Origin of the sequence: Lacticaseibacillus thailandensis DSM 22698 = JCM 13996 (assembly GCF_001436135.1) — a bacterium.
Lineage (GTDB): Bacteria > Bacillota > Bacilli > Lactobacillales > Lactobacillaceae > Lacticaseibacillus > Lacticaseibacillus thailandensis.
Map to the genome: position 1 here is coordinate 1 of NZ_AYZK01000009.1, position 46,792 is coordinate 46,792.

The 46,792-nt window shown below is 55.3% G+C and carries 44 protein-coding genes; 8 read left to right on the plus strand and 36 right to left on the minus strand.

Features of this window, described 5'->3' with window-relative positions; all coding sequences use genetic code 11:
- The first annotated feature begins 313 nt into the window (after positions 1-313).
- The 4 genes from FD19_RS08705 to FD19_RS08720 all read left to right on the plus strand — a co-directional run bounded on the left by FD19_RS08705 (position 314) and on the right by FD19_RS08720 (position 4,996).
- On the plus strand, positions 314-1,780 hold the full coding sequence (locus FD19_RS08705) for an ABC transporter substrate-binding protein/permease (RefSeq protein ID WP_056969802.1): 1,467 nt from the start codon (positions 314-316) through the stop codon (positions 1,778-1,780).
- Positions 1,780-2,520, plus strand: a complete 741-nt coding sequence (locus FD19_RS08710) for an amino acid ABC transporter ATP-binding protein (protein WP_056969803.1) — start codon at positions 1,780-1,782, stop codon at positions 2,518-2,520. The genes FD19_RS08705 and FD19_RS08710 overlap by 1 nt, the downstream gene beginning before the upstream one ends.
- 272 nt (positions 2,521-2,792) lie before the next feature.
- A complete protein-coding gene (locus tag FD19_RS08715; protein WP_056969805.1) occupies positions 2,793-4,253 on the plus strand; it encodes an ABC transporter substrate-binding protein/permease in 1,461 nt (486 codons plus the stop codon).
- Positions 4,254-4,255: 2 nt separating this feature from the next.
- A complete protein-coding gene (locus tag FD19_RS08720) occupies positions 4,256-4,996 on the plus strand; it encodes an amino acid ABC transporter ATP-binding protein (RefSeq protein WP_056969807.1) in 741 nt (246 codons plus the stop codon).
- A 78-nt stretch (positions 4,997-5,074) separates the two neighbouring features.
- Here FD19_RS08720 and FD19_RS08725 read toward each other — a convergent pair whose 3' ends face one another.
- The 7 genes from FD19_RS08725 to FD19_RS08755 all read right to left on the minus strand — a co-directional run bounded on the left by FD19_RS08725 (position 5,075) and on the right by FD19_RS08755 (position 11,208).
- Positions 5,075-5,464 (minus strand): tautomerase family protein, encoded by a 390-nt coding sequence (locus FD19_RS08725; protein WP_054750627.1) that lies wholly within the window; start codon positions 5,462-5,464, stop codon positions 5,075-5,077.
- Position 5,465: 1 nt separating this feature from the next.
- On the minus strand, positions 5,466-6,317 hold the full coding sequence (locus FD19_RS08730; RefSeq protein WP_056969809.1) for an alpha/beta fold hydrolase: 852 nt from the start codon (positions 6,315-6,317) through the stop codon (positions 5,466-5,468).
- On the minus strand, positions 6,317-6,691 hold the full coding sequence (locus tag FD19_RS08735) for a MarR family winged helix-turn-helix transcriptional regulator (RefSeq protein WP_056969811.1): 375 nt from the start codon (positions 6,689-6,691) through the stop codon (positions 6,317-6,319). Before FD19_RS08735 ends, FD19_RS08730 begins: the two co-directional genes overlap by 1 nt.
- 192 nt (positions 6,692-6,883) lie before the next feature.
- A complete protein-coding gene (locus FD19_RS08740; protein WP_056969813.1) occupies positions 6,884-8,080 on the minus strand; it encodes a DUF2075 domain-containing protein in 1,197 nt (398 codons plus the stop codon).
- A 294-nt stretch (positions 8,081-8,374) separates the two neighbouring features.
- Positions 8,375-9,685: an NCS2 family permease gene (locus FD19_RS08745; RefSeq protein ID WP_056969815.1), complete on the minus strand. Its 1,311-nt coding sequence runs from the start codon at positions 9,683-9,685 to the stop codon at positions 8,375-8,377.
- A gap of 157 nt (positions 9,686-9,842) precedes the next feature.
- Positions 9,843-10,361, minus strand: a complete 519-nt coding sequence (locus tag FD19_RS08750; protein ID WP_054750629.1) for a biotin transporter BioY — start codon at positions 10,359-10,361, stop codon at positions 9,843-9,845.
- A 10-nt stretch (positions 10,362-10,371) separates the two neighbouring features.
- The gene (locus FD19_RS08755) at positions 10,372-11,208 is read right to left on the minus strand and encodes an NAD(P)H-hydrate dehydratase (RefSeq protein WP_054750630.1); all 837 of its coding nucleotides are present in this window, start codon (positions 11,206-11,208) and stop codon (positions 10,372-10,374) included.
- A gap of 211 nt (positions 11,209-11,419) precedes the next feature.
- Between FD19_RS08755 and FD19_RS08760 the strand changes: the two genes are divergently transcribed.
- Positions 11,420-12,613, plus strand: coding sequence for an acetate/propionate family kinase (locus tag FD19_RS08760; RefSeq protein ID WP_056969817.1), 1,194 nt, complete (start codon positions 11,420-11,422; stop codon positions 12,611-12,613).
- 82 nt (positions 12,614-12,695) lie between these two features.
- On the opposite strand, the gene rlmB is transcribed toward FD19_RS08760, so the two are convergent.
- From rlmB to FD19_RS08810, 10 genes are all read right to left on the minus strand, one after another.
- Complete coding sequence (gene rlmB / locus FD19_RS08765) at positions 12,696-13,577, minus strand: 23S rRNA (guanosine(2251)-2'-O)-methyltransferase RlmB (RefSeq protein WP_082619543.1); 882 nt, start codon at positions 13,575-13,577, stop codon at positions 12,696-12,698.
- Positions 13,561-13,980, minus strand: a complete 420-nt coding sequence (locus FD19_RS08770) for a Mini-ribonuclease 3 (protein WP_054750631.1) — start codon at positions 13,978-13,980, stop codon at positions 13,561-13,563. Before FD19_RS08770 ends, rlmB begins: the two co-directional genes overlap by 17 nt.
- Positions 13,977-15,386, minus strand: a complete 1,410-nt coding sequence (cysS, locus tag FD19_RS08775; protein ID WP_056969819.1) for a cysteine--tRNA ligase — start codon at positions 15,384-15,386, stop codon at positions 13,977-13,979. The genes FD19_RS08770 and cysS overlap by 4 nt, the downstream gene beginning before the upstream one ends.
- Before the next feature lie 353 nt (positions 15,387-15,739).
- Positions 15,740-16,207 (minus strand): NUDIX hydrolase, encoded by a 468-nt coding sequence (locus FD19_RS08780; RefSeq protein WP_054750674.1) that lies wholly within the window; start codon positions 16,205-16,207, stop codon positions 15,740-15,742.
- 26 nt (positions 16,208-16,233) lie between these two features.
- Positions 16,234-18,267 (minus strand): hypothetical protein, encoded by a 2,034-nt coding sequence (locus FD19_RS08785; RefSeq protein ID WP_056969821.1) that lies wholly within the window; start codon positions 18,265-18,267, stop codon positions 16,234-16,236.
- Between the two features lie 94 nt (positions 18,268-18,361).
- Positions 18,362-19,849, minus strand: coding sequence for a glutamate--tRNA ligase (gene gltX, locus FD19_RS08790; protein ID WP_054750634.1), 1,488 nt, complete (start codon positions 19,847-19,849; stop codon positions 18,362-18,364).
- A 91-nt stretch (positions 19,850-19,940) separates the two neighbouring features.
- Positions 19,941-20,675 carry a sulfite exporter TauE/SafE family protein gene (locus FD19_RS08795; RefSeq protein WP_056969823.1) on the minus strand — a complete coding sequence of 245 codons (735 nt, stop codon included), beginning with the start codon at positions 20,673-20,675 and terminating at the stop codon, positions 19,941-19,943.
- A 32-nt stretch (positions 20,676-20,707) separates the two neighbouring features.
- The gene (locus FD19_RS08800; RefSeq protein ID WP_082619544.1) at positions 20,708-21,979 is read right to left on the minus strand and encodes a PIN/TRAM domain-containing protein; all 1,272 of its coding nucleotides are present in this window, start codon (positions 21,977-21,979) and stop codon (positions 20,708-20,710) included.
- 252 nt (positions 21,980-22,231) lie between these two features.
- Positions 22,232-23,623 (minus strand): DNA repair protein RadA, encoded by a 1,392-nt coding sequence (gene radA, locus FD19_RS08805; RefSeq protein WP_054750635.1) that lies wholly within the window; start codon positions 23,621-23,623, stop codon positions 22,232-22,234.
- Positions 23,624-23,662: 39 nt separating this feature from the next.
- Positions 23,663-24,202 (minus strand): dCTP deaminase/dUTPase family protein, encoded by a 540-nt coding sequence (locus FD19_RS08810; RefSeq protein WP_054750636.1) that lies wholly within the window; start codon positions 24,200-24,202, stop codon positions 23,663-23,665.
- A gap of 184 nt (positions 24,203-24,386) precedes the next feature.
- On the opposite strand from FD19_RS08810, the gene FD19_RS08815 reads away from it, so the two are divergent.
- A complete protein-coding gene (locus FD19_RS08815) occupies positions 24,387-24,695 on the plus strand; it encodes a GNAT family N-acetyltransferase (protein ID WP_054750637.1) in 309 nt (102 codons plus the stop codon).
- A gap of 5 nt (positions 24,696-24,700) precedes the next feature.
- Positions 24,701-25,387: a ribose-5-phosphate isomerase RpiA gene (gene rpiA / locus FD19_RS08820; RefSeq protein ID WP_056969825.1), complete on the plus strand. Its 687-nt coding sequence runs from the start codon at positions 24,701-24,703 to the stop codon at positions 25,385-25,387.
- A gap of 132 nt (positions 25,388-25,519) precedes the next feature.
- Here the strand turns inward: rpiA and FD19_RS09770 are convergent, their stop codons facing one another.
- The 5 genes from FD19_RS09770 to FD19_RS08840 all read right to left on the minus strand — a co-directional run bounded on the left by FD19_RS09770 (position 25,520) and on the right by FD19_RS08840 (position 29,961).
- Positions 25,520-25,690, minus strand: coding sequence for a hypothetical protein (locus FD19_RS09770; RefSeq protein ID WP_156639694.1), 171 nt, complete (start codon positions 25,688-25,690; stop codon positions 25,520-25,522).
- A gap of 136 nt (positions 25,691-25,826) precedes the next feature.
- The gene (locus tag FD19_RS08825; RefSeq protein ID WP_056969827.1) at positions 25,827-27,167 is read right to left on the minus strand and encodes a C1 family peptidase; all 1,341 of its coding nucleotides are present in this window, start codon (positions 27,165-27,167) and stop codon (positions 25,827-25,829) included.
- 54 nt (positions 27,168-27,221) lie between these two features.
- Positions 27,222-28,544: a C1 family peptidase gene (locus tag FD19_RS08830; RefSeq protein ID WP_056969830.1), complete on the minus strand. Its 1,323-nt coding sequence runs from the start codon at positions 28,542-28,544 to the stop codon at positions 27,222-27,224.
- A gap of 90 nt (positions 28,545-28,634) precedes the next feature.
- Positions 28,635-29,300, minus strand: coding sequence for a histidine phosphatase family protein (locus FD19_RS08835; protein WP_054750640.1), 666 nt, complete (start codon positions 29,298-29,300; stop codon positions 28,635-28,637).
- A 1-nt stretch (position 29,301) separates the two neighbouring features.
- On the minus strand, positions 29,302-29,961 hold the full coding sequence (locus FD19_RS08840; RefSeq protein ID WP_054750641.1) for a histidine phosphatase family protein: 660 nt from the start codon (positions 29,959-29,961) through the stop codon (positions 29,302-29,304).
- A 237-nt stretch (positions 29,962-30,198) separates the two neighbouring features.
- On the opposite strand from FD19_RS08840, the gene FD19_RS08845 reads away from it, so the two are divergent.
- Positions 30,199-31,368, plus strand: a complete 1,170-nt coding sequence (locus FD19_RS08845; RefSeq protein ID WP_056969833.1) for a GGDEF domain-containing protein — start codon at positions 30,199-30,201, stop codon at positions 31,366-31,368.
- 44 nt (positions 31,369-31,412) lie between these two features.
- On the opposite strand, the gene FD19_RS08850 is transcribed toward FD19_RS08845, so the two are convergent.
- The 14 genes from FD19_RS08850 to FD19_RS08915 all read right to left on the minus strand — a co-directional run bounded on the left by FD19_RS08850 (position 31,413) and on the right by FD19_RS08915 (position 46,466).
- Positions 31,413-32,795 carry a Mur ligase family protein gene (locus FD19_RS08850; RefSeq protein WP_235804153.1) on the minus strand — a complete coding sequence of 461 codons (1,383 nt, stop codon included), beginning with the start codon at positions 32,793-32,795 and terminating at the stop codon, positions 31,413-31,415.
- Positions 32,796-32,956: 161 nt separating this feature from the next.
- The gene (gene manA, locus FD19_RS08855; RefSeq protein ID WP_054750643.1) at positions 32,957-33,919 is read right to left on the minus strand and encodes a mannose-6-phosphate isomerase, class I; all 963 of its coding nucleotides are present in this window, start codon (positions 33,917-33,919) and stop codon (positions 32,957-32,959) included.
- Positions 33,920-33,991: 72 nt separating this feature from the next.
- The gene (locus FD19_RS08860; RefSeq protein WP_225353522.1) at positions 33,992-35,026 is read right to left on the minus strand and encodes a serine hydrolase domain-containing protein; all 1,035 of its coding nucleotides are present in this window, start codon (positions 35,024-35,026) and stop codon (positions 33,992-33,994) included.
- 201 nt (positions 35,027-35,227) lie between these two features.
- Positions 35,228-35,815 (minus strand): PepSY domain-containing protein, encoded by a 588-nt coding sequence (locus FD19_RS08865; RefSeq protein ID WP_056969835.1) that lies wholly within the window; start codon positions 35,813-35,815, stop codon positions 35,228-35,230.
- A gap of 90 nt (positions 35,816-35,905) precedes the next feature.
- Entirely contained in the window at positions 35,906-36,685 is a 780-nt protein-coding gene (locus FD19_RS08870; protein ID WP_054750645.1) for a hypothetical protein, read from the minus strand.
- Entirely contained in the window at positions 36,678-37,388 is a 711-nt protein-coding gene (locus tag FD19_RS08875; protein WP_054750646.1) for an ATP-binding cassette domain-containing protein, read from the minus strand. The genes FD19_RS08870 and FD19_RS08875 overlap by 8 nt, the downstream gene beginning before the upstream one ends.
- Entirely contained in the window at positions 37,381-37,758 is a 378-nt protein-coding gene (locus tag FD19_RS08880) for a GntR family transcriptional regulator (RefSeq protein ID WP_054750647.1), read from the minus strand. Before FD19_RS08880 ends, FD19_RS08875 begins: the two co-directional genes overlap by 8 nt.
- A gap of 244 nt (positions 37,759-38,002) precedes the next feature.
- Positions 38,003-39,877: an ABC transporter ATP-binding protein gene (locus FD19_RS08885; protein ID WP_056969839.1), complete on the minus strand. Its 1,875-nt coding sequence runs from the start codon at positions 39,875-39,877 to the stop codon at positions 38,003-38,005.
- The gene (locus FD19_RS08890) at positions 39,877-41,607 is read right to left on the minus strand and encodes an ABC transporter ATP-binding protein (RefSeq protein ID WP_054750648.1); all 1,731 of its coding nucleotides are present in this window, start codon (positions 41,605-41,607) and stop codon (positions 39,877-39,879) included. Before FD19_RS08890 ends, FD19_RS08885 begins: the two co-directional genes overlap by 1 nt.
- Positions 41,600-42,244, minus strand: a complete 645-nt coding sequence (locus tag FD19_RS08895; RefSeq protein ID WP_056969841.1) for a TetR/AcrR family transcriptional regulator — start codon at positions 42,242-42,244, stop codon at positions 41,600-41,602. Before FD19_RS08895 ends, FD19_RS08890 begins: the two co-directional genes overlap by 8 nt.
- Positions 42,245-42,610: 366 nt before the next feature.
- Positions 42,611-43,801: an amidohydrolase gene (locus FD19_RS08900; protein ID WP_056969843.1), complete on the minus strand. Its 1,191-nt coding sequence runs from the start codon at positions 43,799-43,801 to the stop codon at positions 42,611-42,613.
- Positions 43,802-43,837: 36 nt separating this feature from the next.
- Entirely contained in the window at positions 43,838-44,311 is a 474-nt protein-coding gene (locus FD19_RS08905; protein ID WP_054750650.1) for a threonine/serine exporter family protein, read from the minus strand.
- Positions 44,312-44,313: 2 nt separating this feature from the next.
- The gene (locus FD19_RS08910; protein WP_054750651.1) at positions 44,314-45,072 is read right to left on the minus strand and encodes a threonine/serine exporter family protein; all 759 of its coding nucleotides are present in this window, start codon (positions 45,070-45,072) and stop codon (positions 44,314-44,316) included.
- Between the two features lie 17 nt (positions 45,073-45,089).
- A complete protein-coding gene (locus tag FD19_RS08915; RefSeq protein WP_056969845.1) occupies positions 45,090-46,466 on the minus strand; it encodes a class II fumarate hydratase in 1,377 nt (458 codons plus the stop codon).
- Positions 46,467-46,792: the final 326 nt, after the last annotated feature.

Consider the following 46,792-nt stretch of genomic DNA (forward strand, 5'->3'; position numbering starts at 1 on the left):
TAGCGTACGTAGCTCGACTAAAACACTGAACGGAGTACGCTGCCCAGCAACCATAGTATTAGTGCATAGCCTCATCATGTCCGCTCGGGCTTGGTGGGGCTATTCGCCTACTCAGTAATGTTTGCTACCCCATCGTAATGTTTGCTATCCCATCACGACCACACCTAACAATCACTAACCGTTGATTAGTAAACGATGGCAAAAATGTTAAATTTTCTCAGAGCTATGTGAGCTTAGCTGACAAGTTTCCTAGACTTTGCCCGGTTCCATCCACTAAGCTAGACACATCCTTTAAGGAAAGTGGTGTACGGGAATGAAGCAAAATAAGTTTGTGTGGCTCCTCGCCGCACTCGTCGCGTGCGTAGTTGCATGGTGGGTGCCACAACAAGAACAATCGGTGCATGCCGCCGAACAAACATACACGATTGGTACGGACACGACCTTTTCGCCGTTTGCCTTTACCAACAAAAAGAACCAGTCGGTCGGCATTGACATTGACTTACTGGATGCCATTGCCAAAAAGGAAGGCTTCAAGATCCAGTGGAAGCAACTGGGCTTTGATGGGGCCGTCCAGGCACTCCAAGCCAAACAGATCGACGGCGTGGCTGCCGGGATGAGCATCACCCCCGAACGTCAGAAAACCTTCCTGTTTAGTCACCCATACTACAAGTCAGGTACGTACATGGCCGTTAAGGATCAGCACATTAAGGATCTCAAGGACTTGCGCGGTAAAAAGGTCGCGGTTAAGACCGGGACCACCGCCGCTGACTATGCGAACAGCATGAAGAAAAAGTATGGCTTTCGAGTCGTCACCTTTGATTCCGATGACAACATGTACCAAGACGTGCTAACTGGCAACACCGTCGCTTGTTTTGAAGATAAGCCCGTTCTCCAGTACGCCATCGCCAATGGTATTAAATTGCACCTCGCCAAGGACTTCAAGGAACCCGATGCCGGAACGTACGGCTTCGCTTTCCAAAAGTCAGAGGGTGCATTAGTCAAGAAAGTCAACGCTGGTCTGAAGGCCCTCAAGGCTAACGGCCAGTACGCCAAGATCGTTGCCAAGTACGTGGGGAACGGTTCACAGAAATCACAGGCCAGACGTACCGCGACGCAAACTGAGTCCGACCGGAGTTTCTTCGGTCTCCTCAAGGCCAACGCAGGCACGTTGACCAGTGGCTTAGGTAAAACCATGGAGCTGACCGTCGTCGGGATCGTCTGCGCCACCGTCGTCGGGATCCTGATGGGCCTGCTCGGCGTGCTCCCCAACGCCTTTGCCCGGGGTGTGGCCAACACCTTCATTTACATTTTCCGTGGCCTGCCACTCATGGTGCTCGCCCTGTTTATTTACACCGGCGTGCCAACGTTGATTGGCACCAAGGTCCCCGCCTTCATCGCCGGGATCATTACCCTAACCCTGAACGAAGGGGCCTATACCGCCGCGTTCGTCAAGGGTGGGATCAAAGCCGTTGATGTCGGCCAAATGGAAGCCGCCCGTAGCCTCGGGCTCACCTGGGGTAAAACCATGAAGCGCGTCGTGCTCCCCCAGGGTATTCGCATTATGATTCCGTCATTCATTAACCAGTTCATCATCACGTTGAAGGATACTTCCATCTTGTCCGTTATTGGGCTACTCGAATTAACCCAGACTGGGAAGATCATTGTGGCGCGGAACATGGAAGGCTTCAAGATTTGGACCATGGTCGCTCTGATTTACGTCATCATTATTACTTTGCTGACATGGCTATCTAATTGGGTACAAAAGAAGGTGCACGCATAATGACAACAACACGAGTACAACTAAAGAACGTCCACAAGCGTTACGGCGACAATGAGGTCATTAAGGGTGTGGACCTGACCGTCAAGGACAACGAGGTGGTCGTCATGATTGGACCGTCTGGTGCCGGTAAGAGTACGGTCCTGCGGATGATCAACGGTCTAGAAACTACCACCAGCGGGGACGTCATCGTCGACGGCGAAAACATCGCGCATAGCGGTGTAGATATGAACAAAGTCCGCCAGAACATCGGGATGGTATTCCAACACTTCAACCTCTTCCCCAACATGTCCGTCCTGCAAAACATCACACTCGCTCCCATCGAACTGGGGCTCAAAACTAAAGCGCAAGCCGAAAAAGAGGCCAAGGACATGCTAGAGATCGTCGGCTTAACGGATAAAATCGACGCCATGCCGGCCCAGTTATCCGGGGGCCAAAAGCAGCGAGTCGCCATCGCGCGGGCGCTGGCCATGCACCCCGATACGATGTTGTTCGACGAACCTACCAGTGCGCTGGACCCCGAAATGGTTGGGGACGTTCTCGGGGTCATGCGGCGACTGGCCAAAGAAGGCATGACCATGGTCATCGTCACCCACGAAATGGGGTTTGCGAAGGAAGTAGCTGACCGGGTCGTCTTCTTTGGTGATGGTCAGATCCTGGAACAAGGTACGCCGGACCAAATCTTTAACCATCCCAGTCACAACCGGTTGCAAACCTTCCTCAAGCAAGTACTGGAAGCATAATTACAATCACGGCAACCACCATCACCAATAGGGCCGTAGTGTGCGCACGCTACGGCCCTATTGGTCTAGTTAGGTACCATTATGAGTGGGTTTTACCCCGTCCGTACCCCGCCAACATGAATTAATTGACTGGTTTAGGTCATAATACCTAACAAAAACCATAGACTTACACCCCTTGGGTTCGTTAGACTGGAAACATTGATGTAACTTTAGCTGTAGGTGTGGTACCAAAGCTACCACATGGCACCAACCAGAAAGGGTGTTACCTCCACATGAAGAAAAAATGGTTTTGGCCGTTCCTCGCCATGGCGGCCGCGCTGTTCCTTGCTTGGAACGCGCCCCGGTCGACGCCGGTCAACGCTGCGGAGCAAACGTACACGATTGGTACTGACGTCACCTTTCCACCATTCGAATATGCCAACAAGCACAATAAGTACGTTGGTATTGATATTGACATCATGAACGCGATTGCCAAAGCGGAGGGCTTCAAGGTCAATATTAAACCACTAGGCTTTAATGCTGCCGTGCAGTCGTTGGAAGCAAACCAGATTGATGGTGTGATTGCCGGGATGAGCATTACCCCCGAACGCAAGGCCAAGTTCGCGATGAGCAACCCCTACTACAAGTCTGGGGTGGTCGGCGCAGTTAAAACCGGGAGTAAATACCACAGCCTGAACTCACTACGCGGGCAGCGGGTCGCCGTGAAAACCGGGACCAGCGCCGCCGATTACGTCAACAGCATCAAGGACAAGTACCACCTCAAAGTGGTGACCTTCGACGACTCGAACAACATGTACCAAGACGTTATCACCGGCAATTCCGCTGCCTGCTTTGAAGATGAACCGGTCATGCAGTACGGTATTGCCACTGGCTTAAAGCTCAAAATCGTCACGAAACCCGCCAAGTCCGGTTACTACGGCATCGCCATTGCGCAGAAACACGCGCACGACCTGCTACCCAAGGTCAATGCTGGCCTGAAGAAAATTAAGGCCAACGGGACCTACGCTAAGATCATCCGTAAGTACCTCGGCAACGGTTCGCAAAAGTCACAGGCCAAAACTGCCGCCAAAACTAATGATAACAACCACACCTTCATCGGCTTACTGCAGTCTAACTGGAATACGTTGATGGGTGGGCTTGGTAAAACACTGGAACTGACGGTGTTGGGGATCGTCTTTGCGACCGTCATCGGGATCGTCTTCGGCCTCATCGGGGTCATCCCCAATAAGTTCGCCCAGGGGGTAGCCACCACGTTCATCTACATCTTCCGCGGCTTACCGCTGATGGTATTGGCCCTCTTTATTTACACCGGGATTCCGTCGCTGATTGGTGCCAAGATTCCCGCCCTAATTGCCGGGGTGGTCACCCTGACGCTCAACGAAGGTGCGTATACCGCCGCGTTCGTGAAGGGTGGGATCCAGGCGGTAGATGGTGGGCAAATGGAAGCCGCCCGTAGCCTGGGCCTGCCGTGGTCTAAGTCCATGCGGCGCGTCATTCTTCCACAAGGCATCAAGATTATGATTCCATCATTCATCAACCAGTTTATAATTACCCTCAAGGACACGTCGATTCTTTCCGTCCTGGGGTTGCTGGAACTCACCCAAACCGGCAAGATCATTATTGCCCGGAACATGGAAGGGTTCAAAATTTGGACGATGGTCGCTTTGATATACCTGATCATCATTACTTTGCTCACGTGGTTATCCAACTGGGTCCAAAAGAGGGTTAAATAGATATGACAAAAACACGAGTAGAAATGCGCGACGTGCACAAGAGCTACGGTACCAACGACGTCATCAAGGGCGTCGACCTCAAAGTCGAGGACAACGAGGTCGTCGTGCTGATTGGCCCGTCCGGTGCTGGTAAGAGTACCGTACTTCGGATGATCAACGGCCTGGAAACGACGACGTCTGGTGACATCATGATTGACGGTGAGGACATTGCCAAGCCGGGCGTTAGCATCGATAAGGTTCGCCAAAAGATCGGGATGGTGTTCCAACACTTTAACCTCTTCCCGAACATGACGGTCAAGCAAAATATCACCCTCTCCCCGACCGAGCTAGGCCTCAAAACCAAGGATGAGGCCAACGCTGAAGCCATTGAACTGCTCGACCAGGTGGGCTTGACCGATAAGGCCGACGCCATGCCCGACTCCTTGTCTGGGGGCCAAAAGCAACGTGTTGCCATTGCGCGGGCGCTAGCCATGCACCCGGACATCATGCTGTTTGACGAACCCACCAGTGCACTAGACCCCGAAATGGTCGGCGACGTGCTCGGCGTTATGCGGCAACTGGCTAAGGAAGGGATGACAATGGTCATCGTGACCCACGAAATGGGCTTTGCCAAGGAAGTGGCTGACCGGGTCGTGTTCTTCGGCGACGGGAAGATTCTTGAACAAGGGTCACCAGAACAAATCTTTGAGCACCCACAACACGAACGCTTGCAGACGTTCCTGAAGCAGGTGCTGGAAGCTTAAAAATCAGCGCAACAAAGGGCGTTCGTCCACCAAACCGATTGTTTGGTGGACGAACGCCCTTTTTGTTGAGCAAGACGCTTATAAATCGCCCGTCAGAAACTGAGCCTGGCCCCGCCCAAAGCTCCAGTCAGCATCGGTATTCACGGTCAAATTGATCATGACGTCTTCCGGCCGCATATTCAACTGGTCGTGTAGTGCCGCTACCAAGTCGTGATAAAAGGCTTGTTTCTGCGGTTCCGTGCGGGGACGCGTGGTTAAACTAAATACAACGACTTGATCCGTACGTTTAAACCCTAACCCCGTATCCAAAACCTGCATTTCATAAGGTTCGTGCTGCGTGACGATTTGGTACCGGTCCCCCTCTGGGGCGTCGAACGCTTTTAGCATCACCCGGTAGGAAATATCCAAGAGGGCCTGAATTTCTTCCGGCTGACGTCCCTTGAGCATATCAATTCTCATCAATGGCATATTATTGTTCTCCTGTAAAGTATTCCTTAATCAACTGCGCAATGGTTCCAGCATGTGATTCCAGCGCAAAGTGACCTGTGTCTAACAACACGACCTTGGCCCGTGGCGCATCACGCCGAAACGCCAGGGCCCCAGGATAGATAAACGACGCATCGTTCTTCCCCCATACCGCCAGTAACCGTGGTTGGTGCTGCCGGATGTATTCCTGAAAGCGGGGGTAGAGCCGTACGTTGGTCTGATAATCATAAATCAAGTCCAGCTGACGTTCCGCGTACCCTGCCGTCCGCGTGTACGCAATGTCCAAAGTATAACCGTCGGGACCCACCGCCATTGCGGGTGCCCCGTTGAGATATTGACCCCGGATCGTTGCGGGGGCAAAAGCATTGCGGTATTGCGCCCGTTTACTAGCGGTTGGGTGTTGCCAGAAATCCCGGCGCGCAGCCCACTTAGGACCTAATCCCGCTTGATAGACATTCCCGTTTTGACTAACAATGCCCTGAATCCAGTCAGGATGCTGCATTGCGATGCGGAACCCAATTGGTGCCCCGTAATCAAACACGTACATCAAGAATTTAGTTTCGTGAAGTTGCACTAACCAGTCAGTCACCACCTCAGTCAGGTGGTCGAACGTATAGGCAAATTGATCACGGCCCGGAGCATCTGATTGCCCAAAACCTGGGTAGTCCGGGGCTAGCAAGTGAAACCGGTCTGACAATAAGGGCATTAGGTCCCGAAACATGTGACTAGATGACGGGAACCCGTGCAACAACACCATTGTGGGCCGATTAGTGTCACCCGCCTCCCGATAAAAGATGTTCAATCCATCAACCTTGGCACTCTGATATTTAATCATTACAACCTGCTCCTAACTTTCTGGTTATTCAGCTCCAATAGTTCCGTCATGGGCGCTTTAGTCTCGCCTAGGTACTGGTCGGTCAACCGTCCAAATTGTTCCAGGCATTCATTGGCCGTGGTTAAAAATTCGCTACTACCTGCGGCTAATTCAACTAGTGTCTCTCGACCCCGACTGGTTAATTGAACCAACTGCCGCTTAGCCAAAGCACGCACCATCCGGGAAATGCTGGAACGCTCATAACCGAGCTGGTGAGCAATTTCCATAATTGTTAACGGGTGCCGATCTTCCAGCGTCATCATAATGTACGCGTATGCCGGTTTCATCCCCGTGGGTGCGAAAACCTGGTCGGCTAATCGCTCAATGGTCCGCATGTAGCGTGCCGCTGTAAAGTAAGCACAAGTATGGGTAAAGTGATGTGGCGTAAATAACCCTTCTTTCCATCGTGTATATACACATTTAACCACTAATTAAAACCGCTGGCAAGTTTGAACAATTAATCGTGCGGATGTCACCAAGCTGCCACCGGTCAATCCGGGTCGTCAGTACCGATACTGCGGCTAATATTACGCCAACGCTTGCAACCGTTGGCGTAGCTGGGGCTGACAGGCATAAATACCCAACCCTAAGCGGCCACGTTTCAACAGGATGTTGAGGGTGTGTAATACAATTGCCGCCCGAGCGCTGGCTAAATCGTCAAGATCCCCACGGCGTCGCATAGCCTCTTGGTCCTCGAAGCGGTCGGTCTGTACCACGATGCGGTCACTGACCGGGTCATAGTCCACGCTGGGACCGATGATCACCCCGGCATAATTGAGGTCAAACCCCTGGATGGTGTAGATCGATCCGACTTCATCGACGGTCTCCGGGCGGCTAGCCCACGGCCGGTCGGTAAAATTAATTTTGTCCCAGGGTAAGTGCAAAGTCCCCGCGTCCACATACCAAGTGCGGTCATCCAGCACCCGGTAGGGAAAATCAGTGGTCGCAATCAGCCGGGAGAGCCCATACGCGCGGTTCCGCGCCCGTACCCAATCATAGAGCGGCTGCCCGTCATCAAAAATGCGTAGTTCAAAATGCCGTGGTTGCGGTAACGGCCGCAACTGCCGGTACACCAGGGCGTTGATCCAGTCGCTCACGCTGCTGTCTTGCACCCGCATTTGTTGATTCAAGGCAAAGCGGCGAACGGTGTGCCCCTGCAGGTGGCGGCGTAGCATACCGACATCCCAATGACTTTTGAGTTTCACTACCTGATGCGGATCAAATACCAATACCAGCACCCGCGCCAGCTGGAGCAACTCATCCAACTGGTTGTTGGCCGTAAACTGATTAAACGGGTCAGGCCGACTTAGCAACAGGTGCGCTTCGTCCACAAAGACGACGTCGGTTAGCCCGCCAACTTTGCGCTGGCGATTAATAAAGGGCGTCGGCTTCACAAAGTCCTTTTTGTACAGATGCGGCGTGTGGGCCGCCACCTCTTTGTAAACTTTAAGCATCTCGTTGTGGTTCACCAGCAAGTGCGCATCCAGACCCGCTAACGCCGGGTCACTCCCACTCCGCGCCGCCTGTTGGAGCGCGGTAAAAACTGCGTTGAGCACGACGCTCTTACCGGAACCCGCGTCGCCCTCGATCACAAACACCGCCGCCTGCTCGTCACGCCGGTGGTGGCGAATAAACGCCAACACCTGGCGCTGCAGGGCGGCCTGCTGGCTGGTGAGCTGAGCTTGTGCGGGCAAAATGAAAGTGGCGGTAGATAGGTCCGGCATTGTGAAAACTCCTTTTTCCCTAGTTAAGTTGATAATACCAACCGTAGCACCAACTCCGGGGGGACGCAAAAATATGGGCGGAACGAAGACCAGCAAAAAAGCTTCCCACCTGTACGGTGGAAAGCTTGATTGGTGCGGATGAGTGGTGGCTACGCGCTGGCAGCACCAGGTTAGCACACCGACCGCGATGATTATGAGCGACTGCAGTCAAACTGGTCAACACCACAGTCTCGCGGGCAGGCTCCGCCGACCCCCGCGGTCAGTGAGAGCACAGGGCGCAAGCGCCTACGCTAACTAACCAACATTCAATATCCACATAAACCCAATAAACACGAAGAAAAGCATGTACATAATCGGTGAAACTTCCTTACCGCGCTTCGCCGCAATCATCGTAATTGGGTACATAATGAACCCCAACGCGATCCCGTCCGAAATGCTGTAAGACAACGGCATCCCTAAAACAATCAGAAACGCTGGAATCGCAATTTCCATCTTGAACCAGTTAATGTTCTTCAACGACTGCGCCATCAGCACCCCGACAATAATCAAAGCCGGTGCCGTGACCTGCGTCGTGACCACACCCAAGAGGGGCGAGAAGAACATCCCCACCAGGAACAATACCCCCGTCGTCACCGCAGTCAGGCCCGAACGGCCACCCACGGCGATGCCGGCGGACGATTCCACGTAGGCCCCCACGGGCGACGTACCCAGCAACGAACCCGCCAGCATCGCCGTCGAGTCGGATGCCAACGCTTTGCCCACGCGCGGCAGCTTGTTGTCGCGCATCAGCCCCGCCTGCGTGGCCAGGCCGACCAACGTCCCGGCCGTATCAAAGAATGTCACCAACAGGAAGGTCAGCACCACGACTACTAGTTGCAGGCTGTTAATATCCCCCACGTGGCGGAAGGCCACCATGAATGTGGGCTTCAAGCTCGGCGCTGCGGAAATCAGCCCGGACGGCATGTTGATGAGCCCGGTGACCAGGCCCAAAATCACGGTTGCCACCATGCCGATGAAAATACCACCAGGGACGTGCTTGACCATCAAGATAGCGGTCACCACGAGGCCAAAGATCGTTAGCCACGTTGTCCCCACGCTCAGTGAACCGAGGCCCACGATGGTCGACTTGTTGGCCGTGATCAGGCCGCCATCACTTAAACCTAAAAAAGCAATGAACAGCCCAATCCCACCAGAAATCGCGGCTTTCAGGTCACCAGGAATTGCATCAATGATCTTTTCACGGAGCTTAAAAATCGTGATGATGATAAAAATTATGGAAGCAACAAAGACGCCAGCCAGCGCGGTCTCCCACGGCACCTTCATGCCGATGCAGACGGAGTAGGCAAAAAAGGCGTTGATCCCCAAAGCCGGTGCCGTTGCAATTGGATAACGGGCCAAAACGCCCATCAATATGCTCCCCAACGCACTAGCCAAAGCCGTGGCGGTAAACACCGCCCCTTTGTCCATGCCCGAGGCGCCTAGAACCGACGGATTGACGAACAGGATGTACGCCATGGAGATGAAGGTGGTGAAGCCCGCCAAAAGTTCACGCCGGACGGTGGTATGTAGCTGGTCTAACTGAAAATACGACTTGATACTATCCATAAAAAGGTCTCCTACTACGAGCAAACACTCGAAAATTAGATTAGTAAAAATGACGAACGAACGTGTTTTATGGTATACCAAGCCGGGCAAACGGTCAATATCTTTTTCTGAAATCAGCAAAACCCGAACATTAATTCATGCTCGGGTTTGCCTTTGTTTACAGTAATAGGCCAGTCTGTCGCAGTACCGGTGCGACCATGGCGGTCCCCATGGTTGCCACCAACGCCTTCACCAATAGTGGCATGAGAAACGGTACGATTCCCACTCCTAGCGCACTACCAGCAACGACGTGTAACCAGACCGCACCCACGAATAGTTGGAGCAAACCAGCCCCCAGGTTCCGGGCACCAATCACCATCACTGACCGTGATTGTTGCACACTACCGCCAAGGAACAGCGGGAACAGTATTAAACCCACCAGGTACCCGCCAGTGGGGCCCACCAGGTGGCTCAGGCCACCAGTGAAACCCGCAAACACCGGAAGCCCCACTGCGCCCATTAGGATGTAGACCAGCACGGCCCCCATACCGCTACGCCGATCGAGTAGCCCCACCACCAGGGGCACCATCAGGGTTTGTAACGTCAGGGGCACTGGCCCCAGCGGCACCGTCAGCGGGGCCGTAACTGCCATCAGTGCAGCGCCTAAAGCCACGTACGTGAGTGTCCGAATACGCATGGTCGTCCCCCTATTCTGCGTTGCTGTGACTCAACTGGGCCATCAACGTGGGTAACGCGGCACTCACCGCGGTCGGCAAAGCCACGTACTGGCTGCGCGCCACCATATCGGCGGCAGCGCTATGGACCCACACGGCGGCTGCAACCACCGCCAAGCTATAGCCAAACTGACCGATAAACGCGGCAATGATGCCCGTCAGCGTGTCGCCAGAACCACCCGTCGCCATGGCGGGACCACCACTCGTATTCCGGAACGCCACATGACCGTCTAACGTCACCGTGGGTGCACCTTTGCACACCACCACCCCCGGTAATTCAGCCGCAGCGGCTTGACTAGCCGCCACTGTCTGGTTAGCGATGGCAATGCCACTCAGCCGTTGCCACTCCATGGCGTGCGGCGTCCACACCGTCTGGGCCGTCCCCGTCTGGTGCTGGTGCCCGGCTGCCATAATGTCAATGGCGGAACCGTCCACAATCAGTGACTGCGGCGTACGCACCGTGTCGAGCACGAGCTGCAACACCACGTGCGCGGCGGCACTATCGCCTAGGCCGGGCCCGACAACTACCACGTCAGCTTGGGCCAACAATTGGGGCAACATGGCGTCCGTCCAGGTGCAGACCATGGCCTCCGGTAACCGGGCGTGCAAAGCTGCATGGTTCACCGCGGCCGTCGCGACCGTCACCAGCCCCGCACCAGCATACACGGCGGCAGTGGCGCTCATGATGGCCGCGCCACCAAAGTGTTCGTCACCTGCCACGATGACCACGCGACCATACATGCCTTTGTGGCTCCGCGTCGTCCGTGGCCGCACCACGTTGGCAGCGCGGCTACGCGTCATTTCATCCATATTCTCAACCTCCTTGGCCTCAGCCTAGCACATTGGCCGGAACTTGCAGCCGTTTGTGGCGGTGACTGCCTGTAGGGACACCGCCCACCACTGATCTTGGTCATAGTAGCAGCTACTGGTTGGCAAAAATACCGGCACGTTATAAAATGTGCTTGGATACTTAGTTACTAATAATAAGTGCTAGCTCCTGCTACAGAAAGGACGTGTACGTATGCCCCAATACCTTGCCATCAACGCCGGCAGTTCCACACTGAAGTGGCGTCTCTTTGCAATGCCGGCGGAATCACTCTTGGGCCAAGGTCTGATCGACCGCATCAACCACTCACACGCCACGGTGACCGTCAAGGTGCCCCACCAACCGGACCTTACTTACACCACTGCAACCGACGATTGCCGTCGCGTTGTGGCGGACTTATTGTTACGTCTCAAGCAACTCGGGCTCGTCTCCCATCTCCACGACATCGTGGGTGTGGGGCACCGGGTCGTGGCGGGCGGCGAGGACTTCAACCAGTCGGTCGTGGTTGATGATGACGTCCTGCTCCGTATCCGCAACCTGCGCAACCTCGCACCGTTACACAACCCAGTGCAAGCAAACTTCATCGCGACCTTTCGCGACGTGCTACCATGGGCGACTCAGGTGGCCGTGTTCGACAGCGCCTTTCACCAAAGCATGCCACCCACAAGTTACCTCTACGGTGTCCCGTACAACTGGTACCAACAATACGGGGCCCGCAAGTACGGCGCGCACGGCACCAGCGTCCGGTACGTCGCTGCGCGCACGGCTACCCTCTTGGGACGCCCACTGGACCAGCTACGCTTGATTGTACTCCATCTGGGCGCCGGTTCCAGCGTTACAGCTGTCAAAGACGGACGGTCACTCGACACCTCGATGGGTTTTACCCCGCTAGCCGGGCTGATCTCCGCCACACGTAGTGGTGACGTCGACCCGTCGCTATTAGCCTACATGATGCGCAAACTAAACGTCACCGCGGACCGGATGGTGGACCTACTCAACGATACCGCGGGACTACAGGGCATTTCGGGAATATCCGACGACATGCGTATTCTGAGTGCCGCAGCCGCCGAGCAGCCCCGCGCCCAACTAGCCATCGATATGTACGTACAACGCATTGTCCAGTATGTCGGGGCCTACGTCGCCGAAATGAACGGCGTGGACGCCTTCGCTTTTGCCGGGGGAATCGGCGAACACAGTAGTGCCATTCGGGCCCAGATCATGGCACACTTTGCTTACTTGGGCGCGACCATCGACCCCCACGCCAACACCAACAACGGCAACGAAACCGACCTCAGCACCACCGACGCCCCGGTGCGCACGTGGCTAGTACCCACCGATGAGGAACTGATGATTGTCCGCGATACGTACCGCCTGGCAACGGGTCAGTGAGCGTCAACGTGTCCGATAAACTAAAGCAGCTGGCCGCAACGAGTTTATGCTCATTGCGACCAGCTGCTTTGATTAGCTTAAATTATTGCTGGGCTGCTTGCCGACTCGTAAAGGCCTGGTACATCAGGATCCCGGCCGCCACGCTGGCGTTGAGGCTTTGCACATGGCCCACCATCGGGATCGACACCGTGGCGTCCATGAGCTTCTGAATGCCCGGGGAAATACCTTTGCCTTCGTTACCGATGACCAACCCAATCGGCCCGGTCGCGTTCCACTGCCGGAAGTCCTGCCCTTCCATGGCGGTACCGAAGATCCACAAACCGCGGTCCTTCAGTGCCTTAATGGCGTTCGCTAAATTTGTGACCCGCGCGACCGGCACGTGTTCGATGGCACCGGTACTGATTTTAGCTACCGCACTCGTCAGGCCCACAGCCCGGTGCTTGGGAATAATGATCCCGTGCACGCCGACCGCATCCGCCGTCCGCATGATGGCCCCCAGATTACGGGGATCCTCCAAGTTGTCAAGGATGAGGAAGAACGGGTCCTGCTCCGCCGCCTGGGCTTTGGCAAAGAGGTCATCGATGCTGGCGTACGCGTATGGTGGCATCGCCAGCATGACCCCCTGGTGGTTCCCGTTATCACTCAACAGGTCAAGCTTACTCTTCGGTACCTCGCTTACGAGGATTTTGGCCTTCTTAGCCCGTTCCACGATGCTGTGAATCTGGTCACTACTGAGGGACTTTTGCACGAAGAGCTTGTTGATGGTCGCGGCGCTCCCACTTGTCAGCGCCTCAGCTACCGCATGGCGTCCCCAGACAAACTCGTTGTCCTCACTGTCGGCATCGTCATCACGACGGGGCGCTACCGGTGCCCGGCGCGGCGTGCGCCGACTATCACGGCCCCCACGGCGGTCATCATCACGTCGACTTCCCCGGTGATTGCGGCCCTTACTTGATTTGTCCATGTCCCGTGCCTCCCTGTTCAACGTAATCAATACACCATTGAGCTAATTCACGCACCCGGTCTTCGCGTCCGGCTAGGTGCAGGGACCCAAAGAGGGCCTCAAAGCCGGTCGAAATCCGGTAGGTCACCACGTCGGTATTTTTAGCGTGCGTGTAGCTCTTGGCGTTGCGCCCATGCTTATACATGTCCCACTCGTCGTCGCTCAAAACGGACTGCTGTTCCATCCCGTCGATCAACGCCGCTTGCGCCTTGGCAGAAACAAAGTTCTTGGCTACCCGCTGTAGTTGCGCCGGCTTGGTCAGCCCCCGCTGTTCGAGCAGGTGCTGCCGGACGTACACGTCATATACCGCATCACCCATATAAGCCAACGCAATCCCATTCAACTGTCGCGGATCCATCGTCATGCGCGCCGCCACCTCGTTCCTTGTGCTGTATCTTCCAAAATAATGCCACGTTCCGTGAGTTCATCGCGAATCCGGTCGCTAGTCGCAAAGTCCTTCGCTGCGCGCGCCGCGTCCCGGTCGTAAATCATCTGCTCGACGTCAGCATCGAGCAGTTCGTCCGTGGTTGCCGTCTGCACACCAAAAATCTGCATCCAGTCATCAAAGGTGGTCAGTAACAACGCCACCGCCTCAGCGTGCACGGTATCGGCATTAGCATACCCGTTCATCAATTTGACCAGCTCATAAAGCACTGCCAAACCGTTAGCAACGTTAATGTCGTCATCCATGGCCGTAATAAACCGTTGCTTCAGGTCCGCCACCGCCGTCACTACTTGCGGGTCGGTCCCCTTTGCGGCACCCTGCTGACGAAATTCCAGGTTGGCGCGGGCTGTCCGCAGGTGCTCGAGGTCCGTGGCGGCTGCCGCCAAGTTGGCTTCGGTGTAACGAATCGGTTTGCGGTACTGCGTCGTCGCCATGAAGAAGCGTAGTACCATGGGGTCAACCGTCTTGATGATGTCGTGTACGGTCACAAAGTTGCCCAGGCTCTTGCTCATCTTTTGGTCATCTTCACCCACCGTCACGAAGCCGTTGTGCATCCAGTAGTGGACGAACGTTTTGCCCGTTTTGGCTTCACTTTGCGCGATTTCGTTCTGGTGGTGCGGAAATTCGAGGTCCTGACCACCACCATGAATATCGATGGTGTCGCCCAACAGTTTGGTGCTCATCACGGAGCACTCAATGTGCCACCCCGGCCGGCCTGGCCCAAACGGTGCGTCCCAGCTGATTTCGCCCGGCTTGGCCCCCTTCCAGAGAGCAAAGTCGATGGGGTCCTCTTTGCGGGCCGTCTCGACGTCATCCACGTGCTGGCTCGCGCCCTGCTCCAGTTCATCGATGTTCTTGTTAGCTAGGGCGCCATAGTTCTTCGCCTTGCGGGCGCGGAAGTAGACGTCGCCGTCACTGGCGTAAGCGTAGCCCTTATCCATGAGCACCTGGATGAAATCGATGATATCAGGAATCATCTGGCTAGCGCGCGGATTGACCGTTGCTGGCTCGATGCCAATCGCCTTTGTGTCCGCCATAAAGGCATCGATAAAACGCTGGGCTAGATCGAGCGGTGCTTCGCCAGTTTTGTGGGCGGCATTAATGATTTTATCGTCCACATCCGTGAAGTTAGACACGTAGGTTACTTTGAACCCCCGGTACTCAAAGTAGCGACGAATCGTGTCAAAGGCGATGGCCGACCGTGCGTTACCAATGTGAATGTAGTTGTAGACGGTAGGCCCACACACGTACATCTTAATCTCACCGGGTGTGATTGGTTTAAATTCCTCTTTTTGACGGGTCAGTGTGTTGTACAAACGCAACATTAGCCGCCGCCTCCCTTCGTGCTTCAAGCTACCTACCATCATACAAGACTTCCCGCCTTGCCGCCAGTATCCGTGGATGGTAGGGGCAAGGCGTTGCGGGAAAGCAAGGTACTACATCGGTGGGCACTCCACGGTGACCGCTGCGGTAGCCAACCATCGCACGAGCCCTCGCGCCATCGGACCGACCAACCAGGTTACGCCGGTCACCAGCAAGAACAACCATGCTCAATAATCGTCCATCGACCATCATGAATCTACTTGCGCCACGTGCCCGGCATAGTCCTCTCAGGTGAACATCAGCGGTCATCACCATTGAGCGCAAACAAAAACCGGGTTACAAACCCGGTGTCTGCCTATAACTGGTGGGTCGCAATCAGCGTCGCCACAAAGTCAAGCATGTCTTCATTTTGCTTAATGAAAGTCGTTGGCCGCTCCTTGAAGTCGAAGTAAGCGCAACGCTTCGTCTCCTTTTCGCTGGCTTCGCCAAAGCTGCCACCCACAACGTGGACCAGGAATAACCGCGCACAGTTCTGCACCTGGTCGCCGTTCGGGTACTGCATAAAGTACTTGTCGAACAATCCTAGCGGCCGAATCACTTCCACATCCAGGCCGGTGTCCTCCTTCATTTCGCGCACGACTGCGTCCTTGAAGCTCTCACCATATTCCAGGTAACCGCCCGGTACGCACCAACCACTATCCTCGCCGTTGCGTTCCTGCAACAACACGCGGTTCTGGCCATCCAACACAATGCCAGCCGCCGTATTTAAAATAACGGGTGTGTGACCAACCTTACTCCGAATCATCTCAATATAATCTGCCATTTCTTCACCATCTTTGCTTTGCTTGGTTACCGGGTAGCTACGTGTAACCGGCGCCACTGCCTTACCCGTAGTATAGCATCCCCCAACACGTACAGCGCAACTGCCCCCCAACCAATTAGGGCCGCGTGCCACAACGGGCTAAACCAGCGCGCCGGCACGTACCGCTGCACTAGTTGATTGGCCCCTTTGCGTGCATATACAATGACCGCACCAATATCGGTACGGGCGTAATCACCGCGCCGCAGTCGGTGACCATTGAGCCACAGTTCAGTGTGCGCGTAGGCGACCACCGGCAACTGGACGGCACCCGCCTCGGTTGCCGTCCAACTGGTTGCCAAAGCTCCGTTAGCCAACGTCGCCTTATGGTACCTGGTGGTTTTGGTCATCCCGGCCACATCGGTGGCCGTGACGCCCTTCTTAGCCTCATCCTGCACGTACTGCTCGGGATCACCACTAGCGTAAGCCGCGTAACTATACTGCGGCGCGTTGGCAATAATCTGCGCGTAATAGATGTTATACGGACTGGCGTCGTCCAGGGCGACCTGCTGCTGCTTGTACAGCTTGGCGTTGATGCGCCCACCAACCGCGCCCTCATTGGCGTCGGGATCGTTCGTGACGGCCACACGTTCTTGATGGTAGAGCACCGATTGACTATTCTCACGCATCCACCGGACGGACACAGCGGGCACGGGCAAGTAATCCGGTGTGGCTTTGGCTACCATCTGCAGGGCTCGACCCAGGTGTCGTCCGTTGAATGTCTCGCGGATCGTGGCCACATCGGGCGCATTCATCGTGATGCTGGTCTGCGACTGCAGAACTTGCGGCTTGTTCCAGGCTTCGGCCGAGTTTTGCACGTCCGTCACCGTCTGAACACCGAGCAAGCCCACCGCCGCCAAAGCCGCGGCCCGACACCAAAGCCGGGGTGTGCGACCAAGACGCCACGTTCCGTCGCCAACCGTCATCGCGGCTCCAGCAACTAAGAGCGTCGCCGCCACGACCAGTAGCCGACTGGGAAACTGGAGAAAGTTACCCAGGCCCGACCACCGGGCCGCCAGTGCGTTCCACGGTACAAGTTGTGAACTCAGTAGCAAAAATACGGTTCCTGTGACCGTAAAGGTACGGTTCAACGTCCGCACGTACCGCCACCGCGTGAGCACGGTCACGATTTGCGCGGCAAAGAGCAAGGTAATCACCAATCCCAGGCCGCTACCGTTGATTGTGCCCCGCCCGTAGTTACCAAAGGACGGCGTGACCGTGTAGGTGCTCAGGTTATTCGGCGCGTAGGGCGCAAGGACGTGGCCGCTAGTGTACACCTCGAGCATGGCGCCCCAGATGTTGGCCGTGAGCACCAGGGTCAGCACCACCGCCAAAATGAGGTCGACCATCATCCGTCCTTTGCGTGGTGTGCGGTATAACCCAATGGCCACAAAGGGTAGCAATGCCAACGTACCCAGCACCGCACTAAGGACGTGCATCTGCAAGACGATAGCCATAATCAGCGCTAACGGCACTACCCGTACGGGCCGTTCTGGGTGTTCCAACATACGCACCCCCGCCAGGAGAATAATGGGCATTAGGGCGGCACCCCAAGCGGTAAATTCTTGCGTGGTCAACCAGGACGCCACCCAGCCCGACAACATGTAAACCAGGCCAGCAACGGTCGCCCACAGCCGCCGTACGCCGGCGCGGCGGGTCAACACGTACATGCCGGTGCCAGCAATAAACAACACCAGCCACCCGAGCAAAACTTCCACAGCCAACCAGCTGTGCGTCCACAGTAACAGGTACCCCACGGCATAACTAAATAATGGGCCGTACAGGGCATTGACTACCCGGCCGGTACGCTGAAAGCCGTAATTCATTTGGAAATAGCTCCACACGTGATGGCGAATCTGTTGGTAAGCATCATAAAAGCGGTTCAGGTGAAAGATGGCATCAATGCCTAAAATTATCCCGTGATTCCATAATTGCGGGGCGACGGCCAAAAGCGCCACCAAACCGATAATAATGATGGGGGTGCAACGCGCACGCCGCACTTTACGTAGAAGTTGCTGTACCACGGATATCCTCCTGCAACAAATGTTTCTCAATATGTATAAAAATGGGAGCTACCACGCCCATACTGCGCGTGGTTGCCCCCCTATTCAGTGCGCTCTACTTCAGCGCGTTCAGTACATAATCAATGTTAGCCAAAACTTGCTTGCGGCCAATCAGTTCTAGCGTTTCTGGTAACTGCGGACCATGCATTACGCGCGTCGTGGCAATACGGATTGGCATGTACAGCTTACGACCATTGGCACCAGTCTCAGCCCGGACTTCCTGGGTTGCCCGCTTAATGTTCAACGCGGAGAACGGCTTCATGGTCTTGGCCTTAGCCTGGAACGCCTTGATGACGGGAATTGCTAGCTCGTCGGCCAGCTCAGCCCGATCATCATCGTTCAGTTCAGCTGGCTGGCTGAAGAACAAGTCGGCATCATCAACGATTTGCGCGGTGTAGCTCATCTGGTCGCGATAAATGTTGACCACCTGACGGACCCACTCAATCTGTTCCTTATCGGGATCGGTATCCACTTTGCCCGCGCGGATCAAGTTGTCCATCGCCAAGCCGGCAATATCGTTCATGTCGGTCTTCTTGACGTACTGATTGTTGACCCACTCTAGCTTCTTCTGGTCAAACTTGGCCGGACTCTTACTCAAACGGTTCGGATCAAACTGCTTGATGAACTGCTTCTTGGAGAAGAGTTCGCTCTCACCTTTTGGCGACCAGCCCAACAGCGCGATAAAGTTGAACATGGCCTGGGGCAGGTAGCCCAGTTCCTTGTATTGTTCGATGAACTGCAAAATGGTCTCGTCACGCTTGGACAGCTTCTTACCGGTGGCGCTGTTGATGATCAGCGTCATGTGGCCAAAGACGGGGTGCTCCCAACCAAAGGCGTCGTAAATTGCCATCTGCTTAGGCGTGTTGGCGATATGGTCGTCACCGCGCAGCACGTGGGTGATCTGCATCAAGTGGTCATCAACAACCACGGCAAAGTTGTAGGTCGGCATACCGTCACGCTTCTGAATGACAAAGTCGCCCCCGATGGAGTTGGAGTCAATACTAATGTCACCCTTGACGATGTCGTTCCACTCGTAGGTGTGATTTTCAGGAATGTGGAAGCGAATAACGGGCTCAAGCCCCTTCGCCTTCGCGGCAGCAATGGCGGCCTGCTTTTCGTCCTCACTCATGCCGGCATACTCGTAGACGTAGTGCGGCATTTCGCCGTTGGCCTTTTGCTGTGCACGTTCGGCTTCTAGCTCTTCCTCAGTCTTATATGATTCGTAAGCCAGACCCTTGTCCACCAATTCTTGAATCAATGGTGCGTAGATGTCGCGGCGTTCAGATTGACGGTACGGGCCAAAGTCGCCGCCCTTGTCGGGACCTTCATCCCAGTCAATACCTAACCAGTGGAGGTTATCCATCTGGCTCTTTTCGCCGTCGGCAACGTTCCGCTTGGTGTCAGTGTCTTCAATCCGTAAAACCAAGGTGCCGTTGTTGTGACGTGCAAACAAATAGTTGAATAAAGCCGTACGGGCATTCCCAATGTGAAGATGTCCGGTTGGGCTCGGTGCGTAGCGCACACGTACTGGTCGCTCTGCCAATATTCTGCCTCCTAATGACTACTAATACTCAAAATTCCGATAATAAGTGTAACATACTTGGGACCAGAGCGGAGCCCCGCGGGTAAAAGCGTTACACCAACGCCTGCACCAGGTAATACAGCCCACTGATGCCGATGAAGGTGTACACAATTTGCCGTACGCGCGTCAAGTTCAGTTGGTCAACCACACGATTAGCCACGATGGTGCCAATAACCGCGCCCAGCATCCCCACCGCCACAAAGCCTAAGTGGTGGAGTTGCAAGATGCCCTGACTAAACCGCAATGAGGTCACGTACACGGTGTCCAACATGAAAAACGTCTGGATACTGGCCAAGTACTCCGTCGTGCTGCGGCTTTCCGTCAAAAAGTAGAGGGCCATCAACGGACCACCAATACCAAACAAGCCGTTGAAGAAACCCGACACGATCATGAACACCACCGCTACCGGCCACACGATATGCCGCGGCGCGTGCCCCCGGTACTGCATGAGTACCTGGTAGGTGGCAATCGTAATCAGCAAGCCACCCAGTAAACCTTTGAGCAAAGTTGTGGGCCAATGCTGGCCCAGGTGGACCGCCACGGTGGCAACCACCGAATAAACCACAAAGGGCACGATAATGTGCAGCCAGTGGATTCCCCGCCGGTACCGCCACACCAACGCGGCGTTGGGCCCGGACATCGTTAACGTCAATACCCCGGCGCCTTGCGGAATAGGCAACACGAACGGCAAGAACGTCATTAACACGATACCAGAACCAAAGCCCGTAATACCTTGAACCAGGCCGGCAAAGAAACCTGGTATCACGTACAATAATGTTCCTAGCACCCGTCCCCAACTCCATTCATGTACAAAGTTAACTAAGCCTTGTCGGCACGGCCGCGACGCCCACGCCGCTTACGCGCTGGCTTGGCCGATGCCGCCGCTTGCTCCTGGCGGTTCGCGCTCTGCGGCTCATTTTGTGGCCGGTTGGCTTCGGCCGATGGATCCGGGGCAGCCTCAGTAGAAGCATCTTTGCCTAACGGATTGACACTGTGAGCCGGCCGGGCGAAAATCATGCGCCCAGCGTTGGTCTGAATCGCGCTCGTCACGATAACACGTAGATTTTGATCCATGTAGTACTGGCCATCCTCGACAACGACCATCGTTCCTTCCGGCATGTACGCGACCCCTTGCTGGCGTTCGGTCCCAGCCTTCACGATGTGGACCGTCATTTCTTCGCCCGGAATGACTTCCGGTTTCAGCGCGGTGGCCAGCTCATTAATGTTGAGAATCGGCACGTTTTGGAACTCGCTCACCTTGCCCAGGTTGTAATCGTTCGACACCACGACCGCATCCATTTCCTTGGCCAGCTTCAACAGTTTGCCGTCCACTTCGCGGGAGCCCTCAAAATCAGAGTCCGTCATCTCGATCCGAATATTCTTATCCTTTTGCATTTGGTTGAGAATATCCAGCCCACGACGACCACGTTCACGTTTCAAACTATCCGCCGAATCGCTGATTAGTTGCAGTTCATGTAACACAAAGTTGGGTACCAGCAGCGTTCCTTCAATGAACCCCGTCTTGGCTAAGGCCTGAATCCGGCCATCGATGATGACACTAGTGTCGAGAATCTTGTACTGGTGAAACGCGACCCCCTCAACATCATCGGCCTCCGTGACGTCCGGCTTGGACTTGGCGTCATTGTTATTGCGCCGCATGGTCATTAACAACCGGCGCCACTCATGCCGCCGGGTGGTACCCACACGAAAACCCAGATACCCAAAAACGATCATCAAGATGATTGGTGGCACGGTGGACAAGAAGCCGTTTGGTAGCCGGAAAAAGATCAGTTGGGAAATGAGCGTCGCCAGAATCAAGCCAACAATGGTCGACAAACTGCCAAAGAGAATGTAAGTTGGGGACTTATCGCTCAAAAACTGGTCGGCCCGGGCAATCATCCGTAATATAACACCTGCCAACATGAACGCCAGAACGATAAAGAATAAGGCACCAATAATTGCATTAACCACAAAATTATTAAATAATTCGTTCTGACCCATGCCCACGAGGGTCCAGATCCTCGGCATTACGGCCACACCAGCCGGAATCCCGAGTACCGCAAAAATTGCCGTAATAATTCGCTTTTGCATATACTTTCCTCCTCCATATTAGATTTACACGTACACACGTGCATCAGGTAGCAATAACGTGCCCGCTACCTTACCGCTTATTTTAGTCCTTATCGTCGATACAGGCGACCATATGGACCAAAGAAAGCGCAATTTTAAAATTATGATTGTTGACAGCCGCCGCCTCACCCCCTACGCCATTAGCCAAAAAGGGGGGTGCTTAGCTCCAGGAATATTTCCCGGGCAATAATCACCCCCATGGTCGCACTGGTATTAATTATGGTTGTGCCCAAACACCCTCTGTAGGGCTTCGCTGACACTAGTGACCCCCACCACGTCAATATCGTGCGGCACGTCCCAGCCATGCAGGTTGTTGCGTGGCACAAAGATGCGCTTAAAGCCCAACTTGGCGGCCTCTTTGACCCGATCCTCAATGCGGTTAACGCGCCTAACTTCACCAGTCAGGCCAATTTCCCCAACAAAGGCATCGGTGGCCGGAATCTCCACGTCTCGATACGAGCTGACGATGGCCATGGCAATGGCCAGGTCAATGGCGGGTTCGTCTAAGCGGACACCACCCGTGGCTTTAAGGTACGCATCCTGATTTTGCAACATAACGTCGGCGCGCTTTTCCAGCACCGCCATAATCAAGCTGGCTTTATTGCGGTCAACACCGCTACTAGTCCGCTTGGCATTACCAAACAGGGTCGGCGTAATCAAGGCCTGAATTTCCACCAGGATCGGCCGGGTACCTTCCATCGAGACCACCACCGCCGAGCCCGTGGCGCCTTGCATCCGTTCCTCCAAAAAGATTTCGGATGGGTTCGACACTTCCTGCAGACCGTCGCTATGCATCTCGAAGATACCAATTTCGTTGGTGCTTCCAAAGCGGTTCTTCACCGAGCGTAGGATCCGGTAGGTGTGGTGCATGTCCCCCTCAAAGTAGAGCACCGTGTCCACCATGTGTTCGAGCATCTTGGGTCCCGCAATGGCACCCTCTTTGGTCACGTGCCCGACCACAAAAATAGTTATACCTTGGCTCTTGGCGATGCGCATCAGTTCACTAGTCACCTCGCGAATCTGACTCACCGAACCAACCGCCGAGTTCATGTCGGGCACGTTCATGGTCTGCACGGAGTCGATGACCACAAAGTCGGGGTGCATGTCGTCAATGGCCTGCCGAATCGCAGGCATGTCGGTTTCAGGGTACAAGTACATCCCCGAATCCGCCATGCCCAAACGGTCGGCCCGCAACTTAATTTGGCTGGCACTTTCCTCCCCAGAAACGTATAGCACCGTGCCGTGCTTGGCCGCTAACTGGCCCGAAACCTGGAGTAACAGTGTAGACTTCCCAATACCGGGGTCCCCACCAATCAGGATCAAGGACCCAGGGACGATCCCGCCACCAAGTACCCGGTTCAGTTCTTGGAGGTTAGTAGTGATTCGCCGTTCCTTGGTTGCCGTCACGGCGTTCATCCTTTGCGGCCGCACCTGGTTTCCCGTCGCTGTCTGCCGGGGCTGACTCTTGGTGCTGGTGCTAGCGGTTGGGGTGACGGTTTCTTCAATCAAGGTGTTCCAACCACCACAATCAGGGCAACGGCCCACGTAAGACGCGGACACATAGCCACAATTTTGACATACATACCTAGTTCTGGCCTTGGCCATTATTCATCCCCACTTTCAACACCCAAAAACTGCTTGATGCTACTTACCGGTTGAACCAAACCCACCATTTCGCTGTTGGAGGCCGCCCTGGTCACCATCAGCCGTCAGGAACGGCATGAAGATGCCTTGGCCAATACGTTCACCCTTCTTGATCACCTTGGTCCGCGGCCCGAGGTTAACCAGCTGAAAGAAGATTTCGCCTTCGTTGTCCGGATTATTGTAGTAATCGGCATCAACGACCCCAATCCCGTTCGGCAGGATGAGGCCGCGCTTCAACGGGTTACTGCTCCGGTTAGCGAGGACAAACACCTCGTCGGGTTGCATAAAGACTTTGATGCCCGTCGGCACTAGTTGTGGCCGCAGCACATCGCTGGCCCGCTGGAAGTCATTATCGGTCAGCGGGTGCTCGTTGCGAATGAGGCGGAAGAGCCGAATAAAGTCGTAGCGCCAGATACTTTTGAGGACAAAGTCTTCGCGGGCAAAGAAGTCGTAGCCGGCGGCGTTTTTGGTAGACCGGACCGGTAATTTGAGACCATCGTTAGCATACTTAGAAACGACGGCAAATCCACGTTTGGGCATTGGTTTTCTCCTTTGAAATCATAATGATTTGCACTGCTTTGTAATTAGAATAAGGATAACACAGTAGCAACTGGTACGTGGGCCAAGCACCGGGCAATTAACTGCCACGGTGCCCACACCCCCCGGCAGCATGGTACACTAGACCCGGAAACAGCCGTAATGATCAAAATATTGGAGGCAGACGATGAAATTTCAGCACGAACACGGTCGTTATTTTCTCACTGACGACCAGGGGCACCTTACCGCGGAAGTCACCTACACCAGTATCGACGAGGGTCACGCACTAAGTATCGACCACACCTTTGTCGATCCCAGTCTCCGCGGCCAGGGAATCGCTGGCCAACTAGTCCGCCGCGTGGTCGACCACGCCCGGCACCACGACCTGAAAATTGAGCCGCTATGCACGTTCGCGCGCGCCGAATTTCAGCGTCGGCCAGAATATGCCGACGTCTTGCGCCATACCGCCGCAGAACGTCACGCCACAAAGGAGTAATCATCATGGATCAAAACGCACTGAAAAAAATGGCTGCGGACCGCGCCGCCGAGTTTGTTGAAGACGGAATGACGCTGGGGCTGGGCACCGGCTCGACCGTGCACTACCTGGTGGAGGCTATTGCCCGCCGCGTGCAAGCGGAACACCTACACATACAGGGGGTTTCTACCAGTAGCCGTACCGAGGACCAGGCACGCGGTTTGGGCATCACGATGGTTGGCATTGATGACGTCGACCACATCGACCTCACCATTGATGGTGCCGACGAGATCGACCAACACTTCCAGGGCATTAAGGGTGGTGGTGCGGCCCACACGTTGGAAAAGATGGTCGCCCTGACCAGTGCTCAAAACATTTGGATCGTTGACCAAAGCAAATTGGTGGACACACTCGGGGCCTTCCCGCTTCCAACCGAAGTCATCCCCTTCGGTCACACTCAGGTTGAGCGCCGCCTAGCTGCGGAGGGCCTCAATCCCGAGTGGCGTCGCGATGACCAAGGGCAGTTGGTCACCACACACAACGGCAACTACGTCCTCGACCTGCACGTGGGCAAAATTGCCCACCCGCACCTGTTGGCCCAATTCTTGGACGCGCAAACCGGAATCCTTGAGCATGGCTTGTTTCTCGATATTGTGAACAAGGTCGTGGTCGGCACGCCGGATGGGACGCAGGTACTTAACGCCGGTCGCTAAACACAGTTGAATTAACGTAGCGGGCCGTGGCATGATTGCATGTCACGGCCCCTTTTATATTCCTCTGGTTAACGTACCAACGCCAGCACTGGCTCACATTTTTCTCACCATGCCTACGCCCCAAACTTCGTATTAACGCTTGCGGCTATCCTGTTCAATAATGCCGTAGACGATGGTAATAACGATCAAATAAACCGCCACGATCAGCCACCACCACAGCGAATACTGGGTGACCCAACTACTTAAAAAGGCGCTAAAAAACACCGTTAACAGCAGTAGGGCAATATACGCAACGTACTTCATTTGGGCACCTCCCAATTGTTGACCATTATCCATAATTATTTTAACGCTACCACGGTCCCCGGAGCAGCAACTTTGTTCCCCCAAGACACCAAAGAGGCCCCGGTCAATTACCGGAGCCTCTAGTCGTTACGCCAACTTAAGCCAAAGCACCCATTGGGTCCCACGGTGCCAGCAGTGTGGGGTGATCGTATTCCTTCTTGATGACGTCGTTCAGTTCATCAGACAGGAACTTCTTGTTGATTACGACCTGGTAGACGTAGTTGTCGAACCAGTCGTCGGAAGCAACAAAGTAGCCCTTTTCACCGACCTTGTCACCCCAGGAGTTTTCCACCTTCCACTTGGTTGGCTGGCCGTCAACCAAGTCGACCCCAGTCAGAACCATGGCGTGCGTCATCAGGCTCTGCCCATAATCTAGGCGTTCTGCCTTGGTCATCTGGAAGCTGGTGTTGAACAAGCCGTCCTGGTCGTAAATGTTCGTGTCGAGAATCCCCAACTGACGGTCGGATTCCTTACCCACGTCACTACCAAACCAAACGGATTTGCCAGCCTGCAGCTGCTTGATGGCTGCCGCCTTAAAGTCCTCAACGGATAAGTTCAAGTGACGTACTTCACGGCCACCCACAACGTTACCCAGCATTTCCACCGTGTACAGATGGTTGTACGGCTTGTCAGCAGTTGGTGCCTGGATAATGGACTGGTACTGGTCCAGATCCCAGCCAATGTACTTGTCGTAGAAGCTCTTTGGTGTCAGGTCTGCGTCGCGGTGGTATTCCTTGTCGTCGTCCCGGTATTCAAAATCGAACTTCGTTGGCGGGTTGCCCAGCGTGTACGCCAAGATCCGGTAGTCTTCGGACAAGAACTTACTCTTGGTAGCCGCAAGGTCATCTGCACTCGCACCATCGTTCACCAGCTTGCGCAGGGCCACCGCGTCTTTGCGTAGCTTCAAGTTCAACGTAGCGTTCAGCTCAGAACTCTTGCTGGAACTGTAGGTTTCAGGCATGACGGACTTCGGCACGATTCCGTACTTATCAATTAGAGCCGTCAGCATATCCCACTGACCACCGTCCTGTTGCGGTGTCGTCAACAGGAAGGCCACCTTGCGGGAATCGGTTGGCTGGTCCGCCGTGGCGATGATGTTTTCATAGAAGTAGTTGGACTTTTCAAACTTGTCCCAGAAGAACGTGAAGTTCTGGGAAAGCTCAAAGTCCTTGATCTTGAACTGGGCCTGAATGGAGTGCCGCATGGTGTTCAAGGCCGCAAACATCCAGCAACGGCCGGACTGCTTCTGGTTCGCAACGGCACCGGTATCCAACTCAACGGAGAAGGTCGGCGTCATGGCCACCTTGCTGGCGGTGTTCTCGGCCACCTTCAAGATGCCGTTGTTCATGACGGCTTTCTGCAAAGCCGGTGCTGCTGGTGTAGCCGCAAAGTCCTGGGCGTACTGGTCCAAGTTTGCGGACGTAACTGCTTTTGCCATTAATTAATTGCCCCCTAAGAAGATTTAAACGTAGTGTAGCACAAAATGAGAATACTATGCGAGTGGGTCCCATGGTGCCAGTGTGGTCGGGGCCTGGTCGAGCACGTCTAGCACCCGTTGTGGCAAGTATTGCCGGTTAATGGCTACTGAGTAAGCGTAGTCCTGGAACCACCGCTCATCCGCGACAAAGTAGCCGTCGTGTCCATTGGCGGAGCCCCATGAATTTTCCACCTTCCACTTGGTCGGTGCGCCCTTAACTAGGTCAACACCCGTTAAGACCATGGCGTGACTAACCTCAGCCTGATGTGTGTCGAACCGCGTGCCGACGTCCATGTGCAGGTCAACGCCGAACAACTCGCTTTGTGCGTACAAGTCGCCCACTAACGTGCCACTTTGGCGGTCAGAATCAGCCAACACGTCGTTGCCAAACCACACCGTCTCGCCACCCTGAATCTGCTGGATGGCCGCTTGTTCAAGGACCGCCTCCGGAACGTTGACCCACAAAATCCGCCGGCCACCCTCGACGTGATCCTGGGACGGCAAGGTGTAGCTGTGCCAGTATTCCTTGCCCGTAGCATTCGTGCTGATCAGCATCACGTACTGGTCGAAATCCCAGCCGAGGAACTGGTCAAAGAAACTACGCGGCGTCAAACCAGGCACACGGTGGTACTGGTGCTGGTCATCCATGTACTCAAAGTCGAATTGACGTGGTGGTTCGCCGTAAGCATACGCGAGGATCCGGTAGATCGTGCTGAGTTGCTGCACGCGTTGAGCCGCTAACTGGTCAGGCGTGGCGCCACTGGCGTACGCCTGCCGCAAGGCGACGGCGTCCTGCCGTAACTTTAAGTTCAGCGTAGCGTTAAGCTCCGTGGTATTGTCACTGTTGTAGGTTTCGGGCATGACTGACTTAGGTATGACCCCATATTTGGCAATCAACGACGCAGCGTTTTCGTACTGGCCACCATCCCCGTTAGCCCAGGTAAGGTACCAGTCCAACTTGCGACTGCCGATGGGTGCCGCCACGTTAGCAATCATTTGGTTCAAAAACTGGTTGGACTTTTCCAACCGGTCGTAAAATGCTAAAAACGCCTGGGAAAACTCCAGGTTCTTGACGCCAAACTTGCCGGACACCGCGTGGCGCATTGTGTTGAGCTCCGCGAACATCCAGCAGCGCCCACTATGTTTCTGGTTGGTCACCACACCCGTGGGAATCTCGTCCGAAAACACGGGTGCAAAGGCGGCCTGTCCCAACTGCTGGCGACTCGCTGCCTTGATGCCAACGTTCTGCACCGCCCGCGCTAAGGCCGCGTGACCGGGCTGCTGTTGCAACTCCTGCTGGTACTGTTGCACTTGCTGCCATGAAATTGCCTTACTCATTTGCTGACCCTCCCGTCGTCATGATAAACATACTCAGTTTACGCCATTTAGTGAGTTTTTGAAATGATTACCGTGAGAAAAGGGTGAGTTTTATTGTTTGGCCGGCAAATTAAACAGTGCACGTTGAGCCGGCGTCAACGTGTCCACACGGTCCGGGGTCACTTCCCAGGCCAGCTTGGCCCAAGCACCTGGTTGGTCGCGCAGGACCGTCACGCTGGTGTTGACCAGCTCCCCATCGGTCCGGGCACCATCAATGCTGGTCGTGCCGGTCAGTACCCGCGCCAGCAACGTCAAAATAATGGCGTGGGCGACCACCAAAACGTGCCCGTCCGCGGGCACGCCCGCCACAGCCGCGCGCAGGGCGGCGTGGCCCCGCTGCCAAAGGTGGGCGATTGTCTCGGCATGCATCGCCTGCGCGTTAAAGGCATCCAAATGCTCATTAAAGTGGTGAAACTCAGGGTCGTCCGCAATCACGCTGACGGGGAGCCCATCCCAATCGCCCAGCGTCATTTCGCGCAACCGCGTATCGGTGATGATGGGTACCTGCTCGCCCACCACTAAACGGGTCGTGGTCACCGCCCGTTTAATTGGGGAGGTGATGATACGGTCAAAGTGGACGCCAGCCAGCAATTTGCCCAACGCCTGCGCACTGGCCACGCCTTGGGCTGTTAACGGGCTGTCCACCGTACCACCATTAACGCGGTCGTCCGCATTCAGAATCGTTTCGCCGTGCCGAACCAAGTATAGATAAGCCATATCATTCCTCCTTGAATAGTTGCTGGACGGGTGCTGGCTCGTCAGCCAACGCCGCAGGGGTCACACCCCACGCTAATCGCCGCCAACCCGGGTCACCCGTCTGGTTTTGCAGTACCGAAACACTGGTGTTTGCCAGTAATGGGGCATCCCGCGTCTGGCCAAGCGGCGTGCCGATAAGTACTCGGCTCACAATCGACAGCAAGATCCCGTGCGCCACGATCAAGACGCGGTCTTGGGTGCCCAACCCCGCCACGGCATCCTGGTAAGCGGCGCTCGCGCGGTCAACTAATTCCTGGTAGGTCTCGGCGTGAATGGCGTGCCCATCAAAGCGGTCCGGGTGGTGAAAATAATCGTCATATTGGGTAAAGCTACGCGCAAAATCACCCGTTTGACCGTCCCAATCCCCCAACCGCATTTCACGCAAGCGTTCATCCACCCGCAATGGTGCGTCCGCCCCTACAATCAACTTGGCCGTACGTATTGCTCGTGCTTGCGGTGATACTACGATACGGCGGAAACTCAAGGGCCGTAACATCGCACCCAACGTCCGGGCACTCGCCACGCCTTTGTCTGTCAGCGGGGTATCCACGCCACCACCATTAAAGCGGCCCTGCGCGTTGATCTGCGTTTCACCGTGTCGTACTAGGTATAAATATGCCAATATCCCAACCCCCTGGATGTTAATATCTAGCTCACGACCATTATAACGGACCCAGCCGGGGAAACCAGTCAGGGACTGAACCATTCCGTGTCAGCGTTGTACAGTCAGCGACAATGAATGTTGCTGCGTTAACCCCGCCATGACGGCCATTTTCAATTATTTCAATCATTTAACCCTATTAGTTTTCGAATATGTTATATTAGCGATTGGGGAATTTTTTGTTGAGGGGGACCGCCTATGCTCGTTTCGTGGGGTCTACGCACGACCACCTTTATTAACAACTCGCTTGTGCTGATCGGCTATGCACTACTATTTAATTGGTTGCAAAATACCAATAGTTTGACGGGCCGTTGGCGGCATTGGCGGGAACCCGCACTGATCGGCATGACCATCGGTTTTGTGGTCTTATTCCACTTTTCCTCGGTCCTCGCCATGGCGGCACAGAACAACCCGGTAGGCTATGGCTGGACCTACCTCAACTTTCAGGGTGCCACGTTACTGTACGCCTTGTTGAGCTCTCGGCGCCGGCACGTGTTTTTGACCATGATCATCGTGGTCAGCCTGTGGTATTGGTGGCTACCCCACGTGTCCATGTCGTTACCGCTTGATGCCTGGACCATCGTCATGATGTACCTCGCCACCAAGTTCGGGGTGAAAATCGGGACCTACTGGTGGATCTACTATCCGTTTGCCTACGTGTACATGGCCCCCTTCTTCATTGCCAATTGGCGGTCATTAAACGGCATCGATGTGGGGTGGCCGTGGCAATTCGTCACTTTGACCCTCATCCTGTGGTTTCTTTGGGAAACGCACTACCGGTTCAAGGCGCGGCGGACCCATGAAGCTCACCTACTCAGCGAAGCCCGCATCGACGACCTGACCGGTTTACGCAATTTCCGGGTGTTCGATGCTGACCTGCACACGGCCTTTGACCGGCTACAAGATCATAACGAGCTATACGCCCTGTATACCTTTGATATTGACCACTTCAAGCGGGTCAATGATACCTATGGGCACGTGGTGGGGAATACGGTGTTGCAGGCCGTCGCCAAACGCTTACGGGAAGTCGTTGCACAGTTTGATTACCCCGTACGGACCTACCGGACCGGCGGTGAGGAGTTCAGCTTCCTGCTGCTTGACGTCGTAGAGGATTTTGACAAGGCCTCAGCCTACTCGACCGCCGTTCAAAAGGCGTTAAGTGACCTCACCTTCACCACCGACCGCGGCGACCAGTTCCACATCACCGTCTCAATTGGCCAGGACCGGTCAATTCACGAAGACCGCAATTACCTCGATATCTACAAACGCGCGGACAAATACCTGTATAATTCCAAAAATCATGGTCGTAACGCCATTACCATTCACGGTATTACCATCAGTAAACCCAACGCAGCTAGTCCCAACTAAAAATGATGCTGACATGTTTGCCGCATGTCAGCATCATTTTTTTCTTAGGCATCAAAACCCGCCGCGATGTAACCACCATCAGCGAGGTGCTTCCGCATCTGGAGCACCGCCGTATAGGTTGCCAGCAAGTAAACGTGCTGTTCCGGTACCCCTTTGATCCAATCCACCACGTTGTTCAGGTCCGGTGCCGTGGCTAAGGCGTCAGGATCCACGCCGGCCACCTGCATACGTAACTGGATATCACGGTACCGCTCGCCACCCACCATGTAGCTACTGTGCTGGTGGGCGTGCACGAACTCTTCGAAGTTGCCGTCCCAGATCCATGACGTGTCGATCCCGTCGGCGTAGTTAGCGTTGAGCAACACAGCCAGGGCAAACGACTGGTCATCATGACCGATCATGTCCAAAACTTGGTTCAAGCCCACCGGGTTTTTGACGAGCACCAGCGTCACCCGCTTCCCGTCAATATTGATTTCTTCCTGGCGCCCAAAGACCTTCTCGTCGTACGCAAAAGCGTTCGCCATCTGTGCTGGCGTCACGCCAAACTCACTCGCCACGCTGTACGCTGCCAGCGCGTTGTAGACGTTGTACAGGCCGCCGATATTCAGGGTGTAAGATTGGTCACCAATCGTAAAGGTAGAGCTGGTCGGCGTCTGCTCCGTAACGGCAGCCACGTGGTAAGTCAACTCCGGGCGGGCAAAGCCGCAGTTCGGGCAGAAAAAGCTACCCAGGTTACTGTACGTGCGCTCGCGGTAATGTAAAATATGCTCACAGCGTGGGCACAACACACCATCAGTGTTTGGTGGTGCCAAGAGGTTATCGTGACGTCCAGTGTCAAAGCCGTAGTAACGCATCGGGTTCTTCAGCGGGCGGGAACTAAAAATCGGGGCGTCCCCGTTGGCCACGACCAAGGCATCGGGATGCATGTTAATGCCATTCAAGATCTTCTGGTAGGTCGTGTAAAACTCGCCGTACCGGTCCATTTGGTCACGGAAGATGTTGGTAAGCACGTAGGCTTTGACGTGCACCAACGCCGACACGGGCGCCACGTTGGCTTCGTCAACTTCCAGCACGGCCAGGCCGCGCCCGTGACCTTTGTGCGGACCCTGGGCGATAAAGGCCGAGATAATACCACTCATCATGTTACTACCCGTGGGGTTAGTCATGAGGTCAGGATACTTTTGCCGGAGGGCCTTCACGATCATGCTGGTCGTCAGGGTCTTACCGTTGGTCCCGGTGATGATAATCACATCATAGTCCCGCGCCAAACTGCGTAGGACATCGGGATCGATCCGGGCAGCCAAGTTGCCAGGAAATGCAGAGCCGCGTTTGAAGACTCCGTGCAAGACACCATATGATAAACGAGCGAGGCCCCGCGCAGTTGCGGACCGAATTGGGTTTTGCGTTGTGATGATACTTTCCTCCACATCCGTAATTAACTGTGTTCAATTCTAGCACACCTGGCCTGGTCATGCGGTAATATACGGTGCATACGGGCAGTATGGCTCCTATAGAACCGCCAATTAACGGACATACTAAAAAGGGCCAGCCACACACTGGTGGTTGGCCCTGCGTTTGTTAATAGAAATTACTTGGTCTGGCCCGGCGTGGACGCGATAATGTCCATCTTGCCGTCGAGGTCCCAATCGTCGACCTGCGTCGGAATGATGAAGTGGTCACCCTTCTTCAGGGCGTACACCTGCCCATCAACCGTGATGTGGCCCGCACCATCAAGGACGGACACCAGCGTGTACGGCGCCGTCTTGGTCAAGTGCAGTTCACCGTTGACCTGCCAACGGTATACCGAGAAGAACGGGCTCATTGGTGCGGTCACAAAGGTAGTGACCGTGGAATCACCCATGGTCTCGTGCTTGATGTCCAACTTGGGGTCGACACTCGGCACCGTCGTCACGTCGATGGACTGCTTCAGGTGTAACTCACGCTTATGCCCCTGGTCGTCCGTCCGGTCATAATCGTACAGGCGGTAGGTGGTGTCGGAACTTTGCTGAGTCTCCAGGACCATAATGCCCTTGTTCAGCGCGTGAATCATGCCGCTGGGAACGTACACAAAGTCACCCGTCTTAACTGGGACCTTGCGCAACAGGTGCTCCCAGTCGCCCGCTTCGATCATGGACTTCAACTCGGCCCGCGTCTTGGCATGGTGGCCGTAAATCAGGTAGCTGCCTGGTTCCGCCGAGATCACGTACCAGCATTCCGTCTTACCCAGTTCGTGCTCGTGTTCGGCCGCATAGGCGTCGTCCGGGTGAACCTGTACGGAGAGACTATCCTCAGCGTCCAGAATCTTGGTCAGTAGCGGGAACACGTTGTCCGTTGGCTGGCCAAAGTATTCACCGTTCTCAGCGTAAGCCTGGTTCAGCGTCTTGCCTGCCAGCGGGCCATTCTTAATCGTGGCCGGCCCGTGTGGGTGACCAGAAATCGCCCAGCACTCACCAATCTTACCCTCAGGTAGGTCGTAGCCAAACTGCTCCAGCTTACGGCCACCCCAAATCTTTGGCCGGAAATATGGTTTCAGGAAAAGTGGTTCTGTCACTGTTATCAAGCTCCCATCTATGGCATTTGCACACGCATTCACGTATGCGTTTACACCTGTAAGGATACCACACTAGGCCCGCTCTGTGGCGGCCAAATATTGAGGAATCAACGCATCCCGTGCCGCCAAAAATTCGGGGTGTACGACCGGGTGCACGCGGTTCGCCAGCACAATCAACCCGCGGTGCCCCTTGGGATCCAGCAGAATAAACGTTCCGGTATAGCCGGTGTGGTACAACCACTGCCGGTGCGTCACTGGCCCTTCCCGCAGGTCAAAGCCCAAACTGCGGCCCCCGGCGTAACTTTGCTGCAAATTTTCGGCCCAATTTTCGTGCAGAAAAATTTGTTGCACGCGGCCAAAGGTGACGTGGGCGTATTGCACCAATCCGTCAATGTTGGCAAACAGACCCGCCGCGCCGGAATCGGCACCCAGAATTGCACTCTTGGGGTCGTGCACAATTCCGCGCCGTAAACCGTGCTCGGGACCATAGGTCGTCGGTACGGTCTGCGCTGGATCAGGGGTAAAGGTGGCGTTGGTCCGCATACCAAACGCCGGTAAGACCCGGGCGGTAATCAACCGTTGAATGGGATCGCCGTAAACTTTGGCTAACGCCCACCCCACCAGGAGTAGGTTAACGTCGCGGTACTGCACGACTTTGCCGGTCCCGTCCGTTTCGTGTAGCTGGGTCAACAGGGCGTGGCGCAACTGGTCAGCTGGCAGTTCGTCGCGGTGCGGAATGTAACCCGCCAGTCCCGAGGTGTGCGTCAACGCCATGCGAAAGGTGACGTGCGGTGCCGAAAACTCCGGCAACACTTCCTGAATGGGCTGATCAATTCCCAGAAGTCCATCCTGCACCGCCCGCAAAAATAGTGGGGTGGTGCCGACCACTTTGGTCAGTGACGCCAGGTCATAAAACATCCCTGGCTTTAACGGCAGCGGCTCAGGTACGGTCGCCGCCTGTCCCAATGTTTGGGTGTACACCGCATCCCCATCCAGTAGTGCGTACGTCGCACCGGGCGTGATGCCACGCTTGATCATGTCAGTCAGGGCCATCCGTACCAAGGCGTCGCCGGCCGCAATACGTTGTGTTTGTTCGGTTGCATCCATTTTTACTAATCCGCTTCCCAACTATGTATTCGTGCCGTTGATGGCACGTAATCCCCGCTATTATAGCACTGGTGGACCAACTAGTGATGCCACACAGACCACCCGTAACAAAGTAGGACCAGAAATTGATTGATTTCTGGTCCTACTTTGTTTGCGCCAACAACTGCATCCCATCGAGCGCCGCAATCGGCACGCCCGCCACTAATCATCGTCTGACGTTGCCAACACCTTACCAGTGTCGGCCTGGACGGAGACCTCACGTTGCCCGGCGTGTGCCGTCTGGATTTTGACGCTCCAAACCGGCACCCCGTCGTCTTGTTCCAGCGACCACTCGCGCGCGGTACCCGGCACCGCCTGGGTGGCTGCCTGTGTGATGTGCCCTAAAGCCAACAGGTGCTCCGTGTTGATGGCGTGCTCCTGCCGCTCCACCCCGCCGGCCTCATCGGCTGCCAACGCGTGTTGCGCTTGCCGCAACACCCGACCCGTCCGACCATCCAGCACCATCTGGTACTCGGTATCATCATCCACGGCCTCCACGTCGTACTGGTACTGATTGCCGTGCGGTTCGATCTCAATACTGCTCAGATCGACATCGGTACCCCAGCGGTCGTGCATCAACTCGACAACGGCACTCACCGAGACTTTGACCGCCTGACTCGGCTTGGATGACTGTTGTCGGTTAACGTGACTACTATTACTCTGGCTACTCGTTTCGTGTGGCGTCGCGGTTGGATGACCACACGCACTCAATACGCACAGGCTCACTACGGTCAATAGTATCGTCTTCATCAGTTTTCCTCCACTGGTGTGCACGTCCAGACTTTGCCTCTACCTTAATTTTAACAAGTCCAGGGGCTAAATACTATCACCGTACCGTCATTAAGCCTGCTTGGTTTCGACCCAGTTGTGCAGTAGCAAGACGTTGATGACCGAATAAACCGCACTTTCGACCAACGACCAGAAACTAGCCCAGTAGAAGGCAGGAATGGCATCTTCGATTTGGTCCACACTAGTAAAATTAAAACCCAAGTGCGGCGCAAGTTGCCGCACGCCACCTTCTAACCCGTTCAGGGCCATGAGGACCAGCACTAACACCACCAGGTAGAAGCAAAATTTGACGATGCGTTGCCGCATAGGTGGTAGAAACGCACTAATACTGACCCCGACCAAATGGATCATGCTAATAAAGATCCACATGTACAGGCACGCCGAGAGCATCATGGTCACGCCGGCAAGGCCGTAGCGCCAAAGCGCCTCCGCGTGGTCAGCCTGTAGCTGTAAAGGCACGGCCTGTTGCTGCAAAGGTACGGACAATAGACCAATGACGGTCACCCCTACAATGAGCCCGTAAAGCATGCTGATAAAGCTGGACAACACGTTCATCACGTACAGACGCAGGTCTGTCACTGGCGCCAGCCGGAAGCGACTGGTCGTCCACACCCGTTCCTGGTGATTAGCCAGCAAGACAAACAGGACGATGCCCGCTATCAGAGCGTAAAAGCCGGCAATCACCACTGCAAAATCGGCCTGATAACCATGGTGCCAGGTACCCCAACCAATTGTGACAATCACAGCGGCTAAGTATACCAACACGACGTAGCTGGTCAGCTGCAACTTTGGTACCAATAAATTTTTGAGCACGTGCACCCGTTTAGTCATGTTGTACCCTCCCTGCATGTACATCTTCAAAGTATTCTTCAATGCTCTTGCCGGTAGCCCGGATATCATCAGCCTCTTCATTGGCGACTAGTTCGCGCCCCTCAATAATCATGACGCGGTCCAAAATGTTCGCAATATCGCCCACATGGTGGTCACTGATCAGTAAAGTCGCGTCAAACGGCTTCCACTGAATGATGGCAGCGATGATCTTCTTGCGCGTCATGCTGTCGATTCCGTCAAACGGCTCATCCAACAGGTACAACTTGGCCCGCCGCGCTAAACTCAGTGCGATGACAACCTTCTTCAAGTTACCCTTGGACAGACTGCCTAACCGGGCGTGGTGGTCAATATCCATGAATTGCGCCACCAGCTCGAACTGCTCGCGGTCAAAGTCTGGGTACCAGGCGGCCCACGCGGCGACGGCCCGGTCGACCCGCAAGTTTAACGGTAGCCCGTTGGTCTGTTCCGAAAAACTGACCGCAGCTTTGCGGGCGACTAACTGTGTTGCGCCGTCCACACTGATTGATCCCAGAAAGTGAGGCGCACTGCCGGCAATCAGGCGCATAAGCGTGGTTTTGCCAGCCCCGTTGGCACCCAGGAGGCCAATAGTCTGTCCTGATTCTACGTGGCAGTTGATGTCGCGCAAAATCACCTTAAAGTTCCGCTTGTACGTTAATCCACGTATTGCTAGTAAATCAGTCATTATTGGTGGCCTCCTGTTCCTGAATGTATTGATGCAAGTAAAACTCCATTTCACTCGGCGTAATCTTCAGCGCGTTCAACCGCTCGTACAGCGTCGCCACCTGCTCCTTGACGATGCGCGCACGCAGATTGACGATCACTTCCATGTTGGTGGTGACAAAGTTGCCTTTGCCCCGTTGCGGCACGATCAGGCCCGTCGTGACCAATTCAGCGACGGCGCGTTGCACCGTGTTCACATTGACCGCTAGTTGCGGGGCCAACTCCCGCACCGAAGGCAGTTGCGCCCCCGCGTCGAAGTGACCGGTAATGACTTCGCGGATAATATACTGCTCAATCTGATAATAAATGGGTATCTTAGCGTTAAATTCCACGGGGCATCTCCTCATCACTACTGTACTAGTTCACTAGTACAGTGTAACAGCTGCCGAGCTGACCGTCAACTCCCCAACCCACTTTGTTGCACTTGTTTGCGTACAGCCTCACAGTGAGTGTCGCGGCCGACCAAACATCAGTCGTGACGATCAGTGTTGGTGCGTGGGCCACTACATCCACCCGCGTATACAAAAAGGGTCAACCTCCTGTAGGAGATTGACCCTTTCACTATCAATATTAACGTTAGATTTCGACGTTGCCACTAAACTGACTGTTGTACAGGTCGGCGTAAAAACCGTTTTTGGCCATCAAGGCGTCGTGGTTCCCGGTTTCGACGATGGACCCGTGGTTCATAACGATGATGTTGTCAGCGTCACGAATCGTGGACAACCGGTGCGCGACCACGAAGCTTGTCCGGTTCTGTAGCAACCGTTCCATAGCGTGCTGAATGTGCATTTCAGTCCGCGTGTCGACGGAACTCGTGGCCTCATCCAAAATCAAGATTTCTGGATCCGCCACGAACGCCCGGGCAATCGTCAGCAACTGCCGCTGCCCTTGACTCAGGTTTGACGCCTCTTCATTGAGGACGGTATCGTAGCCGTTCGGTAACTGCCGTACGAACGAATCCACGTGCGCTGCCTTGGCCGCGCTGAGAATCTGTTCATCCGTCGCGTCTTCACGCCCGTACTTCAGGTTGTCCCAGATAGTGCCGGTAAACAGCCAGGTATCCTGGAGCACCATGGCAAAGTGGCTGCGTAGGTCCTCCCGGCTCATGTCGCGGGTATCCTTACCCCACAGGCGGATGGAACCACCCGTGACGTCGTAGAAGCGCTCCAACATGTTGATTACCGTAGTCTTCCCGGCCCCAGTTGGCCCGACGATGGCAATCATCTGCCCGGACTGCACGTCCAGGTTGTAATCCTGCATCAGGGTGTCGGCACCCGGATAACCGAACTTAACGTGGTCCAGTTTGATGATCTCATCCGTCTTGGGTTCTGCGGGCAGGCCGGACGGAGTGTCTTCCATTTCGGGTTCGTCAAGCACCTCGAAAATACGCTCAGCGGACGCGATCGTCGACTGAATGGTGTTCGAGAGGTTGGCCAACTGGGAAATTGGCTGGGCAAACTGCTGGGTGTACTGCAGGAAGGCCTGCACGTTCCCCAAAGTAACGCTACCATTCGCAACTTGGACCCCACCAACAACGGCTACAAAGACGTAACCAATGTTGTTCATGAAGGTCATCAACGGCATCATGATCCCGGAAACGAACTGCGCCTTCCAGGCAGCCTGGTAGTAACGCTCGTTTTCTTCCTCGAACTCATGGACCATGACTTCTTCACGGTTGAAACTCTTGACGATTACTTGCCCACCATACGTTTCTTCAACCTGGTTGTTGATTAACCCCAGCGACTTTTGCTGGGCGGCAAAGAAGCGTTGCGACTTTGGCGCCACAATACCAATGGCAATCACGGACAACGGAATCGTGACCAACGCAATCAGCGTTAACTGCCACGATATCGTCAGCATCATCCACAACGTCCCGATGAAGGTCATCGTGGAAGTGACCATCTGCGTCAGACTTTGCTGCAACGTGCTGGCAATGTTATCCATATCGTTAACGGCACGGGACATAATGTCACCATTGTTGTGCGCGTCGTAGTAGTGCACCGGCACCCGCTTCATCTTGGCCTTAAAGTCGCGGCGCAGATCGTAAACGGTCAGCTGACTAACTCGGGTCATGATGAACTGCTGCAGGAAACTGAAGAGGGCACTGGCCAGGTACATGACGATGACCGTGGCGATAATGGTTTCAATTTTACCCCAATTAATGGGGTAGGTGCTGATGTGAATCCCTGCCTTTTGTTCAGACTGACCCTTCATCACCCCGGCAAAGATTTGGGTCGTTGCTTTCCCCAAAATCTTGGGGGTCCGAATCTGGAAGTAAACGGAGGCGATGGCCATGATCAGCACGAAGATGACGGCGACCAGCCGGCCCTTCATGTAGCCCAACAGGCGACCGGTCGTCTGCCAGAAGTTCTTCGGCTTTTCGACTAGGCCCATGCCGCGCATGGGTCCGTGTCCACGAACGGGAGCGGTTTTTGTAGTACTTGCAGCCATTACGCTTCATCCCCTTCCCGAATCTGTGAACTAACAATTTCTTGGTACGTTTCGTTATTAGCCTTCAATTCCTCGTGGTTACCAAAGCCGACCACGCGACCTTCATCCAGTACCACGATCTCGTCGGCGTCGGCCACGGTGGAAACCCGCTGACCCACGATGACGACAACCTTGCTACTGATATCCGGGTCGTCCTTCAGGGCCTGACGCAGGTTGGCGTCGGTCTTGAAGTCCAGGGCGGAGAAGGAATCATCAAAGACGTAGATGGAAGCCGGCTTGACCAGCGCCCGCGCAATAGCGAGCCGCTGACGTTGACCACCAGAGAAGTTAGCCCCACCCTGCTCGACCATGTAGTCCAAGCCGTCGGGTTCTTCCTCGATGAAGTCACGTGCTTGGGCAATTTCCAGGGCGTGCCAAATCTCATCGTCGGTCGCGTCGGCTTTACCCCATTGCATGTTCTCGCGCACGGTGCCCGCAAACAGTACGGCTTTCTGGGGAACAAAGGCCACCGTCTTGTGGAGCTCCTTCAGGTCGGCGTCCTTGACGTCGATCCCGTTCACACGGACGGCACCCTGCTCGACGTCGTAGAACCGCGGAATCAGGTTGACCAAGGTACTCTTCCCGGAACCAGTCCCCCCAATCACGGCGAGGGTCTGCCCGGCGTGCATGTCAAAGTTGGCACCGGTCAACGCCGGATTTTCGGCGTGGCGGTAACGGAACTCGACGTGGTCAAACTGTAATTCAGGCGTCGTGCCGTCAAAGTTCTTGGCGTCGGCTTTGGAGTCGATCGGTGAGTTTTGATCCAACACTTCGTTGATCCGGACCGCTGATGCCTGGGCACGCGGCACGAACACGAAGATCATGGCCAGCATCATGAAGCTCATCAGAATCTGCATCGCGTAAGTCATGAACGCGATCATGTTCCCGGTGTTCATGGCCTGGGCGGCGATCAAATGACCACCCCACCAAACAATGCCGATGTTGGTGGCACTGATTACCAGCGTCATCACGGGCACCATGAGGGCCATGATGGAGAAGACCTTCACGGCGTTGTGGGTGTAATCCTGGTTAACACCTTCAAAACGCTTCTGTTCAAAGTCGTCCTGCCGAAACGCGCGGATAACGCGGACCCCGGTCAAACCTTCACGGAAGACCAAGTTGATATTATCGGTCTTTTGCTGCATCTTGCGGAACAGCGGCACAGCAAAAATCATGATCAAACCGATGAACACCACCATGATCGGCAACACGATGACGAAAATCTGCGTCAAGGTGTGGTCCTTTTGATAAGCCAGGAAGCTGGCCCCAATGAGCATGATTGGTGCCATGATCATCATCCGCAGGGCCATGATGGCCACGTTTTGGATCTGGACCACGTCGTTAGTGGTCCGCGTGATCAGGGAACTGGTCCCGACGGTGTCCATTTCGTCGTGAGAATAGTTGATAACTTTGCGGTAAATGTCCTTGCGAATGTTGGCCCCGAGACGCTGGGAAGCACGCGATGCCAATAAGACGTTCATGACGGCGGCCAGCACACTGATCAGGGCAAAGATGGCCATTTCGCCACCCTTACGCCAAATGTAGTTCACGTCCCCCGTTTCGACACCATTGTTCACGATGTCGGAGGTCAAATTAGGCAGGTACAAGTTACTGATAACCTGGGCAACCATAAATAGGATCGCGCCCACCACGGCCCAGTATGAAATGCGGCCCTTTGCTAATCTAAGCATGTGATTCTCCCTTCAATAACACACCATGTTGTAACCAGTCGAGTAACCACGCCATCCGCTCCTTTACTTTAGCAACGGTGTCGGGATGCTCGCCCTCCTGGTGGTTGTAGAAATAAGCCAAAGACTGTGCGAACCCGCCCATGGTTGTGCGGAACAACAGTTCTTTTTGCTGATTATTGGTCACGCGGAGACCGGAAAAGTCAATGTGCTCCTGCAAGTACCGCCGGCCGGCGCCATGGCGGTGCACATTTTCCCCAAAGGCGGCGTGGCTGGCCGACTTGAAGTTCATGTTGCTAAACACGTTGCGGAAAAATGGCGCGTCATCACCTTCAAGTAACCGGTCAATGGTGACGTCAAAAAATTCCGTCACTGAGGCAAAGAAATCACCGTGATGCGCCTCCACAATGGCTTTGAACGCATCAACGAACCGTTGCCCCTCCGTTTCGAGTAAATAGTAAAAAATGTCCTGCTTATCCTCAAAGTACTGGTAAAAGCTCCCCCGCGGGACGCCCGCCAGCTCAATAATGTTCGAAATTGATGCCTTGGCGAATACCGCCCGGGTAAATTCCGTCTTGGCGGCCGCCATCATGCGGGCTTGTTTCGCCGCTGGTAGCCGCAGAAATGTTGGTTTCGGCACAAGGTCGCCCCCCTTCGCGTAAAATTATGACGTAATGTCATGTGACAGTTTGTCATTATACACCCCTGGGCGACGAATGAACATAATTTTTTTAGGATTTTCTGAAACAAATGCACCTGGGGTCCCCAGGCGCCGTAGCGTTAAGCCATTATGGCATAAAAAAACAACTATCACAATTGCACAATCGGTGTCGCCGCAGCAATGCCCATCCACACGATACCAGGCAGGGCTACTATTGGCGTATGGCACCGCGCGCAGAATTAAGTGCGTTGTGGTCACTGGTAGGATAACGCTTTCTCCGGTGGTACTAAAAACAAGGGCGGCTGCGCATATCGCCCGCAACCACCCGTAGGTACCTTCGTTAACTTACTTGTGCTGTTGCAAATACTCAACCGCAGCAGCCCCGACCGCTTTAGCGGCAATAATCAAACAATCCTCGTTCATCAGGAAATTGGGGCTGTGGTGTGGGTGGCTCTGCCCGTCGTCCGGGTCACAGCCAATGTACAAAAACGTGCTGGGCAGCGCCTGAGCGAAGTAAGCAAAGTCTTCCGACGGGTCTTGCGGCCCCACGTCGGTCACCGCCCGGACTTCCGGAATGTTGGCAGACTGAATATTGTGCACCGCCTGCATGGTCAGGTCCGGATCGTTAAACAAGACGGGGTAATTATCGTCGTAGTCCACGTCCACCTGCACGCCGAACATGGCGGCCACACCCTGAGCAATCTGTTCGATCTGCTGGCGCACAGTCACCCGGGTACTTTCCTTCATCACGCGCACATCCCCCTTGAGGGTCACGTTCTGCTTAATGGCGTTAAACGACCCCACGCCGTCAAACGAACCGATCGTCACGCTAGCAGTATCAAACGGGTCCACCCGCCGCGATACCACAGTCTGGAGCGCGGTAACAAAATAACTGCCGGCCACGATGGCGTCGTTGGCTAAGTGCGGCATGGATGCGTGTCCGCCTTTGCCCACCACCGTAACCGTAAAGTTGGCCCGGCCCGTTTGCGTCTCACGCACGTGGTAACCGACCGTCCCCGTTGGCATTGACGTCATCACGTGCGCACCCAGGACGTTGTCGACGCCAGTCAGGACGCCGGCGGCCAACATTCCCTGCGCCCCACCGGGAGAAACCTCCTCGGCGGGCTGGTGGATGATCCGCACCCGCCCTGGTAACTGGTCGCGTAACTGCCACAGGGTTCGGGCTAGTACCATCATGTAGGCGGTATGGCCGTCGTGGCCGCAGGCGTGCATCACTCCGGGTTGCTGGGACTTGAACGGCAGGTCGTTATCCTCCTGCACGGCCAACGCGTCAAAGTCCGCCCGCAGTGCTAGCGTCGGGCCGGACTGACCGCCCGGAATGTCCACCGCAAACCCGTACCCGTCGCCATAATCAGTGACGGGACAATCAAAGCCGGCGTAAAACCGTTTAATGTAGGCCGCCGTCCACTGCTCGTGGAACGAGACCTCCGGATGCTGGTGCAACTCCCGCCGAATGCGGATAATCTCTGATGCTGCTGCATCCAGTTGCTGCATTAACGTTGCTAATAAGTCCATCACAACCACCCTTTCATATGTAAATGTACTGCGCGCCTACCGCCGTTGACTGACCTCACGGTGTAACAGCCGCTGAATCCACGGCCGCACCTGGTTCATCAACGCTTCCGCCAACACGAACCCGATGGCCAACGCAAAGGCCACCGTCAACGTTTTGATCAGGCCTTGCTGTGCACTGGCATCGTGGCCCAACGTAAAGTTCTTCATACTCATATAGATAATGGCCCCCGGCACCAGCGACACCAGGCACGGAACGTACATCACGTTCACCGGTGCCCGCACCGCAATGGCCGCGACGTTCGCCAGTACCCCGATGGTCAAAGCCGCCAGCAGGTTGGGCAGGATCACGTTGCCGGCCACCTGGTCGACCAGGACGTACACGCCCCAAGCCAAGCCACCAGTAACGCCCGAAGCCATCAACGTCCGTCGCGGCACGTTGGTAATAATGCCAAAACCGACGGAGGACAAGAAGCCAAAGGCAACTTCAATGAATAAATTAACTAAGTTCATCTTCACGCCCCCATGACTAACTGCACCAGGACCGACCCCAACACCACGCCACCACCAATGGCAACGGCTACCAAGATCGCATCCACCGCGCGCACCATTCCCGAGATGGTGTGCTTACCAATTAATTCTCGTAGCGAGTTAGTCAGCGCCACGCCGGGGACAAGGGGCATCAAGGCGCTAATAATGATGTTATCGCTACTAACGGCCCAATCTAAGTGCACCAGCAGTACTGCTAGTACCGCAATCGTGAACCCACCCACAGCTGAAGTAATGTAGGGCGTTTTAGTCTGGTGGCCGACCCACTGCGCCGCTAGGTAACCGGCAATGCCGACCCCAAAAGCCCAGGCTAAGTCCCCCCACGTAGCTTTGAACAGCAACATCGGGGCAATTGATACCAACCCGGCGCCAATGATCTTTTGAACCCAGGTAAAGTCGATCACCTTCCGGTCAATGGCGGCAATCCGCCGCTGCAAATCGTCAAAACTAAGGTGCCCCGCCACGAACTGCCGGGACACCGAGTTAATCTCGTCCACTTTTTGCAGGTTAAAGTCGCCCGTGCGCACCTTGATTAGGTGGGTGTGAGCTTCCGTTTGGGCATCGACAAACACCGCCGTCATGGTGGCATGGCAGCTCAATTCGAGCCCGGCCGCGCGGCCAATGTACTCGGCGGTCCCCTCGACCCGCGAGGTTTCGGCCCCGTTTTCCAGCAGGATCTTCGCCACACGGCCACTCAACTCAATTACGTCTTCTTCACTGGGCATTGCCCGCACACCCCCAATTAGTCGTCGACCCGCGTCATGCGTAGCGGGTTGGTCCACTCGTCAAACTGCGCCGCCGTGACTTTGCCAGACGCTAACGCCGCGGCCCGCAACGTGGTACCGTCCCGCAGCGCCTGCTGGGCGATTCGCGCACTGACTTCATAGCCAATATGTGGTGACAGGGCCGTCACCGTCATCAGTGAACCGTCCACCGCCGCCCGCATGTGGTCGGCATTGGCGGTCATGCCGGTCAGCAGCAGCCGATTGAACTGGTCCAACCCGCCGCTCAGTAATTCGACTGACTCCAGCAAAGCCGCAATGATGACCGGTTTGTAGACGTTCATTTCAAAGTTACCCTGGCTGTTGGCCACGCTGATGGTCACATCATTACCCATAACGCGGGTAGCAATCATCGTCAGGGCCTCCGCCTGGGTCGGGTTAACTTTGCCGGGCATGATCGAGCTACCCGGCTCGTTGGCGGGGATGGTCAGCTCCCCGTAGCCACCACGGGGACCACTAGCAAGAAAGCGAATATCGTTGGCAATCTTCAGTAGGTCGGTTGCGAGCGTCTTCACGGCACCATGTGCGTTAGTCAACTCGGTATGCGCCGACAACCCGTGGAACTTATTGGGCATGCTGGTATACGCCACGCCCGAATCACTGATGAGTTGCGAAATAATCGCCTTGGTGGTGCTGGTCGTGGTGTTGAGCCCCGTCCCCACGGCGGTACCCCCGAGTGGTAGCGCACGCAACTGGTCCCGGGCCTGCGTCAGCGTATGTACGTCTTGTTCCAACGTGGCGCGCCAACCGGAAACTTCCTGGCCAAAGGTGATGGGTGTGGCGTCCTGGAGGTGCGTCCGCCCCAACTTAACGGTGTGCCGGTACAGTTGCTCCTGGGTCTTGAGCGTACTCAGGGTGTGCTGTACTACGTTGATGAGCCGCCCCATTGCAGCGTAGGCCGCCATGTGCATCGCGGTGGGAAAGGTGTCGTTGGAACTTTGCCCCTGGTTGACGTGGTCGTTAGCCAGTACCGTCGTCCCGGCTGCTTGGCTCGCCTGGTGGGCGATCACTTCGTTGACGTTCATGTTGGTCTGGGTGCCGGAACCAGTCTGGTAGACCCGCAGTGGAAACTGGGCGCGCAGGTCATGGTCGTTAAACGTCAGGAGGCCACTGGCCACCTGCACGATACTGTCAGCAATCGTGGTTGGCAGGCTGCCATCACGACCATGCACGGTGGCCGCGGCGCGCTTGATCTCAATCAGCGCCCGAATCACTGGTAGGGGCATGAGCGGACCGACCGCAAAGTTGTGGCGAGAACGCTCCGTTTGCGGGCCCCACCAAACTCCGTCAGGTATTTCTACCGCACCGAGCGCATCGTTTTCAATTCTCATGACCATACCCCTTTTCGACTTTGTTGCTTCTATTGTCACCGCCCGGTTCATTTTTGTCCAGAGCACGAAGATAACGGTTGCTCGGACCTGTTGTTGATATGACTACCATTGCGGTGGGCCCGGACCGCGATGACCTGCGACCGGGGGGTACGCCGCCATGGCCGCTACCTGGGCGCAACCGGTGTTTCGATATCGGCTCTGACTGCCCTTGGCGGGTGACCCGCTCTTGGACTAGCGCCGTGAGCCTGCCCTGAAGGCTCACTCACGGCATAAAAAAAACGGTTGCCGTTAAGCAACCGTCATCAGTGATTGGGTATCTAGGGATCGAACCT

Bases quoted from the DNA above. Each gene is read 5' to 3' on its own strand.
- FD19_RS08705 (WP_056969802.1), top strand. From the start codon at position 314: ATGAAGCAAAATAAGTTTGTGTGGCTCCTCGCCGCACTCGTCGCGTGC.
- FD19_RS08710 (WP_056969803.1), top strand. From the start codon at position 1,780: ATGACAACAACACGAGTACAACTAAAGAACGTCCACAAGCGTTACGGC.
- FD19_RS08715 (WP_056969805.1), top strand. From the start codon at position 2,793: ATGAAGAAAAAATGGTTTTGGCCGTTCCTCGCCATGGCGGCCGCGCTG.
- FD19_RS08720 (WP_056969807.1), top strand. From the start codon at position 4,256: ATGACAAAAACACGAGTAGAAATGCGCGACGTGCACAAGAGCTACGGT.
- FD19_RS08725 (WP_054750627.1), bottom strand. From the start codon at position 5,464: ATGCCATTGATGAGAATTGATATGCTCAAGGGACGTCAGCCGGAAGAA.
- FD19_RS08730 (WP_056969809.1), bottom strand. From the start codon at position 6,317: ATGATTAAATATCAGAGTGCCAAGGTTGATGGATTGAACATCTTTTAT.
- FD19_RS08735 (WP_056969811.1), bottom strand. From the start codon at position 6,691: ATGCGGACCATTGAGCGATTAGCCGACCAGGTTTTCGCACCCACGGGG.
- FD19_RS08740 (WP_056969813.1), bottom strand. From the start codon at position 8,080: ATGCCGGACCTATCTACCGCCACTTTCATTTTGCCCGCACAAGCTCAG.
- FD19_RS08745 (WP_056969815.1), bottom strand. From the start codon at position 9,685: ATGGATAGTATCAAGTCGTATTTTCAGTTAGACCAGCTACATACCACC.
- FD19_RS08750 (WP_054750629.1), bottom strand. From the start codon at position 10,361: ATGCGTATTCGGACACTCACGTACGTGGCTTTAGGCGCTGCACTGATG.
- FD19_RS08755 (WP_054750630.1), bottom strand. From the start codon at position 11,208: ATGGATGAAATGACGCGTAGCCGCGCTGCCAACGTGGTGCGGCCACGG.
- FD19_RS08760 (WP_056969817.1), top strand. From the start codon at position 11,420: ATGCCCCAATACCTTGCCATCAACGCCGGCAGTTCCACACTGAAGTGG.
- rlmB (WP_082619543.1), bottom strand. From the start codon at position 13,577: ATGGACAAATCAAGTAAGGGCCGCAATCACCGGGGAAGTCGACGTGAT.
- FD19_RS08770 (WP_054750631.1), bottom strand. From the start codon at position 13,980: ATGACGATGGATCCGCGACAGTTGAATGGGATTGCGTTGGCTTATATG.
- cysS (WP_056969819.1), bottom strand. From the start codon at position 15,386: ATGTTGCGTTTGTACAACACACTGACCCGTCAAAAAGAGGAATTTAAA.
- FD19_RS08780 (WP_054750674.1), bottom strand. From the start codon at position 16,207: ATGGCAGATTATATTGAGATGATTCGGAGTAAGGTTGGTCACACACCC.
- FD19_RS08800 (WP_082619544.1), bottom strand. From the start codon at position 21,979: ATGCAAAAGCGAATTATTACGGCAATTTTTGCGGTACTCGGGATTCCG.
- radA (WP_054750635.1), bottom strand. From the start codon at position 23,623: ATGGCCAAGGCCAGAACTAGGTATGTATGTCAAAATTGTGGCTATGTG.
- FD19_RS08810 (WP_054750636.1), bottom strand. From the start codon at position 24,202: ATGCCCAAACGTGGATTTGCCGTCGTTTCTAAGTATGCTAACGATGGT.
- FD19_RS08815 (WP_054750637.1), top strand. From the start codon at position 24,387: ATGAAATTTCAGCACGAACACGGTCGTTATTTTCTCACTGACGACCAG.
- rpiA (WP_056969825.1), top strand. From the start codon at position 24,701: ATGGATCAAAACGCACTGAAAAAAATGGCTGCGGACCGCGCCGCCGAG.
- FD19_RS09770 (WP_156639694.1), bottom strand. From the start codon at position 25,690: ATGAAGTACGTTGCGTATATTGCCCTACTGCTGTTAACGGTGTTTTTT.
- FD19_RS08825 (WP_056969827.1), bottom strand. From the start codon at position 27,167: ATGGCAAAAGCAGTTACGTCCGCAAACTTGGACCAGTACGCCCAGGAC.
- FD19_RS08830 (WP_056969830.1), bottom strand. From the start codon at position 28,544: ATGAGTAAGGCAATTTCATGGCAGCAAGTGCAACAGTACCAGCAGGAG.
- FD19_RS08835 (WP_054750640.1), bottom strand. From the start codon at position 29,300: ATGGCTTATCTATACTTGGTTCGGCACGGCGAAACGATTCTGAATGCG.
- FD19_RS08845 (WP_056969833.1), top strand. From the start codon at position 30,199: ATGCTCGTTTCGTGGGGTCTACGCACGACCACCTTTATTAACAACTCG.
- FD19_RS08860 (WP_225353522.1), bottom strand. From the start codon at position 35,026: ATGGATGCAACCGAACAAACACAACGTATTGCGGCCGGCGACGCCTTG.
- FD19_RS08865 (WP_056969835.1), bottom strand. From the start codon at position 35,815: ATGAAGACGATACTATTGACCGTAGTGAGCCTGTGCGTATTGAGTGCG.
- FD19_RS08870 (WP_054750645.1), bottom strand. From the start codon at position 36,685: ATGACTAAACGGGTGCACGTGCTCAAAAATTTATTGGTACCAAAGTTG.
- FD19_RS08875 (WP_054750646.1), bottom strand. From the start codon at position 37,388: ATGACTGATTTACTAGCAATACGTGGATTAACGTACAAGCGGAACTTT.
- FD19_RS08885 (WP_056969839.1), bottom strand. From the start codon at position 39,877: ATGGCTGCAAGTACTACAAAAACCGCTCCCGTTCGTGGACACGGACCC.
- FD19_RS08890 (WP_054750648.1), bottom strand. From the start codon at position 41,607: ATGCTTAGATTAGCAAAGGGCCGCATTTCATACTGGGCCGTGGTGGGC.
- FD19_RS08900 (WP_056969843.1), bottom strand. From the start codon at position 43,801: ATGGACTTATTAGCAACGTTAATGCAGCAACTGGATGCAGCAGCATCA.
- FD19_RS08905 (WP_054750650.1), bottom strand. From the start codon at position 44,311: ATGAACTTAGTTAATTTATTCATTGAAGTTGCCTTTGGCTTCTTGTCC.
- FD19_RS08910 (WP_054750651.1), bottom strand. From the start codon at position 45,072: ATGCCCAGTGAAGAAGACGTAATTGAGTTGAGTGGCCGTGTGGCGAAG.
- FD19_RS08915 (WP_056969845.1), bottom strand. From the start codon at position 46,466: ATGGTCATGAGAATTGAAAACGATGCGCTCGGTGCGGTAGAAATACCT.